General features: G+C 63.8%; 57 protein-coding genes, 1 pseudogene and 1 riboswitch (2 of these 59 running past the window's edge). Of the genes and pseudogenes, 18 read left to right on the forward strand and 40 right to left on the reverse strand.

What is annotated here, in order from left to right; all coding sequences use genetic code 11:
• Positions 1-39, forward strand: the final stretch of a protein-coding gene (locus tag FGL95_RS20265; protein WP_169590157.1) for a TetR family transcriptional regulator. Its footprint begins 606 nt before the window's first position; the window shows 39 of its 645 coding nt (coding positions 607-645); the start codon falls outside the window, past its left edge; its stop codon occupies positions 37-39.
• Positions 40-42: 3 nt separating this feature from the next.
• On the opposite strand, the gene FGL95_RS20270 is transcribed toward FGL95_RS20265, so the two are convergent.
• Both FGL95_RS20270 and FGL95_RS20275 read right to left on the reverse strand, forming a co-directional pair.
• Positions 43-516 (reverse strand): PAS domain S-box protein, encoded by a 474-nt coding sequence (locus FGL95_RS20270; protein WP_169590159.1) that lies wholly within the window; start codon positions 514-516, stop codon positions 43-45.
• A 61-nt stretch (positions 517-577) separates the two neighbouring features.
• A complete protein-coding gene (locus FGL95_RS20275; RefSeq protein ID WP_338079940.1) occupies positions 578-1,018 on the reverse strand; it encodes a PaaI family thioesterase in 441 nt (146 codons plus the stop codon).
• 312 nt (positions 1,019-1,330) lie between these two features.
• Here FGL95_RS20275 and FGL95_RS20280 point away from each other — a divergent pair, with 312 nt between their 5' ends.
• From FGL95_RS20280 to FGL95_RS20290, 3 genes and pseudogenes are all read left to right on the forward strand, one after another.
• A complete protein-coding gene (locus FGL95_RS20280) occupies positions 1,331-1,726 on the forward strand; it encodes a BlaI/MecI/CopY family transcriptional regulator (RefSeq protein WP_169590161.1) in 396 nt (131 codons plus the stop codon).
• The gene (locus tag FGL95_RS20285; protein ID WP_169590162.1) at positions 1,723-2,667 is read left to right on the forward strand and encodes a M56 family metallopeptidase; all 945 of its coding nucleotides are present in this window, start codon (positions 1,723-1,725) and stop codon (positions 2,665-2,667) included. Before FGL95_RS20280 ends, FGL95_RS20285 begins: the two co-directional genes overlap by 4 nt.
• A 237-nt stretch (positions 2,668-2,904) precedes the next feature.
• A pseudogene (locus FGL95_RS20290) lies at positions 2,905-4,266 on the forward strand (DEAD/DEAH box helicase); the annotation flags it as partial.
• Positions 4,267-4,356: 90 nt separating this feature from the next.
• Here the strand turns inward: FGL95_RS20290 and FGL95_RS20295 are convergent.
• Positions 4,357-5,655 (reverse strand): HNH endonuclease signature motif containing protein, encoded by a 1,299-nt coding sequence (locus tag FGL95_RS20295; protein ID WP_169590166.1) that lies wholly within the window; start codon positions 5,653-5,655, stop codon positions 4,357-4,359.
• 267 nt (positions 5,656-5,922) lie between these two features.
• Here FGL95_RS20295 and FGL95_RS20300 point away from each other — a divergent pair, with 267 nt between their 5' ends.
• From FGL95_RS20300 to FGL95_RS20315, 4 genes are all read left to right on the forward strand, one after another.
• A complete protein-coding gene (locus FGL95_RS20300; RefSeq protein WP_169590168.1) occupies positions 5,923-7,359 on the forward strand; it encodes a GuaB1 family IMP dehydrogenase-related protein in 1,437 nt (478 codons plus the stop codon).
• A gap of 181 nt (positions 7,360-7,540) precedes the next feature.
• Positions 7,541-8,908 carry a hemolysin family protein gene (locus FGL95_RS20305; protein WP_169590169.1) on the forward strand — a complete coding sequence of 456 codons (1,368 nt, stop codon included), beginning with the start codon at positions 7,541-7,543 and terminating at the stop codon, positions 8,906-8,908.
• Positions 8,901-9,989: a hemolysin family protein gene (locus FGL95_RS20310; RefSeq protein WP_169590171.1), complete on the forward strand. Its 1,089-nt coding sequence runs from the start codon at positions 8,901-8,903 to the stop codon at positions 9,987-9,989. Before FGL95_RS20305 ends, FGL95_RS20310 begins: the two co-directional genes overlap by 8 nt.
• Complete coding sequence (locus FGL95_RS20315; RefSeq protein WP_169590173.1) at positions 9,989-10,831, forward strand: 3-methyladenine DNA glycosylase; 843 nt, start codon at positions 9,989-9,991, stop codon at positions 10,829-10,831. Before FGL95_RS20310 ends, FGL95_RS20315 begins: the two co-directional genes overlap by 1 nt.
• Here FGL95_RS20315 and FGL95_RS20320 read toward each other — a convergent pair.
• From FGL95_RS20320 to FGL95_RS20360, 9 genes are all read right to left on the reverse strand, one after another.
• Complete coding sequence (locus FGL95_RS20320; RefSeq protein WP_169590174.1) at positions 10,773-11,894, reverse strand: MSMEG_0565 family glycosyltransferase; 1,122 nt, start codon at positions 11,892-11,894, stop codon at positions 10,773-10,775. The genes FGL95_RS20315 and FGL95_RS20320 overlap by 59 nt on opposite strands.
• Entirely contained in the window at positions 11,891-12,745 is an 855-nt protein-coding gene (locus FGL95_RS20325) for a carbon-nitrogen hydrolase family protein (RefSeq protein ID WP_169590176.1), read from the reverse strand. Before FGL95_RS20325 ends, FGL95_RS20320 begins: the two co-directional genes overlap by 4 nt.
• A 2-nt stretch (positions 12,746-12,747) precedes the next feature.
• On the reverse strand, positions 12,748-13,992 hold the full coding sequence (locus FGL95_RS20330) for an MSMEG_0569 family flavin-dependent oxidoreductase (RefSeq protein WP_169590178.1): 1,245 nt from the start codon (positions 13,990-13,992) through the stop codon (positions 12,748-12,750).
• Complete coding sequence (locus FGL95_RS20335) at positions 13,989-14,294, reverse strand: MSMEG_0570 family nitrogen starvation response protein (RefSeq protein ID WP_169590180.1); 306 nt, start codon at positions 14,292-14,294, stop codon at positions 13,989-13,991. The genes FGL95_RS20330 and FGL95_RS20335 overlap by 4 nt, the downstream gene beginning before the upstream one ends.
• The gene (locus FGL95_RS20340; protein ID WP_169590181.1) at positions 14,287-15,168 is read right to left on the reverse strand and encodes a carbon-nitrogen hydrolase family protein; all 882 of its coding nucleotides are present in this window, start codon (positions 15,166-15,168) and stop codon (positions 14,287-14,289) included. Before FGL95_RS20340 ends, FGL95_RS20335 begins: the two co-directional genes overlap by 8 nt.
• Positions 15,165-16,574 carry an MSMEG_0567/sll0787 family protein gene (locus FGL95_RS20345; RefSeq protein WP_169590183.1) on the reverse strand — a complete coding sequence of 470 codons (1,410 nt, stop codon included), beginning with the start codon at positions 16,572-16,574 and terminating at the stop codon, positions 15,165-15,167. The genes FGL95_RS20340 and FGL95_RS20345 overlap by 4 nt, the downstream gene beginning before the upstream one ends.
• A gap of 1 nt (position 16,575) precedes the next feature.
• Positions 16,576-17,664, reverse strand: coding sequence for an MSMEG_0568 family radical SAM protein (locus tag FGL95_RS20350; RefSeq protein ID WP_169590185.1), 1,089 nt, complete (start codon positions 17,662-17,664; stop codon positions 16,576-16,578).
• A 12-nt stretch (positions 17,665-17,676) separates the two neighbouring features.
• Positions 17,677-18,213 carry an MSMEG_0572/Sll0783 family nitrogen starvation response protein gene (locus FGL95_RS20355; RefSeq protein WP_169590186.1) on the reverse strand — a complete coding sequence of 179 codons (537 nt, stop codon included), beginning with the start codon at positions 18,211-18,213 and terminating at the stop codon, positions 17,677-17,679.
• Positions 18,214-18,585: 372 nt separating this feature from the next.
• On the reverse strand, positions 18,586-19,329 hold the full coding sequence (locus tag FGL95_RS20360; protein ID WP_169590188.1) for a glycoside hydrolase family 25 protein: 744 nt from the start codon (positions 19,327-19,329) through the stop codon (positions 18,586-18,588).
• A 70-nt stretch (positions 19,330-19,399) separates the two neighbouring features.
• Between FGL95_RS20360 and FGL95_RS20365 the strand changes: the two genes are divergently transcribed.
• Positions 19,400-20,395 (forward strand): NAD-dependent epimerase/dehydratase family protein, encoded by a 996-nt coding sequence (locus FGL95_RS20365; protein WP_169590190.1) that lies wholly within the window; start codon positions 19,400-19,402, stop codon positions 20,393-20,395.
• Between the two features lie 208 nt (positions 20,396-20,603).
• Here the strand turns inward: FGL95_RS20365 and FGL95_RS20375 are convergent, their stop codons facing one another.
• The 3 genes from FGL95_RS20375 to FGL95_RS20385 form a co-directional block, all read right to left on the reverse strand.
• Entirely contained in the window at positions 20,604-20,828 is a 225-nt protein-coding gene (locus FGL95_RS20375; RefSeq protein ID WP_169590193.1) for a DUF6400 family protein, read from the reverse strand.
• A gap of 80 nt (positions 20,829-20,908) precedes the next feature.
• Positions 20,909-21,904, reverse strand: a complete 996-nt coding sequence (locus FGL95_RS20380) for an AraC family transcriptional regulator (protein WP_169590195.1) — start codon at positions 21,902-21,904, stop codon at positions 20,909-20,911.
• 107 nt (positions 21,905-22,011) lie between these two features.
• Entirely contained in the window at positions 22,012-22,821 is an 810-nt protein-coding gene (locus tag FGL95_RS20385; RefSeq protein WP_169590196.1) for a VOC family protein, read from the reverse strand.
• A gap of 116 nt (positions 22,822-22,937) precedes the next feature.
• Here FGL95_RS20385 and FGL95_RS20390 point away from each other — a divergent pair, with 116 nt between their 5' ends.
• The 4 genes from FGL95_RS20390 (at position 22,938) to FGL95_RS20405 (ending at position 27,837) form a co-directional block, all read left to right on the forward strand.
• Positions 22,938-23,468 (forward strand): gamma carbonic anhydrase family protein, encoded by a 531-nt coding sequence (locus FGL95_RS20390; protein ID WP_169590198.1) that lies wholly within the window; start codon positions 22,938-22,940, stop codon positions 23,466-23,468.
• A gap of 85 nt (positions 23,469-23,553) precedes the next feature.
• Positions 23,554-25,737: a malate synthase G gene (locus FGL95_RS20395; protein ID WP_169590200.1), complete on the forward strand. Its 2,184-nt coding sequence runs from the start codon at positions 23,554-23,556 to the stop codon at positions 25,735-25,737.
• A gap of 37 nt (positions 25,738-25,774) precedes the next feature.
• Positions 25,775-26,233 (forward strand): cupin domain-containing protein, encoded by a 459-nt coding sequence (locus tag FGL95_RS20400; protein WP_169590201.1) that lies wholly within the window; start codon positions 25,775-25,777, stop codon positions 26,231-26,233.
• The gene (locus FGL95_RS20405) at positions 26,230-27,837 is read left to right on the forward strand and encodes a substrate-binding domain-containing protein (protein ID WP_169590203.1); all 1,608 of its coding nucleotides are present in this window, start codon (positions 26,230-26,232) and stop codon (positions 27,835-27,837) included. The genes FGL95_RS20400 and FGL95_RS20405 overlap by 4 nt, the downstream gene beginning before the upstream one ends.
• A 1-nt stretch (position 27,838) precedes the next feature.
• Here FGL95_RS20405 and gcvP read toward each other — a convergent pair whose 3' ends face one another.
• From gcvP to FGL95_RS20460, 11 genes are all read right to left on the reverse strand, one after another.
• Positions 27,839-30,655: an aminomethyl-transferring glycine dehydrogenase gene (gcvP, locus tag FGL95_RS20410; protein ID WP_169590204.1), complete on the reverse strand. Its 2,817-nt coding sequence runs from the start codon at positions 30,653-30,655 to the stop codon at positions 27,839-27,841.
• 111 nt (positions 30,656-30,766) lie between these two features.
• Positions 30,767-30,868, reverse strand: a riboswitch (glycine riboswitch).
• A gap of 83 nt (positions 30,869-30,951) precedes the next feature.
• Positions 30,952-31,542 (reverse strand): MerR family transcriptional regulator, encoded by a 591-nt coding sequence (locus FGL95_RS20415; protein ID WP_169590206.1) that lies wholly within the window; start codon positions 31,540-31,542, stop codon positions 30,952-30,954.
• A 253-nt stretch (positions 31,543-31,795) separates the two neighbouring features.
• The gene (locus FGL95_RS20420) at positions 31,796-32,269 is read right to left on the reverse strand and encodes a bifunctional nuclease family protein (RefSeq protein ID WP_169590208.1); all 474 of its coding nucleotides are present in this window, start codon (positions 32,267-32,269) and stop codon (positions 31,796-31,798) included.
• A 169-nt stretch (positions 32,270-32,438) separates the two neighbouring features.
• Positions 32,439-33,173, reverse strand: a complete 735-nt coding sequence (ftsR, locus tag FGL95_RS20425) for a transcriptional regulator FtsR (protein WP_169590210.1) — start codon at positions 33,171-33,173, stop codon at positions 32,439-32,441.
• Entirely contained in the window at positions 33,173-33,637 is a 465-nt protein-coding gene (garA, locus tag FGL95_RS20430) for a glycogen accumulation regulator GarA (protein ID WP_169590211.1), read from the reverse strand. Before garA ends, ftsR begins: the two co-directional genes overlap by 1 nt.
• 130 nt (positions 33,638-33,767) lie before the next feature.
• Positions 33,768-34,172: a glycine cleavage system protein GcvH gene (gcvH, locus tag FGL95_RS20435; protein ID WP_169590213.1), complete on the reverse strand. Its 405-nt coding sequence runs from the start codon at positions 34,170-34,172 to the stop codon at positions 33,768-33,770.
• Between the two features lie 19 nt (positions 34,173-34,191).
• The gene (locus FGL95_RS20440) at positions 34,192-34,890 is read right to left on the reverse strand and encodes a DUF881 domain-containing protein (RefSeq protein WP_420838071.1); all 699 of its coding nucleotides are present in this window, start codon (positions 34,888-34,890) and stop codon (positions 34,192-34,194) included.
• Between the two features lie 5 nt (positions 34,891-34,895).
• A complete protein-coding gene (locus tag FGL95_RS20445; RefSeq protein ID WP_169590214.1) occupies positions 34,896-35,246 on the reverse strand; it encodes a small basic family protein in 351 nt (116 codons plus the stop codon).
• A complete protein-coding gene (locus tag FGL95_RS20450; RefSeq protein WP_169590216.1) occupies positions 35,243-36,076 on the reverse strand; it encodes a DUF881 domain-containing protein in 834 nt (277 codons plus the stop codon). The genes FGL95_RS20445 and FGL95_RS20450 overlap by 4 nt, the downstream gene beginning before the upstream one ends.
• Entirely contained in the window at positions 36,013-36,600 is a 588-nt protein-coding gene (locus FGL95_RS20455) for a CDP-alcohol phosphatidyltransferase family protein (RefSeq protein WP_169590218.1), read from the reverse strand. Before FGL95_RS20455 ends, FGL95_RS20450 begins: the two co-directional genes overlap by 64 nt.
• Positions 36,601-36,625: 25 nt before the next feature.
• On the reverse strand, positions 36,626-37,240 hold the full coding sequence (locus tag FGL95_RS20460; RefSeq protein ID WP_169590220.1) for an NUDIX hydrolase: 615 nt from the start codon (positions 37,238-37,240) through the stop codon (positions 36,626-36,628).
• Between the two features lie 85 nt (positions 37,241-37,325).
• Here FGL95_RS20460 and FGL95_RS20465 point away from each other — a divergent pair, with 85 nt between their 5' ends.
• Positions 37,326-38,711, forward strand: a complete 1,386-nt coding sequence (locus FGL95_RS20465; protein ID WP_169590222.1) for a DUF2252 domain-containing protein — start codon at positions 37,326-37,328, stop codon at positions 38,709-38,711.
• Positions 38,712-38,770: 59 nt separating this feature from the next.
• Here FGL95_RS20465 and FGL95_RS20470 read toward each other — a convergent pair whose 3' ends face one another.
• The 4 genes from FGL95_RS20470 to FGL95_RS20485 form a co-directional block, all read right to left on the reverse strand.
• Entirely contained in the window at positions 38,771-38,992 is a 222-nt protein-coding gene (locus FGL95_RS20470) for a hypothetical protein (RefSeq protein WP_169590224.1), read from the reverse strand.
• Positions 38,993-39,133: 141 nt separating this feature from the next.
• Positions 39,134-39,859 carry an SPFH domain-containing protein gene (locus FGL95_RS20475; RefSeq protein ID WP_169590225.1) on the reverse strand — a complete coding sequence of 242 codons (726 nt, stop codon included), beginning with the start codon at positions 39,857-39,859 and terminating at the stop codon, positions 39,134-39,136.
• 123 nt (positions 39,860-39,982) lie between these two features.
• Entirely contained in the window at positions 39,983-40,807 is an 825-nt protein-coding gene (locus FGL95_RS20480) for a pentapeptide repeat-containing protein (protein WP_169590227.1), read from the reverse strand.
• A gap of 139 nt (positions 40,808-40,946) precedes the next feature.
• Positions 40,947-41,990: a helix-turn-helix transcriptional regulator gene (locus FGL95_RS20485; protein WP_169590229.1), complete on the reverse strand. Its 1,044-nt coding sequence runs from the start codon at positions 41,988-41,990 to the stop codon at positions 40,947-40,949.
• A 104-nt stretch (positions 41,991-42,094) separates the two neighbouring features.
• On the opposite strand from FGL95_RS20485, the gene FGL95_RS20490 reads away from it, so the two are divergent.
• From FGL95_RS20490 to FGL95_RS20500, 3 genes are all read left to right on the forward strand, one after another.
• Positions 42,095-42,397: a hypothetical protein gene (locus FGL95_RS20490; protein ID WP_169590231.1), complete on the forward strand. Its 303-nt coding sequence runs from the start codon at positions 42,095-42,097 to the stop codon at positions 42,395-42,397.
• Between the two features lie 2 nt (positions 42,398-42,399).
• Positions 42,400-42,858, forward strand: a complete 459-nt coding sequence (locus FGL95_RS20495) for a hypothetical protein (RefSeq protein WP_169590232.1) — start codon at positions 42,400-42,402, stop codon at positions 42,856-42,858.
• A 64-nt stretch (positions 42,859-42,922) separates the two neighbouring features.
• Complete coding sequence (locus tag FGL95_RS20500; RefSeq protein ID WP_169590234.1) at positions 42,923-43,414, forward strand: DUF417 family protein; 492 nt, start codon at positions 42,923-42,925, stop codon at positions 43,412-43,414.
• Between the two features lie 63 nt (positions 43,415-43,477).
• On the opposite strand, the gene FGL95_RS20505 is transcribed toward FGL95_RS20500, so the two are convergent.
• Together FGL95_RS20505 and FGL95_RS20510 are read right to left on the reverse strand one after the other, a co-directional pair.
• On the reverse strand, positions 43,478-45,142 hold the full coding sequence (locus tag FGL95_RS20505; RefSeq protein WP_206072158.1) for a purine-cytosine permease family protein: 1,665 nt from the start codon (positions 45,140-45,142) through the stop codon (positions 43,478-43,480).
• A gap of 138 nt (positions 45,143-45,280) precedes the next feature.
• A complete protein-coding gene (locus FGL95_RS20510) occupies positions 45,281-45,709 on the reverse strand; it encodes a MarR family winged helix-turn-helix transcriptional regulator (RefSeq protein ID WP_169590236.1) in 429 nt (142 codons plus the stop codon).
• 95 nt (positions 45,710-45,804) lie between these two features.
• Here FGL95_RS20510 and FGL95_RS20515 point away from each other — a divergent pair, with 95 nt between their 5' ends.
• Entirely contained in the window at positions 45,805-46,917 is a 1,113-nt protein-coding gene (locus FGL95_RS20515) for a substrate-binding domain-containing protein (RefSeq protein ID WP_338079943.1), read from the forward strand.
• Positions 46,918-47,118: 201 nt separating this feature from the next.
• On the opposite strand, the gene nuoN is transcribed toward FGL95_RS20515, so the two are convergent.
• The 8 genes in view from nuoN to FGL95_RS20555 are tightly spaced (at most 10 nt apart) and all read right to left on the reverse strand, a layout consistent with a single transcriptional unit that may run on beyond the window.
• A complete protein-coding gene (gene nuoN, locus FGL95_RS20520; protein ID WP_338079944.1) occupies positions 47,119-48,666 on the reverse strand; it encodes an NADH-quinone oxidoreductase subunit NuoN in 1,548 nt (515 codons plus the stop codon).
• A complete protein-coding gene (locus FGL95_RS20525; protein WP_169590240.1) occupies positions 48,663-50,216 on the reverse strand; it encodes an NADH-quinone oxidoreductase subunit M in 1,554 nt (517 codons plus the stop codon). Before FGL95_RS20525 ends, nuoN begins: the two co-directional genes overlap by 4 nt.
• Positions 50,213-52,081, reverse strand: a complete 1,869-nt coding sequence (gene nuoL, locus FGL95_RS20530; RefSeq protein ID WP_169590241.1) for an NADH-quinone oxidoreductase subunit L — start codon at positions 52,079-52,081, stop codon at positions 50,213-50,215. Before nuoL ends, FGL95_RS20525 begins: the two co-directional genes overlap by 4 nt.
• 10 nt (positions 52,082-52,091) lie before the next feature.
• On the reverse strand, positions 52,092-52,391 hold the full coding sequence (gene nuoK / locus FGL95_RS20535; protein ID WP_169590243.1) for an NADH-quinone oxidoreductase subunit NuoK: 300 nt from the start codon (positions 52,389-52,391) through the stop codon (positions 52,092-52,094).
• On the reverse strand, positions 52,381-53,163 hold the full coding sequence (locus tag FGL95_RS20540) for an NADH-quinone oxidoreductase subunit J (protein ID WP_169590245.1): 783 nt from the start codon (positions 53,161-53,163) through the stop codon (positions 52,381-52,383). Before FGL95_RS20540 ends, nuoK begins: the two co-directional genes overlap by 11 nt.
• On the reverse strand, positions 53,160-53,774 hold the full coding sequence (gene nuoI / locus FGL95_RS20545) for an NADH-quinone oxidoreductase subunit NuoI (RefSeq protein WP_169590246.1): 615 nt from the start codon (positions 53,772-53,774) through the stop codon (positions 53,160-53,162). Before nuoI ends, FGL95_RS20540 begins: the two co-directional genes overlap by 4 nt.
• Entirely contained in the window at positions 53,767-55,041 is a 1,275-nt protein-coding gene (nuoH, locus tag FGL95_RS20550) for an NADH-quinone oxidoreductase subunit NuoH (RefSeq protein WP_169590248.1), read from the reverse strand. The genes nuoI and nuoH overlap by 8 nt, the downstream gene beginning before the upstream one ends.
• Positions 55,038-56,587 carry the 3' portion of an NADH-quinone oxidoreductase subunit G gene (locus FGL95_RS20555; RefSeq protein ID WP_169590250.1) on the reverse strand. The gene runs 823 nt beyond the window's last position, so 1,550 of the gene's 2,373 nt are visible here — the last part of the coding sequence; the start codon falls outside the window, past its right edge; the stop codon is at positions 55,038-55,040. Before FGL95_RS20555 ends, nuoH begins: the two co-directional genes overlap by 4 nt.

Below are 56,587 nucleotides of genomic sequence, written 5' to 3' on the forward strand. Positions count from 1 at the left end.
CTAGGTAAGGCGATGTGCGGAGCAGTCTTGGGACGCTGACTCCTACTCGACGCGCCCGTGCGCCCAGAGCTGCTCGGTCACGTCATGGAAGGCGACAAGGACGACAGGGTCGTCGTCGCGCAGCAGTGCGGAGTCACTGACGACCGCTCGGACGGCGGAGCCGTCGGTATGTGCCAATTCGACGACGCTGCCCGCCTTGTCCCGCAGCTGCGACGTCGCAGACGTGCCCGCATCGAGGTCCAGGAAGATCACTTCGGCGCCGCGATCGGTCATGTCGTGGCGCTCGTAACCGAGCAGCTCCTCGAACGCCAGATTGGCGTAGACAACGGTTCCGTCTTCGTGCACGACGAGAACGGGCACCGGCAACCGGTCGAGGACAACTTTCGCCGGCAACCCTTGGATGTAGCCGATCGGGGTTTCGGGGCGCGGACGACGACGCTCGCGGCCCGGGTATGGCGCATCGCCGTTCTCGGCTTCAGTACCCAACGCCAACACCTCCTGATTGGTCTCGTCCATCACGACGCACCCGACCACCGTACAAGAGTTGTGACGGAAGTGGCACGTGATCGCCGTGCGGCTATTTACCCAGTTCTTTGTCGCCGTAGATGTTCTGCAGCCTGACCTGACCGCGCGCGACAGTGCGACCGTCGACGTCGGTGATGGTGACAACCCACAATTGTTGCGACTTTCCCCGATGGATCGGTTCGGCCACCGCAGAAAGCGATCCCGACCTGGTGGCACGCAGGAAGTCGGTGTTGTTGTTCACGCCGACTGCGTGGCCTTTGCCGGCGAGCCAATTCACACCTGCCACGCTGGCGGCGGATTCGACGATCGCGCAGTACACGCCACCATGGACGATGCCGCCAGGTTGGAGCAACGAGGGGTTCACCTCGATCTCCGCTTCGAGTCGGTCCGTCGTACCGCCGACGTACTTCAACCCGATGACGCCGTCGAAACCGCGTCCGGAAATCTCGTTCAGTTGATCGATTGACTCGCTCGACAGCGGTTCGGCGCTCACACATCACATCTACACGACCCAGTGGATAGAGCGACGGGCCCCTCGTCTCATCTGACAAGGAGCCCGTCGCGGGAAGGACCGGGAGTCTCTGCAGCCCTCAGGAATCCGCACGGTCCACATGCTTCCCGGCGCCAACTATAGGCAAGGCTTGCCTAAGTATGCAAGCACTACCTTGGCTACGTCTTCGCTACCGCTCCCAAAACCACCCCGCCGCAGCGTGGAGCTGGCACTATGAGCGAAACCACACGGCGCTCGGCGCGTTACGACGCCCCGTAGTACGCAATTGTGTCGGAGGGTCCGTAGAATAGTGGGATGGCTGGTCTAGGTGAACTCGAGCGCGCGGTTATGGATCACTTGTGGTCGACGAGCGAGCCGCAGACAGTGCGTCAAGTCCACGAAGCACTCTCTGCGCGACGAGAATTGGCATACACAACTGTGATGACGGTGCTGCAGCGGCTCGCCAAGAAGGATCTGGTGATCCAGGAGCGCGACGACAGAGCCCACCGCTACGCGCCTGTTTCCGGTCGCGACGAACTGGTCGCCAGCTTGATGGTCGACGCATTGCAGCAGGCAGACGCGTCCGGCGGTCGTGTCGCGGCGCTAGTCCATTTCGTCGGCCAGGTCGGCGCTGACGAAGCGGCCGCTCTGCGCGAAGCGCTGGCAAACCTCGAAGACGCTCCCCCGAACCCTCCGCCCACTCCCCGATGAACATCGCAGCGCCGGTATTCGCCCTCCTAGCATTGTTGCTGGCAGGGCCCGCACCGGCGTTGCTCGCGCGCGCGAAATGGCCGTTTCGTGCGCCGCGCGCCGCCATCGTGCTGTGGCAAGCAATCGCCCTGGGTGCCGTGCTCTCCGCGTTCGGTTCGGGCCTCGCCATCGCAAGTCAGCTTCTCGTTCCCGGCCCGAACGGACGCCCGACCACGTCGCCGACGAGAGAAATCGACGTCCTCGGTTTGCCGCTGTGGACTGTCTACATCGTCGTTTTCGCATTGACTGTGCTCGTCGGAGCGCGTCTGAGCTTCGCCATGTTGCGCGTCGCCGTGCAGACGCGACGCCGACGGGCCCGTCATCGAATGCTGGTCGACCTGCTCGACCGCGGTCATCGGCCCGAACTCGCCCGCCCGACCAACATCAGAGTCCTCGACGCCGCAGAGCCGATCGCGTACTGCCTGCCTGGCCTGCGCCAACGCGTCGTGCTGAGCGAGGGCACGTTCGCGAACCTCGACGATTCCGAAATCAAGGCGGTCCTCACCCACGAGCGCTCACACCTGCGCGCGCGGCACGACTTGGTCCTGGAAATGTTCACCGCGGTGAACGAAGCCTTTCCCCGTTTCGTGCGTAGTGGGTCGGCGCTGGGCTCGGTTGCCCTGCTTATCGAGTTACTTGCCGACGATTCGGCGGTCAAGGTCACCGGACCGCGGCCACTGGCTCGCGCATTGATTGCCTGTTCGGGCTCCGCAGCGCCGGTCGGCGCGCTCGCCGCCGGCGGACCCAGCACTCTGATCCGGATCCAACGCCTCAGCGGCCCGGGCGCAGACATCAAGATCGCCATTGCGGCCTATCTCACATCCGCAGCGATCCTCGTGGTCCCCACCATTGCAGTAGCAGTTCCGTGGCTAGTCGAACTCAACCGTTTGTTCCAAGCCTGAGTCGGTACGAATAGGGATCCACCCCCCGCTCGCGTACACTCGAACACGGCCGCCATCGCGGCCACTTTGATGAAGTGGCGCTTTCGCCCCATCTTCTCGTAAGTCGTTTGCGTGGTTCATACCCGCTTTCCGTCTGCAGAGTCGACCAGGTGAGCTGTGCCCCTGGCTCGTCTTCTTATGCAGGTGCAACGTAGCTCCCGCTCCGCGACGCGCCCTACTGTCCGGAGAGGTTTTTGCATGTCTACTTTTTCTGAGCTCGGCTTGCCTGACGCGGTCGTCACCGCGCTCGCTCGCAACTCCATTACCGAACCTTCGCCCATTCAGGCGATGGCGCTACCCGATGCCCTCGCAGGTCGAAATGTGTTGGGCCGGGCACAGACCGGTTCCGGCAAGACACTCGCGTTCGGGCTCCCTATGCTCAATCGCCTCGCAGGCCGCAGCGATCGTCCGGCCGCCAAACGGCCACGGGCGCTCGTCCTGGTCCCGACGCGTGAGCTTGCCTTCCAGGTCGTCGAATCGCTGACGCCGTACGCCAGCACCCTCGGCCTCATCGTGCGCCCAGCGGTCGGTGGTACCCCGTTCAACAAGCAGGTCGACCAGTTGCGCCGTGGAGTCGACATTCTCGTCGCGACGCCGGGCCGGCTCGGCGATCACCTGCGCCAGGGCACCGCGATTCTCGACGCGATCGAGATCACCGCGCTCGACGAGGCCGATCAGATGGCTGACATGGGCTTCCTCCCGGAGGTCCGCGACATCCTCAGCCAGACCAAGACCGGCGGTCAGCGCCTGATGTTCTCCGCCACGCTCGACCGTGAGGTCCAGTCGCTGGTCCGTCAGTTCCTGCCCGACCACGTCGAGCACTCGACCGAAGACGGTCGCGCAAGTGTCACCACGATGGATCACTATGTCCTGCTTGTCGATCGCGGCAACAAGGACAAGGTCCTCGCCGAGATCGGCGCCCGCAATGGCCGCACGATCATGTTCGCCCGCACCAAGCTCGGTTGCGACGGAATCACCGAACGCCTTCGCGCGGTCGGCATTCCGGCGGAGTCGCTGCACGGCGGCAAGGCACAGAACCAGCGCACGCGCGTGCTCGAGCGGTTCAAGAACGGCCGCACACCGGTCCTCGTTGCGACCGACGTCGCAGCTCGCGGAATCCACGTCGACGGAATCGATCTCGTCGTCCACGTCGACCCGCCCGCCGACCACAAGGACTACCTGCACCGCGCAGGCCGCACAGCTCGTGCAGGCGAGAACGGCACCGTCGTTGCGATCGTTCTGCCGAACCAGCGGAACACGATGCGCCGCTTGACCTCACAGGCCGGCGTCAACGCACGTCCGGTCTCGGTCGCTCCCGGCTCGACTGAACTCGCGACGATCACCGGTTCGCAGCAGCCCACCGGCGAGCCGTTGCCCGACAACAACATCCGCACCGAGCGTCGCTTCGACAGTCGCCCGCGGACACCTCGCTTCGATGGTTCGGCTCCTCGTCACGAGGGTCGCCCGCGCCGCGAGGGCTCGTACTCGGAGCGACGTCCGCGTGAGGCGTCACACGGCGAAGGCGGCGCACCGCGTCGGTCCTCAGGTGGCTTCCGCGGTCGCGCGGATTACGGCTCGTCGCCGGCGCGCTAGTTCGCGCAGGCTAGTTCCCCGCTAGAAACGCAGAGCCTGTTCTTGTATGTAGTTGTCTTACGCCGCTCGCGGATCCGCGCGGCCATGCGCCGCGATCGGTCTTCGTAGCGGGTCGATCTTGGCGGGTGGGATGAACCAGGGGTGGCGGTCGCGGCCCATCACCACCTCCCACTCGCTGTGATGAATCAGGCGGTGGTGGAACCGGCACAGCAGGACCAGGTTGTCGAAATCCGTTGGGCCGCCATCGATCCAATGCTGAATATGGTGCGCGTCGCACCAGGCGGCGGGTCGTCCGCAGCCCCGGAACGCGCACCCACCGTCGCGGGAGGCGAGAGCGCGGCGGAGTTTACGGTTCGCGGTGCGCTGGCTGCGGCCGAGGTTGAGTGGGGACCCGTTCTCGTCCATCACGATCGGATGCACCACCGAATCGCACGCGATCCGCCGCGCTCCTTCGATGCTCATCGCCCCCATCCACGGCATCCGACCCACACCCTGACGACCGAACAGATCGAAGAAATAGGCATTGTCCGGCTTGTCCGACACTGTCTCCGGCGCTTCGTCGGCGGTGGTCAGATCCTTGGCGTCGATATGCAGATGCACATGCGGGCGTTCGCCACCATCCTCGGGACTCTCACCGGAGTCGAGGTAACGACGCAGCATTTCGGTGAACCCGTCCGCCCGCCGCTGCGCAGCGGTCCGATTGTCTCGACCGGCCGCGTCGGTGGGGCGTGGTGTCGACAACGGTGACAATGCCGAGAGCAGCATTTCCCCGGTTTCGGCGTCGAAGTCGCCTTTGACCACGACTCGCCCGTTGAGCGTGGGTGAGGCGAACAGTTCGTTGCGGTCGGTGTCCTCACTGGCGGGGGTGTCGTCGGCGTCGAACGTTTCCCGCAACCGCTTGATCCGTATCCGCAGTTCGCGGACGTCGTCCTCCTGCGCGGCCGCCAACAGAAACGCCCGCACCGACTCCACTACTTGGGTCGGCATCCCCGGCGGTGGCTTCTCCAAAAACGCCACGATCAACCGCGCAGCGTCAGCGTTGATCAGCTTCGCCTGGTACGCGGCGGCGATCTCGGGGTGGGCGTCGAGCGCGATCCCGAATTTGAGGATCCGGTTCGACTCCCAGATCGGCAACGACGTGTTGTTGGCCAACCACGTCGTCGTCGACGTCGCCCCCAGCCCACCGGGCACCCCTTGCTTATCCAGCTCGCCGACCAGCGCGACCCGGATCGCTTCCAAGGTGTGGATCGTGTCGGACAGGGTGGGGAGGACTTCCATCAACTCGGTCGTGGAGTAGCGCCACGGCTCGACTGTGTCGAGCGTGCCGATCGCTTCGAGAACCTCCCCCAACCCCATGCCACCTATTTTACGTAGCACGTATGTGCGAGTCAAGGGTTATTTGTGCAGCTAGGTCCAGATAATCAACCCCACTCCAACTGTGCGTGAGTTTGGCCCCCAGCGGGGTCAAACTCACGCACAGTTACGAGACTCCCCGATGGCCAGCAAACCAGCGTTCGGTAGCCGGCGGGTATCGCCGTATACCCAGCCTGAGCGGTTCGGTGCGTTTGCCCGCAGTGCGCTCGACATGCTGGCAACCCCGGGTCCCGCGTAACATTGCGAGGCGTGCAGTTCCTTCCCGGACATACCCCGCCGTACGACCTGACCTACGACGATGTCTTCCTCGTCCCGAATCGGACCGATGTCGCGTCGCGGTTCGACGTGGATCTCGCCACCGTCGATGGTTCGGGCACCACAATTCCCATCGTCGTTGCGAACATGACCGCAGTTGCGGGCAAGCGCATGGCCGAGACGGTGGCGCGTCGCGGTGGGCTCGTCGTGCTCCCCCAGGATCTGCCGATCGAGGCCGTCGCGGAGACGGTGTCGTTCGTCAAGAGCAGGCACCTTGTCGCCGATACCCCCGTCGTCCTCTCCCCCGAGGCATCGGTGTCGGACGCCATGGCTTTGCTGCACAAGCGCTCTCACGGTGCTGCGATCGTGGTCGAAAACAATCGGCCGGTCGGCGTGGTGACCGAAGCAGCGTGCTCGGGCGTCGACCGATTCGCGCGGCTACGTTCCATCGCGGCGACCGATTTCGTCCAAGCGCCAGTGTCGACGTCACCTCGCGACATATACGAGCTGCTGGACACGACACATCTCGGCCTCGCGGTCCTGACCAACGACGACGGCTCGCTTGCGGGCGTGCTCACCCGGACCGGTGCGATTCGCGCCGGGATCTACCAGCCCGCGCTCGACCGCTCCGGCAGGCTGCGAATCGCGGCTGCAGTCGGGATCAACGGTGACGTCCCCGCCAAGGCGAAGGGTCTGGTCGACGCCGGCGCGGACCTGCTCGTCATCGACACCGCGCACGGTCACCAGACGAAGATGCTCGAAACGCTCGCGGCGGTGGCCGCACTCGATCTCGGCGTACCGCTCGTCGCAGGCAATGTGGTGTCGGCAGCAGGCACGAAAGACCTGATCGACGCCGGGGCGGACATCGTCAAGGTGGGCGTGGGTCCGGGCGCGATGTGCACGACCCGCATGATGACCGGCGTCGGACGGCCACAGTTCTCCGCCGTCGCCGAATGCGCTGCCGCGGCCGACGAACTCGGCAAACATATCTGGGCGGACGGCGGCGTACGCCACCCTCGTGACGTCGCACTCGCACTGGCGGCAGGCGCGTCGAATGTGATGATCGGCTCATGGTTTGCCGGCACCTACGAGTCGCCGGGCGACCTGCACATCGACCGCGCTGGCAATGCCTACAAAGAGAGCTTCGGCATGGCGTCCAAGCGCGCGGTCGCGGCCCGGACCGCCTCGGACAGCGGCTTCGACCGTGCCCGCAAAGGCCTGTTCGAGGAAGGTATTTCGAGTTCGAGCATGCGGCTCGATCCGGAGCGACCCGGTGTCGAGGATCTCATCGACCACATCTGCGCAGGGGTTCGCAGCACCTGTACGTATGCAGGCGCTCGCTCGTTGCCGGAGCTGCACGAGAAGGCGGTGCTCGGAGTGCAATCGCCGGCCGGATTCGCCGAAGGACGCCCACTTCCCGCGGGTTGGTAGTGCGCGATCGGCGTCGGCCGACCGTAGAATATGACTTCGGATCTCGAACGAAAGGAACCAGGTGCCTGAGGCATCCGAAAGCCCCGGCACAGACGAGCAGGGCTCAGCAGAGCCTTCTTCGGAGGGCTCCTCTACCGAGCCGGGCGAGAAACCCGGCGTTCTTCGCAGGCGGCGATAGCCGATGAACATTTGGCTCACAATCGCGAGCTTGATCGGATTCGTCGGGCTCACCGTAGGAACGGCTTTTTTCGTCGCAGCGGAATTTTCGCTCACGGCCTTGGAACGCAGCACCGTCGACGCCGACGCGCGCAACGGCGACCGTCGTGCGAAGCAAGTGCAGCGGGCACATCGCACGTTGTCGTTCCAGCTCTCTGGTGCACAGCTCGGGATCACCATCACCACACTCATCACCGGGTATATCGCCGAACCGGTCCTTGCGCGACTCATCACACCGCTACTGACGCGCGTCGGCCTCGGCGAGGCTGCCGCGGCCGGTGTGTCGATCACGATCGCGCTCTTCATCGCGACGTCGTTGTCGATGGTCTACGGCGAACTCGTTCCGAAACGCATCGCGTTGTCGAAACCCCTGCCGACCGCCCGGTTCACCGCCGGCATGCAGACTCTTTTCACGGCGGTGTTCAAGTGGGCGATCAAGGCGCTCAACGGCTCCGCCAACTGGGTGGTCCGAGGTCTCGGTATCGAGCCCGCCGAAGAACTCCGATCGGCCCGCTCCCCGCAGGAACTCGGGTCACTGGTGCGGACCTCGGCCAAGCGTGGCGCACTCGACCAGCGGACCGCTTGGCTCGTCGACCGCTCGCTGCAATTCGGTGAACGCACGGCGGAGGAGCTGATGACGCCGCGCGTGAAGATCGAGACGCTCGAAATCACCGACACCGTCGCCGATCTCATCGCCGCGGCGGCGCGCACCGGCTACTCGCGGTTTCCTGTTGTCGACGGCGATCTCGACGACACCGCAGGCATCGTGCACATCAAACAGGCTTTCACGCTCGCTACGAACGGCCGTCGCAAAACGAAGCTCAGCCTGCTCGCGCAACGTGTTCCGGTTGTTCCGGCCAGCCTCGACGGCGACGAGGTACTCGAACGCGTCCGCGCACACGGATTGCAAATGGCGTTGGTGGTCGACGAATACGGCGGTACCGCAGGCATGGTCACCTTGGAGGATCTGATCGAAGAGATCCTCGGGGACGTCCGAGACGAACACGATTTCGCCGACGTCGACGTGCAGAAGGTCGGCGGCAGTTGGAGTTGCTCGGGTCTGTTGCGCATCGACGAGGTCGCCCGCGCCACCGGATACAACGCGCCCGAAGGTGAGTACGAAACTCTCGGCGGCCTCGTGCTGACCGAGCTGGGCCGCATTCCGGACGTAGGCGACGAAGTAGTGCTACCGGATGGCGTATCCGGCGAGGACGATGACGACGGCGGCTGGATTGCTCGTGTTCAACAGATGGACGAACGACGCATCGACCGCGTGCTGCTGACGCCGGTTCCTGCCGACGTCATCGCCGCGAAGCGGGTGCACGATGAATGACTTCGTCGGTGTCGGGCTCACCCTCTTCCTGCTCGTCGGAAACGGCTTTTTCGTCGGCGCGGAATTCGCGCTCATCTCCGCCCGCCGTGACCGGTTGGAAGCACTTGCCGCACAGGGAAAGCGGAGTGCGAAGACTGTCATTCGGGCGGCCGAGAACCTACCGATCATGCTCGCCGCTGCACAGCTCGGCGTCACGATCTGTTCGATCCTGCTCGGTCGTATTGCCGAACCCGCGATTGCGCATCTGATCGAGCGGCCGCTCCATCTCGCCCACGTGCCGCAGGGACTGCTACACCCGATCGCTTTCACGATCGCGCTCGCGCTCGTCGTCATGCTGCACACACTGATCGGCGAGATGGTCCCGAAGAACATCGCCCTGGCCGGACCCGAGAAGACGGCGCTGCTGCTCGTCCCGATTCACCTGGCGTGGATTCGGTTGGCGAAACCCGTCATCGGCTTCTACAACATCTGTGCCAACCTCTCGCTCCGACTACTGCGCATCGAGCCGAAAGACGAACTCGACGCGACCGTTTCCGCGGAAGAACTCGCCGAAGTGATCGGCGAATCGCGGTCCGAAGGGCTATTGGACGCCGAGGAGCACCGCAGGCTCACGCAGGCATTGGAGACACAGAACCGAACCGTCGCCGACGTGGTGATCCCGCTGGAGAAGGCGCGCTGCCTGCCACTCATCCACGGAGGCACGACCCTCGGGGCCATCGAGCAGTCGGTCACCGAGACCGGCTATTCGCGTTACCCGGTCCAAGCCGCCGATGGCACACTTGCCGGCTACATCCACCTCAAGGATGTGTTGGACGAAGTCGGCGACGACAAGTCGGGCCCGGACACGATCGTCCCGCGCGCCGGAATCCGCACGCTGCCCACGGTGAACATGACGGCGCCGCTGTACGAAGCGTTGGGCCGACTGCGCCGCGTCAGCAGCCACCTCGGTCGCGTCGTCGATGCCCAGGGCGTGACCGTCGGCATCGTCGCACTCGAGGATCTGGTCGAGGAGTTCGTCGGAACGATCCGCGACGCAACCCATCGCACGACCGATGTGGTTCCAGGACGCAACGCGAGCTGATGGAAGTTCTGGCTCAGGCGGAGTGGACAGCGCGCCGTGACCGTCACCGGACGCGAGTGGGCGAGCTGATCGCGCCACACCTGGACCGGCAGGCGGCTGGCCAAGCCCATCCCGTCCTCGATTTCCTGTTCACCTACTACAGTCTGCGTCCGGCGCAACTGCAACGGTGGCATCCGGGATTCGGTGTCGGACTCGCCGGTGGTTCGGAGTACCTGAAATTCAAGGGCTACACGAGCTTCGACGGCGGCGCCACAGTGAACCCCGAGTTCCTACGGCACCGCCTACGGACCGTGGGGTTCATTGCCGAATTGCTGGCCGCCACGGCCGACCGGCCGGCGAATCTGGGGTGCTTCGGCCTGCACGAATGGGCGATGGTCCACCGCGCAGAGGACGTTCGCCACTCGGTCCCGCTGCGGCTCGGTAGTTCCGGGACCGACACAGTCGTCGAGTCGATGCCGCTGCGCTGCACACATTTCGACGCATTCCGGTTCTTCACACCGTCCGCCGAGCCGCGGAATGCAGAACAGCTGACGCGCGACGATCAGGTCCGCACCGAGCAGCCCGGCTGCCTGCACGCCAATATGGACCTCTACAAGTGGTGCTACAAACTCAGTCCGCTGATCGAATCGGGGTTCCTCGTCGACTGCTTCGAATTGGCCATGGCCGCACGCGAATTGGATATGCGAGCCAGCCCCTACGATCTCGCCGACCTCGGCTACTCCCCTATCCAGGTCGAAACAGCGAGTGGCCGAGCCGAATACGTCCGTGAACAAGCCGCGCTGGCTACTCGTGCCGCGGTCCTGCGGTCCGGGTTGCTGGACCGCTGCCGCTCACTTCTGTGAGGCGTTGGTAAAAGGCCAGGTGGGCTTCCGCCGCGTCCGCCCACCGATAGGTCGCGGCGAGCGCCCGACCCCTCGACCGCCGCGCCGCGTCAGGCCGGAGGGCATTACGAAGAGCGGTCGCCATGTCGGGTGGTGTGGCAACGTAATCGACAGCATCACCGAACACCTCCCGCAAGACCGGAAGATCGCGTGCGACAACGGGAATACCTGCCGCCAGGGCCTCCATCGCCGCGAGCCCGAAGCCTTCTTTCGTCGAAAAGAACGGCAGCACAGCCGCTCCCGCGACCAGACTCGGCAGATCGTCGTTGGGCACCGCGCCCAACACGATTGGCCGGATGCCGAGTTCGGCCGCGCGCTCGTCGAACCCTGTCCGATAGTCGCGGTAATCGAACAGCGTCTCTCCACCGGCGAAGACGAGGTCGAGGTCCGGTTCGTCTGCTCGTAACAGCGCGAATGCCTCCAGCAGGTCGACGCTGCCTTTGCGCGGCTCGATGCCACCGACCGCCAACACGTACCTGCCGAACCGCGACCGCCAGTGCGCAACAGCAGGTTCGGCCACGTCGGCGAACCGCTCGTACTCCACACCGTTCGGGATGACGACCGGCTCTAGACCCCAACCGTCACGCACTTCCTGCGCGACGGCGGAGGACACACAAATTCGCGCCACCGGGTCGACTACCGCGCGTTCGTGACATGCCGCGAGTTCGGGAGTCGTGAAGTGGTCGAGGTGATGAATCGTCCGGACGCACGGAGCAGCTGCATTGGCGCTGATGCAGTCCTGCGCATGGACTATGTCGAAGTGCTCGCGCCGAAAGCCCGAACGCAACACCGCAATCGATCGCATGATCCGAGCCCCGACCGTTTCGTTCGCGACCGTCGGAAACGGCACCAATTCGACCGACACGCTCGCATGGACCGTCCGGAAGAAGCTCTCGTCGCCGTCGCGCGCCAAGCTCCAGACCGTGACGTCCGCGCCCGCCGCAGCAAGGGCTTCGGCGAGATTCAGCGTATGGACGACACCGCCGCGCGGCTTCGTCGAGTAGGTGAGCAGGGCGATCCTCATCCGCGCCCGCCCTTGTCGTCGAGCAGGTTGTGGTAGGCGTCGACGCGTCGCTCCTCGAGGTGACGCAACACTCGACGGGCTCGGTCCACTTCGGCGTCGATGTCGATATCCGCCACGGCCAGACCACCTTTGGACCACGTCTTGGCAAGAACGTCACCGCCCGGACCGACCACCTTTGCCTGGCCGAGGAACCGTAGCGAGCCGGTGACGCCGGTCTGATTCGATGACGCGAGCACCACCTGGTTCTCCGCGGCACGCGCCATGTCGTACAGGTCGAACAACCGCGCCTGACGGTCGTTGGGCATGCGCGACGCACGGTCGGTGATGCTGGCCGGCCAGGCAGACAACGCCGCGATGGTGCGTGCGCCGTCCAGCGCCAGGGTTCGCGCCGATTCGGGGAACGTCTTGTCGTAGTCGATCAGCATTCCCATCCGCCCGATGGGCGTGTCGAACGCCGTAAACCCCTCTCCCGCTGCGTAAGCCAGGTGCTCGCCTGCCGGCTGGTGGACCTTGCGATGATGCCCCAACACGCCATCGCCGGTCAGACAGCTCGCCGCGTTGTAGCGAAGGTCGCCCGCACGTTCGGTGAAGCCGATGCAGACGGTCATGTCACCGGCCATCGAGCACAGCAGCTTGATCTCCGGCCCGTCTGGATCGATCGCTTCGGGAACCGAGGACAGGTCCGGGTTGAGCAACTCCCCCAGATAGCCGCCGAGCGTCGCGTCCGGCAACACCAGCAGGTCGACCTTCTCCACTGTCAGCCGCTCGAGAATGCCACCGAGTTTCTCGAGCGCGCGCCCGATCTCCGGACCGAAATGGCCTGCCAGAGCGGCGACCCGGGTCGTACCCATCGCTATGCAGCCGCGCTTTCGCGGACCCGCAGGGTGATCTGCTCGGCGAGGAATTCCGCGTCGCGGGCGACGGCGGCGAAGCGGCCCGAACCCCAGGTGTGTTGCCAGGGCAGCCCGAGGAAGAACAGCCCCTGGGCGGCCGTCACGCCGCGGTTGTGGCAGGGATGGCCTTCGCCGTCGAATACGCCGACGCGCAGCCAACGGTAGTCGGTGCGGAAGCCGACCGACCACACGACCGACGTGATGTTGCACTGCGTCAGGTCCAGCTCGGTCACCTCCTGCTCCGGTCGCCAGACCGGTACGTACCTAGGCTCCTCTGGCGCGTCGATTCCCGACCGTGCGATATAGGCGTCGATGGAATCCTTGATGCTTTCCGCGACGGCGTCCGCGGCATCGAGTGACGCCTCCAAGGTCGGCGTGAACTGCACCGTCGTATCCGAGACATCGATCATCCTGCCGTACAACGACATTCCTTCCAACGCGAACTGGCGAAGGTCGATGTCTCGGCCACCGTCACGGCCGGTGACGTAGTGATTGGTGTTCTCCCGCTTGCCGAGTCCGCCCGGCTGATCCTGGATAGGTACGTCGTAGTGCCCCATGTCGTGCAGCCAGGCAACGCAGTCACGACCGCGGTAGAACCGTGCGACACGCGGTGCCTTGCCCGCAACCAAGTGCACCTTGCGCCCGTCGAGGTGCAGGTCCTCGGCGATCTGCGCGCCGGACTGCCCCGTTCCGACGACCATCACTTCGCCGTCGGGAAGCTCAGCGCTGCCACGGTATTCGGAGGAGTGCAGTTGGACGATCGATTCAGGAAGTTTTTCGGCGAAACGGGGAATCGTCGGAATGTGGTAGCCACCAACGGCAATCACCACCTGGTCTGTGTGGATACGGCCGTCCGTCGTTTCGACGTCGTAGCCGCCCCTCGCGGCATGTTGTACCGACGTGACCGCAACCCGTTCTCGCACAGGCGCTCCGAACGAATCGGCATAGGACCGGACGAATTCGTAGACTTCGTCGCGCTTCATGAAGCCATGTGGATCGGCGCCGCTGTAGGCATAGCCCGGCAACACACACTGCCAGTTCGGAGTGACGAGCGTGAAGTTGTTCCAGCGGCTGTCACGCCACTCGTGTGCGACTGTATCGCGTTCGAGGACAACGTGATCGATACCGCGTTGCGTGAGATGCCAGCTGATCGACAGTCCGGCCTGGCCGCCGCCGACCACGACGACGTCTCGATGCTCGGTCATTTCGATGCTCCCTGCGGTGCTGGAAGTTGCGGTGTCATCGACAGCACTCGGACCGTTCCCGCCACACCATGGGCGGCTTCGCGGATTTCGGCGAGTTGCTGCATAGCCGACGTGCAATAAGTGCCGTATTTCGCGCGGACCCGTTCGCTCGCTTCGGTCAGCGCAGTGTCGACCAACGCGAGGAATTCGGTTACCGGATAGGAACTTCCAGTAGTGAGGTAATCGTGCATCACCAGCGACGGCGAGTAGCAGGACTGCCGCTGCCCACCGGGCCACTCGACCAGAAACGTCATCTCAGGCATGGACAGCCTCCAGTGCGAGTGCCTTGTAGAGGTGCGGGCGTCGATCGCGCAGGTTGTACATTCCGCCGCCCCTGGCTAGCCCGAGCACATGCTCGACGTCGACGGTCGCGGTCGCCAAACCTGGCTCTGTTCCTGTCGTCGCGAGTATGTCGCCGCCCGGTCCGACGATCTTTGCGCTGCAGACGAAGCGCAGCGACCCGAACGTCCCCGCCTGATTCGAAGCGACCCAGACGATTTGGTTCTCGACGGCCCGTGCGCGATCGAAGATATCGAACCGCTGCTTCCACCGGTCTTCCTCGAGATTCGGGGCGGTCGCCGTCCTCGCGGTGGGCCATGCCGACAGCGAGGTGACGATCTCGGCGCCGTCCAGCGCGAGCATCCGTGCGGCCTCTGGAAACGCTTTGTCGTAGCAGATCTGCATTCCCATGCGTCCGACTGGCGTGTCGAACGCACGGTACTCGTCTCCGGCTGCGTAGCAGAGGTTTTCACCCAGTGGCTGGTGAACCTTGCGGTAGGAACCGAGGATTCCGTCGCCGGTGAGCGTCACCGCCGTGTTGTATCGGGTGTCGCCGTCGGCCTCGCAGAAACCGAGGGTGATGACGAGATCGCCTGCCATGTCGATGACGCGACGCACTTCTGGTCCGTCGAGTTCCAACGCTGGGGGCAAGCTGCGCAGCCGTCGCGCCTTGGCCTCGTCGCTTTCCTCGCCACCGCCCAGGCTGGGCAGATACCCGCCCAAGCACGCCTCGGGCAGGACCAGGAGCTGGGTCCCCCGGGCTCGTGCCTGGTCGATCAATCCGGCGATCGTGCGATAGCCGGCTTCCATGTCGCGGCCGAATTCTGCTGCCGCCACCGATATTGTGACGCCGTTCATGATTCTCCCAATCCTGTGACGGTGCCGTGCACCGCTCGTGTGATGGCGCCGTCGGGCCAGCGCAAGCCGACTCCCGGCGTCGAGGTGAGCCGACCGCACACGGCCGACGTCGCCGGGCCGGCCGGCGCGACGCGCGCTCCGGGCGAATCGGCTGTGATCATTGCGAAGCCGGGGAAGCATGTGAGCCACTCTCCGACCGATGCACCTGCTGGCCGCGGGACTCGTGCGACCTCGAGTTCTGCACCGAGCCCGCTTGCTTCTGCGAGCATTCCTGTGGTTCCTGCGAGCCCCGCCATGCTGACGTCCTTCGCGGCCGCAGGTGCCGTTCCTGGAACGAACTCGGCCATGGCTCGCAGCTCGTCGCCGGTGCGGCGAGACGTCGAATCCCATTGTCGACCTTGATATCCCCGCCGCCAGCCGCCGCCAAGATCGGCAGTAAGCCGGAGCTCGTCGCCGAGCCTGCCGCCACCGCCGCGCACCGGCCGCTGCGCACGTCCGAGCGCGGTGACCGACAGTGCCCCAGGCACACCGAGCTGAGTGTGCCCACCCAGTACTGGGACAGCCCACGCTTCGCTCGCCCGGGCCAGACCCCGGATGACCCGCGTCAAAATCGAATGATTGGGTGCACCGACGGAGTCGAGCATGCCGATCGGCGACGCGCCCATCGCCGACAGGTCGTTCAGATTCACCAATGCGGCACACCAGCCGGCCCATTCCGGGTCACGCTCGACCATCGACGGGATGATGGCGTCGCACGCTGCGATGATGTCGCTGCCTGGCAACGGAACTCCGTCGTCACCGCGAAATCCCCTGCCACCCAACCCCATCGGCTGCCCGCGCAGCGGGGCGAGAGCCGTGGCCAGCACGGCTTTGGTCGACTGGACCAGCCGCTCGACCCGGTCGATCGGCCAGCGCATGTGCACGTGCGGAACCTCACCGATCTCGCTGTCGGCCAGCCGAATCCAACCGAGTCTGGCGAACAGCTGCTCGTAGCGGGCCTGCACTGTCGCTTCGAACCGCAGGACGTCGTTGGCCTCGGCATGCGCGCACGCCGATTGCACCAGCGCGGGGCCGACGCCCTTCGTCCGACAACTCTTGTCGACGACCAATCGGCTGCCCGTCCACCAGCCGATATCATCGGCGGTCGCCGGCGCCAGCCGAACGCCGCCGAGCACAGCACCTTCGGGATCGATTGCGACGAGTACGCGCAGGCGTGGATCGTCGTCCAGGTCGTCGCGGTCGCTGCCGACGAACAGGCCCTGATCTACGACGAACGAGTCCCGCCGAAGCCTGCGGTACGCCGCGATCTGCGAAGAATCGGCCAGCTGGACCAGGAAGCCGAGACTTGTCGGCGCCTGGGGAGCCGGCCCGGTGAGGACGCTGAAATCCACCTCGGAGAGTGTCATCTCAGCCTCCGGCGCTCTGCAGCACGCTGCAGGCACCGCACGCCGCACAGCCTGCTCGTTGGTCCGCGCCTGCCATGCCCGCCCGTTGCAGTTCCTTTGCGACCCTTCGGGTCACGTCTTCGAGCACGTCGCGATTCGGAGCGACCGCACCGTCGACATCGACCGCGAGCGTTCCCGCCAGCGGCCGAAACGGCACGACGAACGGGTAGACGCCCATGTCGATGAGTTCGGCTGCACCGGATACCAATTCGTCCGGATCCTCGCCCAGCCCGACCAGAAGATAGGTCGACACCTGGTTGCGACCGAACACCCGGACCGCTTCGGCCCACGCCGCCCGGTACTCGGCAAGCGGCACAGTCGCCTTGCCCGGCATCCACTTCCTGCGGACCTCGTCGTCCAGCGACTCGACGTGAATCCCGATCGCGTCGGCACCCGCCTCGCGAAGCTCGGTGATTGTCGCCAGATCTCCCGGCGGCTCGCACTGCACCTGGATCGGCAGATCCGGCACAACAGCTTTCACGGCCCGCACGCAGCGCGCCAGATGCCGCGCACCTCGATCCTTCGCGGCCGACGTCCCTGTCGTCATCACCATCTGCTTGACGCCGTCGAGCCTGACCGCGGCCTCGGCAACCTCCGCAAGCTGCTCGGGGCGTTTGACGGCGATGGTGCTGCCGGCCTCGAGCGATGCCTCGATGGAACAGAATCGGCACCGCTGATCTTCGCCGTAGCGAATGCAGGTCTGAACCACGGTGGTGGCCAGCACATTCGATCCGTGCAGTTTGGCGATCTTCTCGTAGGACACGCCGTCGGCGGTCTGCATGTCGTAGAACTGCGGTCGACGGACCGGCTCGATCGCCATGCCGATGTCGGCGCCGTCGAGCAACAACCTATTTCCGACAACGGAATACGGACTGTCGGAACGGATCGGGATGGCAGCGCCGGCACCCGCGATCAACACATGGCCGTCGTCGCTAGGCCCGGCACCGGAACGGCGCTGCACCGGAACATATCCCGTCGCTTCGCTCGCCCCGCCAACATCGACTCTGATGCCGAGCAGCGCGATATCTACACGGGTTGACAAGCCAGTCATGGGATATCGGCCTCAGACCTGGTAGGTCGAGTTGATGATCGCGCCCTTGCGTGCGTAGTGAATAAGCGCGTCCTGAACGTCGAGCGGATGGGCCGGTATCACGCCTTCGATGAGGTCTTCTTCACGCGCACCGTGGAGTGCGAGACCGAAGCGGCAGCAGAAGACTTTCCCGCCTTCCTTGATGAACGTGGCAAGCGAGTCGTTGATGTTCTGCTCGCCCGGGAAGCCGCTGTCACCGGTAGTCGGAAAGCCGCGGTTGGCAATGGCATTGATCGCGCCGGGCCCGTAGAAGTAGATCGCGGAGTCGAATCCTTTGCGCAGCGCTCGCGTCGCTTGCAGTACTGCGACGAAGCTGACCGACGACTCGTGCGCGATGCCATGGACGAGAGTGAAATACGTTTCGCCACCCTCGGCCTTGTAGTCCGGGAAGATCTTGGTGGAGCCATAAATGTTGGTGCCTTTGGGCAGAGCGGGATGTGGGATCTCGCCGAGTGACTTTGCGATGTTGGCTTCGATTGCCTGGTCTATGTCGGTGGTGGGTGCAGACACTTGGTCCTCCTGCGATTGGGCGTTGATTCCGACTTGCGGATGCACCAAGTTGACGCCCACCGTGTTGCCGATTGGTCACGTTGGGAACAATCCCAGGTTGCCGGAATCTCACCGGTACCGATTGCTCGGCATCGTTGAATTGCATTGCACCGCAATCAATTACACACATCCAGCGGAGGCAACCACGCGCGCCGCCCTGAATCGTGTAGCAACCACGTAATCGATGGTCTGCAATCTGCAGATTGCGATGTCATGACCAGGGAGCATCCGACTCGTGGCCGTTACTTTCGGGAAACTGCAGGAGAACAAACCGAACGCAAAAAACCGGGCCAGAGCGTCTGCCGCTCTGGCCCGGTTCTCGTGGAAGTTGTGTCAGCTACCGAAGTACGGAGTGTTCGCCCAGCGCTCCAGTGGACCCATATCGCCGTTGTAAATATTCGAGTCGGACGGGACCGAGATCCCCGGGATACTTGCGCGGTCGGTCGTCTGCCAGAACACCCAGTTCGTCCAGCCGCCGGGCAGGTCGGGCCATGGTCCTTGGTTCCAATCGGCGACCCACAGCGGGTAATGGTTGAACTCTCGCGTGTCTGCGACCTCGTAGCGCCAGAAGCCTGGGGCCGCGTAGATGATCGGTTGCCTGCCGGTCAGAACCTGGACCAGGTTCAACCAACGATGCATCCAGTCGATGATGACTTGTGGCGCTTGACCATTGGACCGTTCGACATCGAGGATCGGCGGTAGCGACCCGAAGACGTTCTCGCCGAACGTCTCCTGCACGTAATGAAGGGCCTGCGGCTCGGGAGCCTGGTCGAACCGAGGGAAGTGATACGCACCGCGCAGAACGCCCGCCGCGCGCATGGCCGTCGTGTCTTCGTGGAAATGCGGGTTGGTGTAATCCGTACCCTCTGTCGCCTTGACCAACGCGAAATCGTGGCCGGCGCCCTTCACTGCTTTCCAGTCGATCGGCGACCCCGACGGGTGCTGCCAAGCCGACAGGTCGGGACCGCTGGGCCTTGGATCGGCTGAGCCCGGCGTCGCAGCGACCAGGGCGGCAGCCAACGCAAGCGGAAGCGCTACTAGCAGTTTCTTTCGAATTCCAGCACTTACCGTCACCATGGCGTGGACGGTAGCCCGGCTCAGGAGGAAGGGGCAAGTTTGCCACGTCGAGCTGGGGTAAGTTCCGGTTATGCGAGTTCTAGTGACCGGTGCGACCGGATTCGTCGGCGGTTGGAGTGCAAAGGCGATCGTCGACGCAGGCCATGAGGTGCGGTTTTTGGTTCGCAACCCGGCCCGACTCGGCACGAGCGTCGCGAAACTCGGCCTCGATCCGAGCGACTATGTGATCGGCGACATCACCGACCGTGAGTCCGTGGCCGCCGCAATGGAAGGCTGCGACGCCGTCGTGCATTGCGCTGCTCTTGTGGCCACGGACCCCAAGCAGGCCGAAGCCATGATGACCATGAATCTGGCGGGCGCGCAGAACGTCCTCGGCACGGCTGTCGAGCTCGGCCTCGATCCGATCGTGCACGTTTCTTCGATCACCGCTCTGTTCACGCCCGATCTCGAGGAGTACACGGCAGACCTTCCGGTCACCGGCGGCGCAGACGGTTACGGCAAGTCGAAGGCAGAAGTCGAGCTCTACGCCCGGGGCTTGCAGGATGCAGGTGCGCCGGTCGTGATCACGTATCCGGGCATGGTGCTCGGACCGCCGGTCGGCGACCAATTCGGCGAAGCCGCCGACGGTGTCTCGGCAGCGGTGCAAATGGGGGTCGTACCTGGTCGAAACGCCGCGTGGACGGTCGTCGACGTCCGCGACCTCGCATCGCTGCACGCCGCCCTGCTGGTACCTGGCAAAGGCCCACGCCGATACATGGCAGGCGGTCCGCGCCTGACCGTCCAGCAGATCGCCGACACTCTCACCGAGGCGAGCGGCAAAACCGTACGCGCAATACCCGTTCCCGACGCTCTGCTGCGCGGGATGGGCCAACTCGTCGATGCTGTCGAGCGGTTTCTGCCGTTCGAGACGCCGATCACCGAGGCCGGCATGCAGTACTACACGCAGATGCCGCCCGCTGACGACGAACCGAGCAAACGCGAGCTCGGCGTCACCTACCGCGAATCACGAGAAACGCTGGCGGACACGATCACTGGGTTGCGAGCATTCGGTCGTCTCGGCGGCTGACGGACGCACACCACGCGCAGGCCGGGTGGTGAACTGCCACAGGTGAGCGCAATCACGGCACTGCAGATGCACGAGGCGACCCTGATTGCTCAGTAGATACTGCCAGTGCCGATCGCAATTGCGACCGCTCTGGCAGTGCCCGCATTCGGCACCATGGTCGCAATTCGGGCACGGCACCCACGCTCGCCGGCTGAAATCCGCGGTGGGATCAATTGGGAGCACGACGCACCGTCCGCTCGGGTAGTACGCCGGCCACGACCAATTCGTCGTAGATGCGCTGTTGCTCGTCATCGAGGCCCGAGTAGAGCATGTCGTATGCCCGCTCTTCTTCCTCCAGGACGGCGATCGGGTCCCAGTCGGCGCCGATGGCGTTCAGGACCGCAGTGCGCCGGTGCGCTTCGCCCAGCGTGAGATCAAGTTCGAACGCGTACATCGGTTCACCTTCACTTCATCGACAGTGAGAAGTTAGGGTGCCGTTACGTTGCTCAAGATCGCAATGATCCAGGTCACAGATCAGCGAAAACGCAGTGGTAGCTCCGGGCGCCGCGCGAGCACACGGAACGCTTGTGGCGTCTGCCCCTTCCAGCGCTTGAAGGCTCGAACGAAACTGGCGGGGTCGGAGTAGCCCAGACGGTCTGCGACTTCTTCGGTGTTGAGGCCTGCGACACTCAACATCTCTTCGGCCAGCGCCTCGCGGACCTCGTCGACGAGCATCCGGAACGATGTGCCTTCGAGTTCGAGCCGACGGAACAGCGTCCGCGGGCTCACGTTCAGTTCTCTGGCGACGGTGACCACGTCCGGTGTACGGCCTGGCTCACGGACCAGAAGATCGCGCACAGAACCTGCCACTCCCGATCTGGCTTTGCGTTTGGCCAGAATTCCCTTGCACACGGCTTCGTAGCCGCGCCGTGTCCACTCGTTGCCGCGACGCAACGGAACGTCGAGCAAGTCGGCGTCGAATCGGATCGAATTGTCGTCGGAATCGAAGGTGGGTTCTACCCCGAGCAGCTCGAGGTAGCGATCCGTCTTCACTGGTGCGGAGTGTTTGTAGTGGACACCTTTCAATGCGACGTCGGAGCCGAAGACGTCTCGCAGCAACACCTTGCTCGCGCCCGAGATCCGTTCGATGAGGAAAGGTCGTACGTCGTTGGGGATATCGCTGCCGTCGGACCGCAGCATCGCGACGCCGTCTGCCTCGGCCAGCTCGACCTTCGTGAAAGCCCACGCGAGATCGAGATAGCCGAGCGCGATCGTCAGTGCTTCGCGCAACGTCCTGCCGGTCGCAATCAGCAGGCCCCATACCCCGTGCATACCGAGGTGATAGCTGGCCCCAAGTGCGACACCGAATCCCGGTTCGATCGCGGGATGGCCGATGAGATTGCGAAGAACCGCGTATTCCTGCCTCAAGGCAACTTCGGCGCGTGGATCTTGTAGCGACTCGGCAAGGATTCCCGTCCCGCGCAACAACTCTGCTGGATTGAGCCCGCGTTCCCCACCGAGTCGTGTCATGAGGTGAACGCTGTTCGCGCTCACCGGTAGATCCAGGTCCACGCCAGACACTAACCTGACCGGCGGGCCGGAGCCCTAATTTTTTGCAACCCCGACCCGCCAGTGCCTCAGTTAGCCGGCGGCGGATCGCCCACGGTCGTCGTCGGATCGATCAGCCCGAACACCTCACCTTGCGGCCCCGCGACGACTCCCATTCGGCCGAATGGGCTGTCGTCGGGACCCGAAAGGACCGTCGCACCCAGTTCTTTGGCCTTGGCCACGCCGGCGTCCAAATCGTCGACCTGGAACCAGGTGAGCCAGTACGCCGGCATCGGATCACCCGGCATCTTCGTTTCGTCGTCGATGCCGCCGACGCTGTCCGCACCGCCGGGCAGCGTGAACGTCGAGTACACGAAGTTCTCCCCGTCGCCGATCTCGGCGTAGGTGTAGCCGAACACGGTCGCATAGAACTCCTGAGCCTTCGCGTACTCGCGGGTGTGCAGTTCGTTCCAGCAGTACGCGCCATGCTCGTTGTAGATGCCTGCACCGGTGTGCGCCTTCGCTTCCCACACTCCGAAGACACCGCCCGTTGGGTCTGCCGCGACGAACATCCGACCGACGTCGAGCACATCGAAAGGCGGCATGAAGTTCGTTCCTCCTGCGGCAGCCACCTTGCCCGCAACGTCGTCCGCGCTGTCTGCGGCGAAGTAGGTGGTCCACGCCGAGGGCATCGGCTCGTCGGACATCTTCGGGCCGATGCCCGCAGCGGGTTTACCACCTTTCAGAGCCATCAGATAGCCGCCTGCATCGTCCGGACCGTCTTGAATATCCCAGCCGAACAAGGCGTTGTAGAACTCGCGAGCCTTCGAGGTGTCGTCTACCTGGCAATCGACCCAACAGGGCGTTCCCTGCGGCCAGGCCTCATCACGTGTCGGCATTTCTCCAGTCCCTTCGGATCGTTCGAGTTTGGGTGAGTGCGTTGGCTGCGACCCACGTCACAACTCAACCACCGGGGTCCGACAAAAAGTGGTGGTCAACCTGACAGACTCGGCCCATGCCGCTGTATTCGTTCGAAGGAACATCGCCGACCATCGATCCGTCCGCATTCATCGCCCCGACCGCCACGCTCGTCGGCGATGTTCGCGTCGAAGCCGGCGCGTCGGTTTGGTACAATGCCGTGCTTCGTGGCGACTACGCGCCGGTCATTGTCAGGGCGGGCGCCAACATTCAGGACGGTTCGGTGTTGCACGCTCCCCCCGGCATGCCGTGCGAGATCGGAGCCGGTGCGACAGTGGCCCATCTCTGCGTCGTGCACGGCGCGACTATCGGCGCCGAGGCACTGATCGCAAACCACTCGACCGTGCTCGACGGCGCGTCCGTCGGCGCCAGAACGCTCGTTGCTGCCGGAGCGCTCGTCGTCGCGGGAGCACAGATTCCGGACGGCATGCTCGTCACCGGTAGCCCCGCGAAGGTGAAGGGGCCGATCGAGGGTACGAACGCGGAGTTCTGGATCAATATGAACCCGCCTGCCTATCGAGAACTTGCACAACGACACAGCAGCGGCGTCGAACCAGTACCGGAATAGGGCCCATAGCGCCCGCGTTGACCGTCACGGTGTTACCGGAAGGTAAGATCAGGCGTCCGAAATCAAGTCAAGAGTGAGGTTTGGCATGGCTGAGCGCGTTCAGGTCGGTGGACTACAGGTCGCAAAGGTCCTGTACGACTTCGTACAGAACGAGGCCATCCCTGGCACCGGTGTTGATGCCGACGCGTTTTGGGCCGGTGCAGAGCAAGTCATCAACGACCTAGCGCCGCGAAATCGTGAGCTGCTCGCCAAGCGCGACGAGATCCAAGGCAAGGTCGACGCCTGGCATTCCGAGCACCCCGGCACCGGCTATGACGCCGCCGCCTACAAGGCGTTCCTCACCGAAATCGGCTACCTGCTCCCCGAGCCCGCCGAGTTCGCCATCAGCACCACCGGCGTCGACGACGAGATCACGACGACAGCAGGTCCGCAGCTGGTGGTGCCGGTCCTGAACGCCCGCTTCGCCATCAACGCGGCCAACGCGCGTTGGGGATCGTTGTACGACGCGCTCTACGGCACCGACGCAATCCCCGAGACCGACGGTGCCGAAAAGGGCTCCAGCTACAACAAGGTCCGGGGCGACAAGGTGATCGCCTTCGCCCGCAACTTCCTCGACGAAGCGGCGCCGTTGATCTCGGGCTCGCATGTCGGTTCGACGAACTACACGATCTCCGACGGCAAGCTCCTTGTCACGTTGGCCGACGGCAGTATCACCGGCCTACGCGACGAGGCCACGTTCGTGGGCTACCTCGGCACGACGGCAAACCCCTCGTCGGTCCTGTTGAAGCACAACGGTTTGCACATCGACATCCAGTTCGACCCCGAGTCGCCGATCGGCCAGACCGACGCCGCACGTATCAAGGACGTCGTCCTGGAATCCGCTGTCACGACGATCATGGATTTCGAAGACTCCGTCGCCGCGGTCGATGCCGACGACAAGGTTGTCGGGTACCGCAACTGGCTCGGCCTCATGAAGGGCGATCTCGCCGAGGAAGTGTCCAAGGGCGGCAAGACCTTCACCCGCGTCATGAACCCGGACCGCGTCTATACCTCGCGCGACGGCGGAGAATTGACGCTGCACGGCCGTTCACTGCTTTTCGTCCGCAACGTCGGGCACCTGATGACCAGCGATGCGATCTTGGACAAGGACGGCAACGAGGTTCCCGAGGGCATCCTCGACGGCCTGTTCACCTCGCTGATCGGTATCCACAGCCTCAATGGCGATGCCGCACTGAGCAACAGCCGGACCGGCTCGCTCTACATCGTGAAGCCGAAGATGCACGGTCCCGAGGAAGTGGCGTTCACCAACGAGTTGTTCGGTCGCATCGAAGACGTGCTCGGCCTGCCTCGAAACACGCTCAAGGTCGGCATCATGGACGAAGAGCGCCGCACGACGGTCAACCTGTCGGCGTGCATCAAGGCCGCCGAAGCGCGTGTGGTCTTCATCAACACCGGTTTCCTCGACCGCACAGGCGACGAGATCCACACCTCCATGGAGGCCGGACCGGTCGTGCGCAAGGCCGACATGAAGAAGCAGCACTGGATCCTGTCCTACGAGGACTTCAACGTCGATACAGGGCTTGCCGACGGTCTCGAAGGCAAGGCGCAGATCGGCAAGGGGATGTGGGCGATGCCCGACCTCATGCACGACATGCTCGAGCAGAAAATCGCGCACCCGCGGGCCGGCGCCAACACTGCATGGGTGCCGTCGCCGACCGCCGCGACTTTGCATGCGACGCACTACCACAAGGTCAACGTGTTCGAGCGGCAGAAGGAGATCGCGAAGAGCAAGCGCGCGACCGTCGACGACATTCTGGTCATTCCGCTTGCGGCCGATACGAATTGGTCCGCCGAGGAGAAGCAGAACGAGTTGGACAACAACTCGCAGTCGATCCTCGGGTATGTGGTCCGCTGGATCGACCACGGCGTCGGTTGTTCGAAGGTGCCCGACATCAACGATGTCGGCCTGATGGAAGACCGTGCAACGCTGCGCATTTCGAGCCAGCTCGTCGCGAACTGGCTGCGCCACGGCGTTGTCACCGAAGCCGACGTGCGCGCGAGCCTCGAGCGGATGGCGCCCGTCGTCGACCGCCAGAATGCCGGCGACCCCACCTACAAGCCGCTTGCACCGGACTTCGACACCAACATCGCGTTCCAGGCTGCGGCGGAGCTCATTCTCGAGGGCACCAGACAGCCCAACGGGTACACGGAGCCGATCCTGCATCGCCGCCGTCGCGAGTACAAAGCCGCCAACACAGCAAACGCATAGCTCCCGGCGTGTCGTTGTGGCCGGGTAGCCTAGCTGGGTGACTTCGTTTCCCGATGTCGTCCTCGGGCTACCCGAGCACGCCGAACGGCTCGATCTACCGTTCGGCACCTTCTTCGTACGGCTGGCGGGTGAGCGGACGGGCGGTGCGATGTCGGCGGTCCAGACCATCCTCGAGCCGGGTGCGATAGGTGCGGCACCGCACGTCCATCACGGTCACGAGGAGTACTTCCTGATCACTGCGGGCGCGGTGTCTTTCGAACTGGCAGACCGCACGCAAACGGTCGGCGAAGGCGGTGCTGTCGCGGTGCCTCGCGGTCAGGCGCATGGTTTTCGGAACGAGGGCGACGTACCTGCGGAGCTGATCATGCTGTTCATGCCTGGTGGCTACGAGAACTACTTTCGCGACGTCGCCAGAGCCGCCGAGGATGGGCAGGCAGTCACGCCTGGTCTGCTGACTCAGCTACGCAGCCGCTACCAGACGACGCCGTGGCCATGACAGATCGTCAAGGGCACCATCGCAGCACGGAAGGCCACCGTGGCGTCAGTAAAGGCGTGATCTTCGCCGTCATCGCGTTGATCGTCGTCGTCGCACTCGTGGTCGGCTGGTTCAGCTTGCGCGACAGGGTAAGTGACGAATCCGATGCGGCCGCGCAGACCTGCGTCGACGGCGACGCACAGCTGAACGTCACCGCGGACCCTGAAATTGCGAGTCAGCTCGAAGCTATCGCGAACAAGTACAACGAGACCAAACCTGTTGTGCGGGACAGCTGTGCGCACGTGGCGATGATCGCCAAGCCGTCCGAGGCTGTTCGCGTGGCGCTGGCTGCGAAGGACTGGGACGTCGCTGCTCTCGGACCGAAGCCCGCGCTGTGGATTCCGTCGTCGTCGCAGACGCTGAATCGTGTCGCTGCGGGCGTCATCGACGGCGATCCGAAGTCGATCGCGTCGAGCTCGGTCGTGCTCGCGGTCCACAAGGCTTTGGCAGACGAACTGACAGGGCGGAAAGCCGGCTGGGGTGATTTGCCCGGACTGAAGGGGATTTCCGTACCGCTCGGCCCCGGGTCGGATTCGACATTGCTGGCATCGGAAGCGGTGGCTGCCGCAGTCGCGAACGCAGGGTTCGGTCCGCTGAGCGAGGAAGCCGCGCGGTCCGGGCCGGTGGTGGCTGCGTTGTCGCAACTTGTCACCAACTCGACGGGCAAGGCAACCGACACTGCGGCAGCGCTGAATGCCCTTGTGGGCGAAGCTGATTCGGTCCAAGCGGTCGCTGTCACCGAGCACCAGCTCAGCTCGGCGGGCGACAAGGTCGTCGCATACAAGCCGGTGGGTGCGACTATCGTCGCCGATTTTCCGGCTGCGACGCTGAACGGCGAGTGGGTCGACGAGACACAGAGTCGAATCGCTTCCATGTTCGTCGATTTTCTCCGGCAGCCCGAGCAGGCGAAAACGTTGTCCGACGCGGGCTTTCGGACCGGCGAGGTCGAGCGGTCACTACAACCAGCCGCCGGCCCGGTACTCGATCAGTTGGCGAACGTGTTGGCCCATCCGACTCTCGGAGCGAATACGACCGTGCTGCTCGACGTTTCGGCGTCGATGAGCAACCCACTCGTCGGTGTCGTCGACGCACTGCATCGTTATGTGAACGGCGCTGGGGATTCGTCCGGGTTCGGCCTGTGGACCTATAGCAAAGGCCTCGACGGTCCCAAGCCCTATCACGTCGATGTTCCGCTGGGTCCGTTGAATCGTAACGCAGCGAACTCAGCGTTGACGGCGGTGCGATCGACACCCGTCACGACCGACCAGGCGTACCCGACCTTGATCGATGCGTACCGCGCCGCCGTCGCCGGATTCGTTGCAGGCAGAACGAATTCCGTCCTGCTCATCACCGACGGACCCGACGACGATTCGACGGTGAACGGTCAGCAACTACTCGACGCGATCGCCGCTGCCACCGACCCGAGCAAGCCCGTTCGGGTCAATGTCGTCGCACTCGGCGCTGCGCCACCGCAGACCTTGCGATCCCTGGCCGACCGCACCGGCGGCAGCGTCACCACCGGTCCGGACGCAGGCGCCGGGATTGCCAAGGCCCTTACCCCATGAGCTAGCTGCTGAACGCCTCGATCGGCGGACACGAGCAGACGAGGTTGCGGTCGCCCTGCGCGCCGTCGATCCGACGAACGGCGGGCCACACCTTTGGGCGGCCGTGCTTGCCGCGCGGAAAGACCGCTGTTTCACGGGAATACGGGTGATTCCACTCGTCGACCAAGCACGCCGCAGTGTGCGGAGCGCCACGCAACGGGTTGTCGTCGACTGGCCACTCCCCTGCACCGACGCGGTCGATCTCGCCGCGGATCGCGATCATCGCCTCGCAGAACTCGTCGATCTCGTCGAGGGATTCACTTTCCGTGGGCTCGACCATCAACGTTCCGGCAACAGGGAAGCTCATCGTCGGTGCGTGGAAGCCGTAGTCCGCCAACCGCTTCGCCACATCGTCGACCGTGACGCCGGTCCGCTTCGTGATCTCACGCAGGTCGAGGATGCACTCGTGCGCAACCATTCCGGTCTCGCCGGTGTAGAGCACGGGATAGTGCTCGTCGAGGCGTCGTGCAATGTAGTTCGCCGACGCGATCGCGGTCAGCGTCGCGCGACGCAGTCCGTCGGCGCCCATCATCCGGATGTATGCCCAGGTGATCGGCAGGATCGACGCGCTACCGTACGGCGAGGCCGAAATCGTTCCGCCCTTGCCGAGTTCCGGCATCAGCGGGTGACCCGGCAGGAACTCTGCGAGGTGTGACCGGACCCCGATCGGGCCGACCCCCGGACCGCCACCACCGTGCGGGATGCAGAACGTCTTGTGCAGGTTCAGGTGGCTGACGTCGCCACCGAAACGACCTGGCCGGGCAAGGCCGACAAGGGCATTCAGGTTGGCGCCGTCGACGTATACCTGGCCACCGGCATCGTGCACAGCGGCGCACAACTCGCTGACTTCCTGCTCGTAAACACCGTGCGTCGACGGGTAGGTGATCATGATCGCGGCAAGGCGCTCGGCGTGGTCGGCGATCTTGGCGCGCAAGTCTTCCAGGTCAACGTCGCCGTTCGGCCGACACGCGACGACCTCGACCCGCATGCCGGCCATGACCGCCGATGCCGCATTCGTGCCGTGCGCGCTGGACGGGATCAGGCAGGTGTCGCGGTGGTCGTCGCCACGGCTGAGGTGGTACTGCCGAATCGCAAGCAGCCCAGCGTATTCGCCTTGCGAGCCTGCGTTCGGTTGCAGGCTGACAGCGTCGTATCCCGTGATAGCGGCGAGCCACGTCTCCAGGTCGTTGACGATGCGCAAGATTCCGGGGACGTCCTCGGTCGGCGCGAACGGATGCAGGCGCGAGAATTCCGGCCACGTGATGGCCTCCATCTCGGCCGTCGCGTTCAACTTCATCGTGCACGAACCCAGCGGAATCATGCTGCGGTCCAACGCAATATCTTTGTCGGACAGGGCGCGGAGGTAGCGCAGCATCGCGGTTTCGGTGCGATGGCGGGTGAACGCCGGGTGCGTCAGGTACTCCGACTTGCGCTGGTTGAGTATCGACGTCGTGTAACCCACCCACCCGTCACCGTCGGCACAGAAGGCACGAGCGACCGCACTGAGGTGGGCGGACGTCGTCGCCTCGTCGCACGACACACCGACGTGATCGGCGTCGATGAGGCGCAGGTTGATGTTGTCGGCCTTGGCTGCTGCCACAACCTCTTCGGCCCGACCCGGTACCCGGGCAGTGATCGTGTCGAAGAACTCGCCGTGCACGATCTCGATGCCACTGCGGCGCAACATCGCCGCGAGCGCAGACGCGCGCTCGTTGACCCGTCGAGCGATCGCGGCCAACCCGTCGGCACCGTGATAGCTCGCGTACATAGCTGCCAGGATCGCCAGCAACACCTGTGCGGTGCAGATGTTCGACGTCGCCTTCTCGCGGCGAATGTGCTGCTCCCGGGTCTGCAGCGCGAGCCGGTAGGCCAAGTCACCGTCGGCATCGACCGACACGCCCACGAGACGGCCAGGAAGCTGACGCGCGTTCTTGCTGCTGACCGCGAGGTATCCCGCATGCGGACCGCCGTAGCCCATCGGAACGCCGAAACGCTGCGTAGTTCCGAAACACACATCGGCGCCGATCTCGCCGGGCGGTGTGATGAGAGTCAGTGCGAGCAGGTCCGCGCCGATTGCGACCAGCGCCTTCTGCTCGTGCGCGGCGGCGATCATGTCCGACCAGTCGACGACGCGGCCCGACGCGCCCGGGAGCTGAGCAAGCACACCGAAGAACTCGCCGTCGGGCAAACCAGCGGTGAGATCGGCGGCGACGACCTCGATACCCAGCGGTTCCGCGCGGGTCTCGATGACGGCACGAGTCTGCGGGAACAGGTCGGCATCGATCACGAACCGCGGCGACTTGCTCTTGCTCGCGCGTCGCAGCAACGTCATCGCCTCGGCTGCGGCAGTCGCCTCGTCGAGCATCGACGCGTTGGCTACCTCCATGCCGGTGAGGTCGGCGACCATCGTCTGAAAATTGAGCAACGCTTCTAGCCGACCTTGGCTGATTTCCGGCTGGTACGGCGTGTAGGCCGTGTACCAGGCAGGATTCTCCAAGATTCCGCGAACCAGCACCGGCGGCGTCAGCGTGTCGTAGTAGCCGAGGCCGATCATCGAGGTCGCGACCGTGTTGGTCGCTGCCAACGCGCCGAGTTCCGCGAGCGTCTCGTGCTCGGTGGCGTGCGCAGGAAGGATGTCGAGACCCGACGCGTCGAGGATGCTGGCAGGCAGCGCCTTCTCGGCGATCTCATCGAGCGTTTGGACCCCGATCAGATCGAGGATCCTAACGAGGTCAGCAGCGTCGGGTCCGATATGGCGGTCCGCAAAAGAACGAGTCACGACAACTCCAGAGGGTCGACCCTCCCCCTCTGTCGTGTGCGCCTGAGAGATTCAGGGCGTGAGCCCCTTTCCCCGTGGGCGGGTGGATGGCCACCGCTTTCCAGAGACGTCGAAGCCCGCACGGTCCTCTATGCCTGAGAGATTGACGGGGAGGTGCTGCTCCTTCGGCGTCCGGACAGCCGAGGCTGGCCGAAACTCTCCCGTACGACGGCGACGCCCATCCATCATAGCGGCGGAGCTTGCGGAGCCGCCATTCAGCATAGCGGCGGAGCTTGCGGAGCCGCCATTCAGCACAGTTAACCGGTCTTGCGGCTGACCCGGTTCTTACGTCTGAATGCGAGCTCGTCCTCGGGGCGAGCTTCGCTCTCGCCGCCATCGGCGCGCTCGGCGGGGAAGTTCGCAATAGTGCCCGTGAGCTCACGCATCGCGCCACTCACGGCGATGCCGAACACGCCCTGACCACCCTGCAGTAAGTCGACAACCTCGTCGGCAGTCGTGCACTCGTACACGGTGGTGCCATCGGAGAAGAGCGTGATCTTGGCAAGGTCGTGGACACCGCGGTCGCGCAGATGATCCACCGCGATGCGGATGTTCTGCAGCGAGATCCCGGTATCGAGGAGCCGCTTCACGATCTTGAGAACAAGGATGTCCTTGAAGGAGTACAGCCGCTGGCTCCCAGAACCCGCGGCACCGCGGATCGACGGAACGACGAGCGACGTGCGCGCCCAGTAGTCGAGCTGGCGGTAAGTGATTCCGGCGATCTGGCAGGCGCTCGGCACTCGATATCCGACCAAATCATCGGGAAGCGAGTCGTCCGGAAACAGGCCGGGCTGGATCTCCTGCGGCTGATCTACCACGGACAACTCCCTCTTCGATCGTGGTCGCATACTGCGACTCTCAGGTCTGCGACCAGGTTCAGCGTACGCCCGAAACGCTATGGCGCCGACACCATTGGGTCAACGCGACTCGCCAATATCTCAACCTAAACTTGAGGGTGAGATTAAAGCGTTATACAGGACGGTCGGGCCGCGTGATCTGGACTGAGGAGCGAGGGAGCGCAGCGACTGAGTCGACGAGGGAAGATCGCGCGAAACTGCCCGGCCGGCAGGCGAGCGCAGCGAGCTAAGAAATGTCACAGTCCTATCCATCCGTGGCTTTGAAGTCGTCCGGAGATACCGATTCGAGGAACTCCTTGAACTTCTCGACCTCGTCCTCGCGCTCGTCCGGCATCACCAAACCAGCCTCTGCAAGCACAGGCTCCTCGGCAAAAATCGGCACCCCGACCCGAAGCGCGATCGCCACCGAATCCGACGGGCGAGCGGATACGCGGAGATCTTGATCGAAGACGAGGTCTGCGTAGAACGTGCCCTCTTGCAGATCGACGATGCGGACCTCTTTCAACGTCCGCCCCAAGGCCGTGATCAAGTTCTTGATGAGATCGTGCGTCAACGGCCGCACCGGCTCTACTCCCTGTTGTTCCAGGACGATTGCGGTCGCTTCCGTCTGGCCGATCCAGATGGGCAGGTAGCGATCACCATCGGTCTCGCGCAGCAACAACACAGGTTGATTCTGTGGCTGCTCCACACGGATACCGATCACACGCATTTCGCTCATCGCGACCGCCTCCCAGCTCGAAGCCCTACAAATAGTCTATGCGAGTTCATGATTAGCCGTGACGTACAGCCGCGGTTGGGCCGCACGATCTGGACTGAGGAGTTGCTGGGAGCGCAGCGACCCCGCACGACGAGGGAAAGATCGGGCGTTCAAAGCCCAACCGCCAGTGTTACTGGCCTAACGCGGACCGGACCGCTGCCTTCACCAGACATGTGTGCAGTGTGAGGGATAGCGCGGCCAACTCGCGAACCATTTCTTCCGCGCGATCGCGAGCACCTGCGTCGCGACCCTTGGCGACCGGCCCGGCGATCTGGGCGATAAGGCCGGCCTCACGATCGGCGGCAAGTTTGAACGCCCGGAGATGACGGGCTTCGAGGCCGAATTCCGACATCGCCTTCGCCGTGACGGCGAGGGCGACTGCGTCGTCGTCGAAGAAGCCCGCGGGCCCCGGCGTGATCAGCCCTGCGCGAAGCAACTCGGCGAGAAAATTGTCGTCGATGCCTGCGCGCGTGATCAGGTCGTCCCGGCTGACCCGAACTTCACGATCGGTCCGGAATTCTTCGGGCGACACTTCGCCAGGCGCGACCACCAACGTGCGTGGTCGCGACGGCGACCGCTGTGCACCGAGCGTTGCTACGCCGCTGTCGATCGCTTCGAGCTGCTCTTTGATGACCTTCAGCGGCAAATACTGATCGCGTTGGGCGGTGAGGACGAACCGCAACCGCTCGCAATCAGCAATAGTGAATCTGCGATACCCCGACGGTGTGCGCTCGGGGCTGATCAGACCCTCGGATTCGAGAAACCGAATCTTCGAAATCGTGATGTCGGGAAAGTCAGGGCGCAGGCGGTCGAGGACGGAGCCGATCGACATCCCTCCTCGTGCCCGCTCCCCGACCGCGGTCATCAGTTACCCGATTCACCCTGCGAGCGCGGCCCCATGAGGAACACGAGCCGGAACTTGCCGATCTGAACCTCGTCACCGCTCGCGAGAACGGCAGAATCCACCGGCTCACGATTTACATACGTGCCGTTGAGGCTGCCGACATCGACAACCTGAAACTCGTCATCTTCCTGGCGGAACTCCGCGTGGCGACGGCTCACAGTGACGTCGTCGAGAAAGATGTCACTGTCTGGATGTCGCCCGGCCGACGTGGTCGGCTGGTCGAGCAGGAACCGCGAACCGGCATTGGGACCACGCTTGACAACGAGTAGGGCCGAACCGACCGGCAGGCCCTCGACCCCCGAAACCGGCGCTTCACCCGTTTGGACGGCCGAAGTGTCGACTTCGTTCAGGAAATCAGCACGGAAGACCGACGTGGTCTCCGCCGCGCTCTCTCCATAAGCCGAGTCATTGTCGTTCTCGCTCACCGTTTCTCCTCCTCAGTGGGCTTTTTGCCCCGACTGTTCAGTCCCGACTGGCACACACAGACGTTTCCCATGACCGTACCTTGCCGAGGGTAGTGCGTGTAGGCAGACTGGCGACGACACCGGGGGCTATTCAGCCCTCGATGACTGCCAGGTAACCTTCGACGTCAAGCGTATCGCGCAGCGCTGCATCCAAAGTCTTCTCGTCGGCAACTTCCAGGTCGACCAACCAGCCGTCGCCGTACGGATCCGAATTGACGACTTCTGGCTCCGCATCCAAATTCTCGTTCACCGCAACAACTTTCGCGGTCAATGGCGCGAAGATGTCCGACACGCTCTTTGTCGACTCGATTTCGCCGAACGAATCGCCACCGACAACTTCGTCGTCGATATCGGGCAGTTTGACGTACACAACGTCACCAAGCTGTGACTGGGCGTAATCGGTAATGCCGATTCGCGCGGTCGTCGGACCGACTTTTCTGATCCATTCGTGTTCTTCGGTGTAACGCAGATCGGCGGGAATATCGAAGTCAGTCACCGCTTAGGGTCCTTTCGGGCTAGTTACCGGGAAGAGAGTATTGGCGCGCTTTCGGATCTCGCAAGGCTGCGACCGACACGCTCGGGGATTGCTCGACATTGAGTTTTCCGCCGTTGCGCGACACCGTATCTGCCACACCCCCGGGAATGTTGACAGCAGCAGCGAGTGTCGGCGAATCCCCTATGACGACGAGTGTGTACGGCGCTGTCATTTCGATGCCGTCGACGACGATCTTGCCCGCGCTGCCACCCACCCACGTTTCGAGTCCGACCCGGACCGGGCCGCCAGACGCTCCCTGGACCTGCATCGCTTCCGCGCCCGCGCCACGCAACTCCTGCAGGGCAGACAGCAGCACGTCCGAACCGACGCGGCCCAGAGGGTCGTCGATCCGCAGAACGACGCCTGGACCCACCGCGGCCACGGTTCCCACCTGGATCGACAGCGCCTGGAGCCGGGAGCGCGCCTCGTCGAGCGCCGCGCTCGACCCACTGCGTTCCAGTGACGCGAGCGTGTTCTCCAAGGTTGTGATCTCTTCGCGCAGCGAGGCTTCGCGCCGGTTCAGGTTGTCGAGCACGACCAGCAGATCCGCAGGCCGCGCCGAATCGAGCGTGTCTCCCGATCCGGTCCCCCGCACCTGCGCGGCAATCGCAAAGCCCAGCGCCATGACAAGAACGATCGCGAAGGCTGGGAACAGCACCCTGCGCTTCGCCTCCGACACAGCCCTCACGCTCCGAACAGTCGTCGACGCAGCGCAGCCGCGTTGCCGAAGATGCGAATACCGAGCACGACGATGACTGCCGTCGACAGTTGCGTTCCCACGCCGAGTTGATCGCCGAGCCACACGATGAGTGCTGCAACCGACACGTTGAACACGAACGAGATAACGAACACTTTCGAATCGAACAGTCCGTCCAGATACGCACGCAGGCCGCCGAAGACCGTATCGAGCGCTGCCACGACTGCGATCGGCAAATAGGGAGCCGCGGCATCAGGCACCTGTGGGCTGACGACCACACCGATGGCAATGCCCGCGACCAGCGCGAGCAGGCCCAGGACCGCATAACGCGCCTTCATCGGCCTCCCTCCTGTGCAACGCGTAGTTCATGCACGGGCGCTGCGGGCACGGACAGGTCTTCCGACACGTCGTAATCGAATCCGACGCCGTAGAGCTGCGACAACCCCGACATCCGGACAAATGCCTCGCTGACGACGAAGCCGGTGTGAAGCTGCTGGGGTGGCCCGATAGCCACGATCTTGTAGGGCGAGAACACCGGTCCGTTGTCGACGAGGACCGCGCCGCCCGCGTGGCGGATCGTCACCGACGGCCCGATCCGCACCCCGCCGACCGACACCGCTTCTGCTCCGCTCGCCCACAGCGCGTTGACGACGGCCTGAATGTCGAGGTCCAGCACGATGGACCTGCCTTTTGTCGTCCCGTCGCGCAAGGTCACTGCGAGACCTGGACCGTGCACCGCCTGCACACCTGCGGCAGCTTCGAGCGTGTCGATCTTGGTCAGCAACGCCGCCCCGTCTGCATTGCCTGCCAGTGCGCTCTCTCGTGCCGAATCGGTCTGTGCGGCGAGACTGTTGCGTTTGTCCGACAGCTCCACGCTGGCGTCCTGAGCTTCGTGAATACGGGTGACGATCTCCCGACTTTCCGCGGCACCACCAGGAACGTCGGCGTTGTTCGTCAACGCGATGCCGAAAATCAGTCCGAGCACCACGGCTCCGATCGTCAGCCACAGGACTGCTGTGCGCGGCTGACCCGCCTTGTTCTTCTCGGCAGCAATCGCATATCCGGGGTCGAGATGGTCGGTCAGCAACGACCGCAGCAGCGAGTTCACGTCACCGGTACTGCCCGCGCGACGGCTGCTGCCTTCCAGATGTACAAGATGCCGGTCCATACGTACACGACTGTCCCCCAGATCAGGAACGCGTACCCGAACGCACTTGCAGCCGCCGCTCCGGGCCAATCCGCTTGTCCCACAAGGACCCACGGGAACGCGGACATCAGCGCGAACGTCGCCGCCTTACCCAGATAGATCACGTCCGGCGGCGGCAGGTTGCGTCGCCGGTACACCGGCAAGGTGAACGCGAGGACGACGTCGCGCCCGATCAGCAATACAGCCACCCACCACGGCAGCAAGCCACGAATCACGAATCCGACGATGGTCGCGACCGTGTAGAGGCGATCGACGAGCGGATCGAGCAGCGCCCCCAGCTTCGACGACTGGTCCAGTAGACGGGCGAGCTTGCCGTCGAGCCAGTCGGTGACACCACTGAGGACGAGGATCGCGAACGCCCACCAATCGGCCTCCAGCACCAGCAGCACGTACAGAAAGATCGGCACTCCGATGAGCCGAATGATGCTGAGTACATTCGGCACCGTCAGAATGCGATCGGTCCGCAGCGGCTCCCCAGTTTCCATGCCTTGTCCTACCCCATTCATCGGTCTACCGCCACGCGAACACCGGCTGCTCGAGCTGATCGATTCTGGTGTGCCGCCGGTGCAACACGACCTCACGGAACTGATAGACGATCGCGCCGGTCGGTGCGTGTATCAGGTGAGCGCGAAAAGGCCATTGAATGACGGGTTTATCCGATTCGGGAATCGAGATGAAACGCGGTTCGGCGTCGACCTCGACCATCGTGGGCCGCAGCACGAACGCGACCTCCGCGGGATTCGGCTCGGTCGTGCGCAGTCGTTCGCCGATCCACAACACGATCGGTGTGATCACGTACCCGGACCTGGTGACGTAATCGTCGAGCCTGCCGACAACATCGGTCGGATTGGCCTCGACTCCCAATTCTTCGCCGAGTTCTCGAATCGCGGCCTCGACCACGGTTTCGCCTGCATCGACCGCACCGCCGGGTAGTGCGAACTGACCGGGGTGCGCGCGCATCTTGGCCGGGCGAACTGTGAGCAAGCAGGCTGTCGCGCCGTCGACGTCGGTGCCGAGGGCAATCGCGACCGCCGCCCTTCGTGAACCCGTCTCGCCGGCGTGGCGGACCTCGAACTCCGCCAGGGCAGCACCGACCGCCTCGCGGGACAGGTCCGAAATGCTCATCGCGTCGACCCTAAGCCACTGCCGATCGTTCGCATGTGAGGAGGCACACTGTTGACTAACATTCGCGATCGAGGAGGCGCCGAAGATGGGCAACGACGACGTGCACAAGGTCGACCTGCGGGCGTTCGTACGAGCGGGCGACGTGTTCGATCGCGGTCGGGCGCTGCGCGATGTCGTTCCCTCCTCGGCGCACGACCACGACGCAACCAATCCGAACCGTCCGGGCGTGCTCGACTTCATCGAGTCGAGCAACGAAGGTCGATTGCCGGACCTCGTTCCGCTGCGGATGGGCCGAATGATCGTGTCGCCGTTCGCATTCTTCCGCGGTTCGGCGGGCCTGCAAGCCGCAGACCTCGCCGGTTCGCCTGCCAACGGCCTCAATGCGCAACTGTGCGGCGACGCCCATGCCGCGAACTTCGGGCTCTACGGTTCGCCGCACGGCGAAATCATCATGGACATCAACGATTTCGACGAGACGATCCCCGGCCCATGGGAGTGGGATCTCAAGCGCCTCGCTGCAAGCCTGGTACTCGCAGGCCGTGAGGGCGGCGTCGACGCCGAGGGATGCGTCGACGCGGCCGAAGACGCCGTGAAGTCCTATCGCCGTACCATTCGCGATCTCGCAGAGGCGCCTTTTCTGACGTCGTGGACCGCGTTGCCGGACTCGTCGGTCATCGAAAAGGCAAAGGCGGACGCGCTGATCGACGATTTCGCCGAGGCCGCGGACAAAGCTCGCGGGAACACCAGCGCAAAGGTCGTCGCGAAGTGGACCGAACACCTCGACGACCACGCGACCGGCATTCGCAGGCACCGGTTCATCGAGGATCCGCCGATCCTGACCCACATCGACGACGCTGAACGGGAGGCCGTCATCGACGGTCTGGAGGCTTACGTCGAATCGTTGCGTGAGTCGCGCCGCAATCTGATTGCGCGTTTCGCCGTGCAGGACGTCGCGTTCCGGATCGTCGGCACCGGCAGCGTCGGCCTGCGCAGCTACGTTGCTCTGCTGCACGGCAATCACGACGAAGTCCTTGTGCTGCAACTGAAGCAAGCAAATCCGTCGGCGCTCGCGCCGTTCCTGCCCGCGCAGGAGCCGCGACATGAAGGTCAGCGCATCGTCTTCGGTGCAAGACTCGTACAAGCGAGCACCGACATCCTGCTCGGCTGGACGACCATCGACGGTGTGCCCTACATGGTGCGGCAATTCCGAAACATGAAGGGCGACATCGATCCGACGTTGCTGAAAGGCAATCACCTCGACGATTACGGCCGGCTCGCGGGAGCTCTGCTGGCTCGTGCACACACCCGTTCACTCGATCCCCGGCTGCTTGCGGGCTATTTCGACGGGGACAAGGAGTTGCACAAGGCGATCGGTCGGTACGCGGTGCGCTATGCCGATCAGACTCAACTCGACTACACCGAACTTCTTGCCGCCGTCGAGTCAGGCACGATCCAGGCACAACTCGCCTGAGCGACGGCGGGCGTCAAAGCACGACCGCGCAGCGAGCGGAGCGAGCCAATGTCACGCCGCTATTCGGCGTTGCAGATCCGCCATTCGGCGCGTTGCTCGAATTCGTCGGCGGTCAGCGTTCCTGCGACCAGTGCGGCAAGGTCCGCGATTTCGCCGCGGTTGGGGTCGCTGGCAAATCCGTCCTCGGCTAGCGCTTGCGATAAGACCCAACGCTGGTGGTCGGTCAGCGGTCGCCAGAGTTCAGGCCAGCGCTGCGCATACCGGCAGGGCCTCCACACCATCTGCAACCTCCAAGGCAGGTTCGGCTCGTCGCGCCGTCCAAGGTTGCGGACCTCGATCACAACACGGCCGACAACCACTCGCGTGAGATCTCGAGGGCCGCACCGCCAGCCTCAAATAGTAGATCGCTGCGCGTGCTTCGGCTACGCGGGTCGAAGCATTCCTTCCGCCACGGCGGAGCCCGCGATTGCAGTTACCTGCCCGTTCGAGCCCGCGCTACCACTCGGCGACTGCTCGATTGCATTTGCCAGAATTTGCGCATCTACCGGGGCGTACTTGATTATGTTTACGGCACCGATAGAAACACCCAGTCCGGCTAGTTTCGATTTGGCACGCAATTTCACAGCGGCAAGAACTTCTGCATCGGTTTCCATTTCTCCGACTTCTTCGGCATAAACGCTGGACCGTATTGCATTCGTAATTATCGCCATGACTGTCTCTTGCAGATCCTCCGACCGCAACGCGGCTCGCACGACGCGGAAGCCGCTCGACTGGACGCGCCAGTTGACGTCGCACTTGATGACCCATTTCTGGCGTCGGTCGTAGTCTGCGTCGCGTCGAGTCGTCTCGATATCCTCGGTCCGATTCGTGCGGACGTTGACCGATATCTTCACCAGACGCCAGATGAACGGGAACCTAACCCCTGGTCGGCCCGGTCGCAGGAGCTTCGGCTCGTCGCCGAACCAACGTTGGACGACGTTGCCGAGCCGGAGCCAGACGCCGCGCTCGTTCTTCCGAACCGAGAAGAAGGCGAACCTGACCAGACCCGCGCCGGTGATCAAGGTGGCGACGTAAACCAACCCGACCCATGGATTACCGCCTGCTCCCGGCAAGTTCCCCAAAAACCTGCTGACTGGCTCCAGCTTCATCTCGAGATCTCCGCACACTACCGCCGACGCCGTTGTCCGCGACGACCTTCAGTATACCAGTGGAGAGGACCCCGAGTATTTATTGATCAGTGATCTGAATCGAGACGAAAACAATGGCTTCCATCAAGCGGAATTGGCTTCGCTGGAATTCATTGAATTTGGCGGAGAATAATCGGTTTCGTCGAATTGGAACACCCGCCCGGCCTGGCCCAGCATCGTTCCAGCAAGGTTTGCACCGGACAACTTGGAACCGGACAAGGTGGCATCGGTCAAGTCGGCGCCGCTCAGATCTGCCTTGGTGAGGTCGGCACCATCGAGTACCGCGCCGCTCAGCCGAGCCCGCGTCAAATTCGCACCGACCATGTTCGCGCGGCGCAAATCGGCGCCGGTCAGATCAGCCCGGGTCAGGTCCGCACCGTCGAGCGTCGCGCCCGTCAGCCGCGCATAGCGCAACGTGGAGAAATCGAGGTCGACGTTGATGAGGATCGCACCGCGCAGGTCGGCGCCGTCGAGATCGGCGTGGGTGGGGATCGCGCGTTCGAGGTCAGCGCCGCACAGTGAGGCGTTCGTCAGTCGCGCTCGCCCGAGCCACGCTCCACTCAAATCCGCACCGCCCAACTCCGCGTTCTCCAGATTGGCGCCGCTGAGGTTGGTGCCGCTCAGGTCTGCTCCACTGAGGTCCGCATTGCGGAGGTCAGCGCCCTCGAGATTTGCCCCGATCAGTTTGGCGCCTGCCAACTCGGCGTCCGCGAGATCGACCCGCACACCGCGATACTCCTGCACGGCCTGGAAGCCCTCGACGATCCCCCGGTCGAGTATGGCCGCCTTCTCGTCGTCCGACAGATCGTCTTCCGGATCACCCGAGCGCATCGGCTCTTGGTCTCTCCTCCACTGGTTCCATTGCTGAACACTTCCCATGAGGAGCTTCACCTGGTTGGCGTTCGCCATGTCGCGTTTCCTCCTGCGGCTACCGGTCGCTCAGCGCATCGAATTTTCGTATCACAAGACTTGACCCCAAGCCCGATTTCGCCCTCCTCGCGCCCCCAGCATCGCGATTTCCACAATCTGTTATCAAATTGTGAATAACTCAGCTACCGAGCGCACGGGACAACAAGACCTGCCTCGTCCGAGCGCCGGCCTTTGCCAGCATCGCCTTGACGTGGTCGTTGACAGTGTGCTCCGAAATCACCAGCTCAGCGGCCATCTCCCGGGAATCCATGCCGGCACCGAGCAGCACAAGGACCTCGGACTCACGCGTCGACAGCGCATGCGCGCGCCCGAACAGGTCCATGCGCTCTGCAGCTGTGCTCGGCTCGATCGACACCGCGATATCGCCGCCACCGATTCGGTCCGCCTTCACCGTGACCCACCGGCTGCCGCCCAAGCAGACGCGCGACCAGGCCGGGCCGACACCGACACCGTTCTCCACCGCAATGAGGGCTGCGCCGATGTTGTACGCCGCGGCGGGGATGGGCGGCATCGGTTCGTCGGGTGGATTCAACCGGAGAAGCGCCTCCGCGGCACCGGCGGTCTGCACTCGGACCTGAAGGTCCGGTCCGAGAATCACGATTGCCGGACCGATGGGCGAGAGGCGACGATCCGGGTCGACGAAGGTCCGCGCCAAAGCACGTCGCAGCCCCGCGGACACCGACCCGCTCAGCGCCGACAGGAACGACAGCTCCCCTGGGGTGAACGCACCCGACGACGTTCGCCACAGATCGAGGAACCCCCAGCACCCGTACCGGTCGCCGAATGCGAGCGCCGCGGTATCGACAACTCCCAGATCACGCAGGACGTTGCGCCAGAGCAGCGACTGCGACGGATCCCCCGCCGTGCTTCCCAGTAGCGAGCTGGCCCCTCTGCCCTCGTCGAGCAGATCACTCCACCGATTGATTCGGGTCAGATACCGCCAGCGGATCAAGTCGGGCAGACGCGGCCATGGCAAGCCGGGGACATCCGCCAGCGGTGACGTCGCGACGCGCGAGACGGGATCGGTGAGTGCGAAGACGTGGCCATCGAATGGAACGATGGCACGAATGTCGGCAAGTAACTTCTCCCGCAACACTTTTGCGGTGTGGTCGGCCTGACACGTGCGCTCGATGCGATCGAGTTGCTCCCGCACGGAAGGCATGAAACTCAGTCTATGGCGAAAAGATCCCCAAGATCGGGGATGTCGCCGGCCCGTCGACCGAACGAATCATTGACTCACTACAACGACGATCCGGAAGGCCTATTATGACCACCACCCTGCACTTGGAGAACACCGTCCACGACTTCGAATCGTGGAAGGCGGTGTTCGACAAGTTCGACCGGTTCCGCGCAGACAACAAGGTCCGGTCCTACCGCGTGAGCAGGTCCGTCGCATCGCCCCAGAAGGTGATCGTCGACCTCGATTTCGATTCCATCGCCGACGCCGAATCCTTCAGTGCGGCACTGGCCAAGGTCCGGACCACCCCGCAATCGAAGGCGCAACTGGTCGAATTCGTAGAGCCTGTTGTGCTCGAACTGGTTGCCGAACGTACTTTCACCGCAGTCTGAACATGAAGCTCTTCACACCCGTCGCGGTCGTGGCAACGGCGTTCGCCACGCTGATCGGTCCGAGTGGCCCACTTGGCGGATTCTGGCGCCCCTCACCGGATTTGCCGACGGCGGCGCAACCGATCCTTGGTGGCCTGATCGCGGAAAGCATGATCGAGAACGTCGCCTTCGGCATCGGCATCGCGATTGCGCTGCTGGGCTATCGCTGGTTCGCAGCGCGCACACCTGACCGATTCCATGCGCTCGCGGCCTGGCTTGCATCGGTGTGGTTGTTAGCGTCGTGGATGCCGCACGGCTCCTTGCACCGCCACATCGGGCTGGCACCTCGCGGACTTCTGCCCGTGGAGTGGATCTTTCACGGCGGCGCGATCGTCGCGGTCGCGGCGTTGCTGTGGGCGCTGCTCGCAAAACCTGTCGGTTCGGCTGTAACGCCTAGCGCTGTGCGAGGCACTACGTCATGAATTCACGCAATGCCCGGGGCGCCATACCGAATCAGTCACCAAGACACCGAACAGGACTTCCACCATGACCATCACCGCACCCCGTGTCGCAACCGATTCCGAACTCGCCCGGAAGGTAGAAAAGGCGGGATTCTTGATCGCACGCATCGGCCTCGTCGTCACAATCGGCTGGATCGGCGCAACCAAGTTCACCGTCGCCGAGTCACAAGCGATCGAACCGCTCGTCAGTCGCAGCCCGTTCCTGGGCTGGCTGCTCGATCTGGTCGAGATTCGCAGTCTCTCAGCGGTATTCGGCGTCATCGAGATCGTAGCCGCCGTGTTGATCGCGCTCGGCCTCGTTCGCGAAATCTTCGGTGTCATCGGCGGACTGATCGCGATCGGTCTGTTCTTGACGACGATCTCGTTCCTGTTCACCTCGACGGACTACGAGCACTCCGTTCCGTTCCTCTCGGCTGCAGGACCGTTCATCATCAAGGACATCGTTCTACTCGGCGCGTCGATCATCATCTTCGCCGGCTCCTGGCTCCGACTGCTCGACAAAAGGCCTGCGGCATAGCCAAAACAACTGTGCGCGAGTCTCACCCCTGGAGGGGTGAAACTCGCGCACAGTTGTTCGTCGCTAGTCCGCGGGCAGGACGTGCTCCCCCGTCTTGTCGGTGCTCAGGCTCAACGAACTGATGTACTGCTTTTCACCGTTGGGGCCAGGCACCGCCGAGGCGATCATGTCGGGACGTTCGAAATCGATACCCGAGACGTGGCACAGCAACCGCGCGTCGGAGGGGTTGCCGTGTTCGTCGAACATGGGCAGGTCGATGCCGTCGTCCGAGCGGCGCAGGTAGTACTTGCCTTTGGTCGCAATCGCGAGGGCGGGCGTGAGGACGAGCGCAATGACCACCGCCACGATCGGCGAGTAGGGCTTGATCGCGCTGCCGAAGGCACCGAAGAAGACGAGAATCGACAATCCCGCCGACGCTGCCATCGCCCCGAAGCCGACAGGGTTCACCGCGTAAAGCATGCCGCGACGGAATTCCGGCACCTTGGGTGACAGCTTCAGCAGGTATTTGTTGACGGCGATATCGGTCGCGACGGTGACGACCCAGGCGATACCGCAGTTCGCGTAGAACCCGAGGATCGTATTGAGGAAGTCGAACATGTTGGCTTCCATGAGAATCAACGCGATCGCCAGGTTGAACAGCACGAAGACCAGTCGTCCCGGGTAGTGCTTGGTGACGCGGGTGAACGAGTTGGTCCAGGCGAGCGAGCCGGAGTACGCGTTCGTCACGTTGATCTTGATCTGGCTGATGACGACCAGGATTACGGCCAGGGTCATCGCGAGCCAGTGCGGCATCATGTCCTGGTAGATCTCGAGGAACTGATGCACCGGCTGATTCGCGATCGTCGCACCGTCTGCGACGTTGGCGATGATGTAGACGGCCAGGAACAATCCGACGATCTGCTTGAGCGCACCGAAGATCACCCAGCCCGGACCTGCGACGAGCACTGCGGCCCACCACTTCCGGCTGTTCTCAGGGGTTTTCGGCGGCATGAAGCGCAAGTAGTCGATTTGCTCGGCGATCTGGGCGATCAACGAGAGGCACACGCCGGCTGCAAGCATGACCGAGCCGAAGTTCACACCCTTGCCATCGGCGCCGCCGTACGCGAAGAACGAGCTGACCGATTCGGGGTGCCGCAGCAGCAGGTAGCCGAACGGCAGGACCATCATGATCAGCCACAGCGGCGTAGTCCAGACCTGCAGCTTCGCAAGGGCTTTCATCCCGTAGATGACGAGCGGGATCACCATGAGGGTGGAGATCAGGTAGCCCCACGCGACCGGAATTCCGAGCCCGAGTTCCAGGCCTTGGGCCATGATCGAGCCTTCGAGCGCGAAGAAGATGAACGTGAACGTCGCGAAGATGACGTTGGTCACCACACTGCCGTAGTAGCCGAAACCGCTTCCGCGAGTGATCAAGTCGAGGTCGATGTTGTAGCGCGCCGCGTAGTAGGCCAGCGGGAAGCCGGTCAGCATGATGACGACGGCGAAGATGCCGATGCCCAGCAGGGCGTTGCCAGTGCCGTACGAGATTCCGATGTTTGCGCCGATCGCAAAGTCTGCCAAGTAGGCAATTCCGCCGAGGGCGGACACCGATACGACTCCCGCGCTCCACGTTCGGTAACTACGAGGCGCGAACCGCAGGGTGTAGTCCTCGAGGGTTTCCTTGAGTGCGGCGTTGGTGTGTGACTTCGTCTCGACGGGCCTGTCGAGAATTGCCGGTTCTTCGTCCAGCTTGGTATCGATGCTCACGCGCGGTTCCTTCCATCTGCGATATTCCCAGATGGAAATATCGTGCCGCGGGCAATACTCGGCAGAAGGTGTGCCGAAACGATGGCACCTGAGTAACGATCCCGTTAAACCAAGATCGGATTAATCCAGCTCGGCGTCCAGACGCTCGAGTTCTGTTGTGAGAACGTGGAAGTGGTCGTTGCCGAGCCGCTCGACGATGCTCTCCTGCAGCGACATTTCCAGCCTGCGAAGGTCGTGAGCAGTGCTTTCTCCGCGCGGCGAGAGCAGCGCGATGACCTTCCGACGGTCGGTCGGATCGATTCGGCGGATGACCAAACCGCGGTCTACCAGCCTGTCGACGTGACGGGTCAGCGTCGAACCGGCCACGATCGAAGCCTCGGCCAGTTCCGCCATGGGGACACCACCCGAGTCGATCATCGCTGCCATCACACGCCATTGATCCAGCGATAAATCAGCCTGTTCCAAGGCGGGAACGAGGAGCGCAGCCACCTTGCGCTCGACCTGCCGCAGCAGCAGCGAGAGACTAAACTTCGTGTCTACGCTCCGCAAATTATCTCCAGGTGCGCTCGCGGCGGGGTGATGGTCTCCGCAGTGTACGACGAAGTAGCCGCGTTGGCGGGAGCGATGACGGCTAGGAGGGCATGGTGGATGCCTCGTCTGCCGATGCCGAGCACCCCACGTCGTCCCAGTTACTTCGCCGCGCCCCGGACACCGTCACGGTCGCATTCGTCATCCCGATGAGCGGCCCGGCGGGGATTTTCGGTCCGTCGTGCGAAGCATGCGGCATTCTTGCGATGGACGAACTCAACGCCACGAAGGGGATCAACGGCCGCGAAGTTCGCCTCGTCAACGTCGACGGCGGTAGGGATCCGGAAGTCGTTGCGCTGGAAGTGGAAGCGCTCGTATCGACGGGTTTCGTCGACGCAGTAGCCGGGTGGCACACGTCCGCTGTCCGCGTTGCGGTTGCCAAGCGGATCGGCGGCACGGTCCCGTACATGTACGGCGCGATGCACGAAGGCGGCGACCAGACCGAAGGGGTGTTCCTCACCGGTGAACGACCGTCGAATCAGCTACTCCCAGCAATGGATTGGATGGGAAGCGAACTCGGCGCGCACCACTGGACGATCGTCGGCAACGACTACGTCTGGCCCAGAACGACCGCGGCCGTCGCACGCCGAGCAGTCCGGGGCCGGACAACGATCATCTCGGAATCCTTTGTACCCCTTGGGACAACCGACTTCACCGCGACGATCGCCGCCATCGCCGAGGCGCCGGTCGACGGTGTCGTGATGCTGCTGGTCGGCGCCGACGCGGTGCATTTCAACCGCGCCTTCGCCGCTGCCGGACTTTCGTCCGAACTGCTGCGCGTCAGCCCGATCGTCGAAGAGAACACCCTGCTCGCCGGCGGCGCCGAGAGCAACGACGGTTTGTACTCACCCGCAGCGTATTTCGAGTCGTTGAACACGATCGAGGGCCGCGACTTCACGAACAAGTACTACGCAAGGTTCGGTCCGCATGCTCCGCCACCCAACGCGATCGGCGAATCGTGCTACGAAGCTATCCGCATGGTCGCGCAGCTCGCGACAGTCACCGGTTCGCTCGACGTCACCGCAGTTCGCCACCTCCCCCAGGGCTATTTCTACGAAGGTCCGCGCGGTCTCATGCGAATCCGCGGCAACCAACTCAGCCAAGACGTCTACCTATCCAAAGCCAACGGACTCGAATTCGAGGTCCTCGCCCAGATCGCCCGCACGTAGCTCTCGCCGAAGGGGCGGTTACGCAAGCATCGGCCCGAGTGGCGACGCACATAACCACCCCTTCGGCAGCCTCGGACTGCGGCGGCGGGCGCGACACCTCAGCCGCACGCCGACTTGTCAACCGCAGACGAAATTGCTAGCAAATTGGCGTGTCGCTGGCGAAATGGTCTGCGGCTGAGGGGATCTACTCGTCGCAACACCTCAGTGCAGGAACTCCCCCGCCTTGGTGGCGAGATCGAGGACCGGCTGCGGGAAGATTCCGAGCACCGCGGTGGTGGCGGCGGAAATCACGATGACCGTGGTGGTCAAGACACTCGACCGCGCGACGGTGGCGACGTTGGCCGGCGGCTCGGAGAAGAACATCAGCACGATGACGCGGGCGTAGAAGAACGCTGCGACTGCGCTGCTGACGACGCCGACGATCACCAGTGGGACCGCTCCGCCTTCGGCCGCCGCCTGGAACACGGCGAACTTTCCGACGAAACCGCTGGTCAGTGGAATACCAGCGAAAGCGAGCAGGAACAACGCGAAAACTCCTGCGATGAAAGGCGATCGGCGACCGAGGCCGGCCCAACGGGCCATGTTCGTGACCTCACCGCTCGAGTCGCGAACCACAGTGACGATGGCGAAAGCGCCGAGCGTGCTGAAACCGTAGGCGAGCAGGTAGAACAGCACAGCCGACAGACCGGCGTCGTTCAGCGCGATCACGCCCGTCAAGATGAAACCGGTGTGAGCCACGGACGAGTACGCGAGCATTCGTTTCATGTCGGTCTGGGTAACGGCAAGGACCGCGCCGACCGCCATGGTCAGGATCGCGACGCCCCACAGCACCGGCCGCCAATCCACTCGTAGATCAGGCAACGCGACATAGAAAATTCGCAGCAATGCGCCGAAAGCCGCGATTTTGGTCGCCGCTGCCATGAAGCCGGTGATCGGCGTGGGCGCGCCTTGATAGACATCCGGAATCCAGGAATGGAAGGGAATCGCGCCGACTTTGAACAGCAGTCCCACCGCGAGCAGACCGACGCCGACCAGGGCCAGCGAGTCGTTGCCGGTATGGTCTTTGACCGCCGACGCGATTCCGGTCAACTCGACCGTGCCCGCATATCCGTAGAGCAACGCCATTCCGTACAGGAAGAATGCCGACGAAAATGCTCCGAGCAGGAAGTATTTCACCGCTGCTTCCTGCGACAGTAGTCGACGACGACGCGCCAGGCCGCACAGCAGGTACAGCGGAAGCGAAAAAACTTCGAGTGCGACGAACATCGTGAGCAGATCACCCGACGCCGGGAAGATCAGCATGCCGCAGATGGCGAACAGGCTCAGCGGGAAGACCTCGGTCTGGACGACGCCTGCCTTGGTTGCCTCCCGCTCAGCGGGACTGCCGGGCACGGCCGACGCCTGCGGGGTGAATGCGTCGGTGTCGCCACCGAGTCCACGCTCGCCGATGAGCAGAATTGCGAGAATCGAGACGAGCAGGATGGTGCCTTGCATGAACAACGTCGGCCCATCGATGGCGACCGCGCCCATCACCGCTAAGTGCCGCGTACCGGCGAGGGCGACGACCGCCACGAACGCCGCGACAAGTCCGACAAGGCTGACCACGAGCTGACACACGTACCGACCGGCGCGCGGAACGAAGGCTTCGACGAGCACTCCGACCAGTGCCACACCGAACACGACGAGCACGGGCGCAAGTTCGCCGTACTCGATAGTCGGCGCTTGCAACGTCGAGGCGTAGGTCGTCACTTGTCACCAGCCATGGTCGGTGCCGGATCTTCCTGGTGAATGGTGGTCAATGTGTGATCGACGGCAGGAGTGATGACGTCCAGGACCGGCTTGGGGTAGACGCCGAGGATGATCAGCAGCGCGACAAGCGGTGCGAGGACGACTATCTCACGCGGCACCAAATCTCGAATCTTCTCATTGCCCTTGGTAATCGGTCCGCCCATCACGCGTTGGTACAGCCACAGCACGTAGATCGCGGCCAGCACGAGCGCGCTCGTCGCAACGACAGCGGCGACCTGGTAGCGCGAGTACGTCCCGATCAGCACCAAGAACTCACTGATGAACGGCGCAAGGCCCGGCAATGACAGTGTCGCGAGGCCGGACACGAGGAAGACGCCCGCCAGCACGGGAGCGACTTTCTGCACGCCGCCGTAGTCCGCGATCGCGCGAGTCCCCCGCCGCGAGACGAGGAATCCCGCGACCAAGAACAGCGCCGCGGTGGAGATGCCGTGGTTCACCATGTACAGGGTCGAGCCCGCCTGCCCCTGGCTGGTGAGCGCGAAGATGCCGAGAATGATGAAGCCGAAGTGCGAGATCGACGTGTACGCAATCAGTCGCATGACGTCGGTCTGGCCGATGGCCAGCAGCGCTCCGTACACGATTCCGATGACGGCCAGCGTGATGATCAGCGGCGTGAAGTATCGCGTCGAATCCGGAAACAGCTGCAGACAGTAGCGCAGCATCGCGAACGTGCCGACCTTGTCGACGACGGCCATCATCAGCACCGCCGTCGCCGGTGTCGATTGGACGGCGGCGTCGGGCAACCACGTGTGGAACGGCCAGAGCGGCGCCTTCACGGCGAACGCAAACATGAAGCCGAGGAAGATCGCGTTGAGCACGGTGGGACTCGCGCCGAGACCACCGTTGTTGGCAGCGGTCACGATCTCGCGAAAATCGAAGGTGCCTGCGCCGTTTCGCGCAGTCACGACGTAGAGGCCGATCACGGCGGCGAGCATGATCAAGCCGCCGAAAAGGTTGTAGAGCAGGAATTTAACTGCCGCATAGGACCTTTGGGTACGGTCCATGCTGCCGAACCCACCGATGAGGAAGTACATCGGAATCAGCATGGCTTCGAAGAAGACGTAGAACAGCAGAACGTCGAGTGCGGTGAACGAGACCAACACCATGGCCTCGACCATCAAGGTCAGCGCCACGTACGTGCGTGGACCGCGCGACCCCGTCGTGTCCTCGGTGTCGTTCCAGCCCGCGAGCAGCAGAATAGGCACCAGCACCGCCGTCAACACCACGAGGACCAGCGCGATGCCGTCGACTCCCAGGGTGTAGCCGGTGCCGAACGCCGGAATCCATTCGTGTGACTCGACGAATTGGTAGCGGTCGCCGCCCGGGTCGAACTGGAACGCCAATACCACTGCAATGCCGAGGGTGACGACCGATACGCCCAGTGCGACCGACTTGGCGAGTTGACTCTTTCCCGTCGGCAGCGCAAGGACCACCAGCGCACCGACGAGAGGGACGAGCCACAGCGTCGTCAACAAGGGAAAGTCGGTCATGACCACGCCCTGACCAACAGCATCGCTGCGACCACCAGAGTTGCGCCGGTGAACATCGCGAGAGCATACGACCGGACGAAACCGGTTTGCAGTTGCCGAAGCCGGGCAGACGTGCCGCCGATAAGTGCGGCGAACCCATTCGCGATGCCGTCCACCCCTTTGCTGTCGACGAAAACCAGTGAGCGAGTGAGGTGTTGACCGGGGCGCATCAGCGCAGCCTCGTTGAGAGCATCGCCGTAGAGGTCCCGACGCGCGGCGACCGTGAGCACCGAACCGGCCGGAGCCTCCTCGGGCACCTCACGAAGCGCGTACTGCCGATAGGCAACCGCGACACCGCCGAGCACGAACGCCAGCGTAAGCACGGTCGTCACCCATACGGGCATCGCTGGCTCCGAATGGTGATATCCGACAACAGGTTCGAGCCAATGCTGCAACGACGAGCCCATCGTGAAGAGCGCTCCGGCGGCGACCGACCCCACTGCGAGCACGATCATCGGCGCAGTCATGGTGCCGGGTGATTCGTGCGGATGCGCGTCCGCAGCCCAACGACGCTTGCCGAAGAACGTCAGCAGCATCACGCGCGTCATGTAGAACGCGGTGAGCCCGGCACCGATGAGGGCGGCCACACCGAGAATCGGGTTCTCGTCGAATGCGACCTCGATGATCTTGTCCTTCGAGAAGAAGCCCGCGAACGGAGGCAGGCCGATGATCGCCAGATAGCCGAGGCCGAACGTCACGAATGTGATCGGCATGACGGTCCGTAGACCGCCATAGCGACGCATGTTCACTTCGTCGTTCATGCCGTGCATCACCGATCCAGCGCCGAGGAACAGTCCGGCTTTGAAGAACCCGTGCGTGAGTAGATGCATGATCGCGAATGCGTAGCCCGCCGGTCCGAGACCGACGGCGAGCACCATGTAGCCGATCTGGCTCATCGTCGACGCGGCGAGCGCCTTCTTGATGTCGTCTTTCGCGCAGCCGATGATCGCCCCGAACAACAACGTGACAGTGCCGACGATGACGACGACCAACCGGGCGTCGGGTGTGAGATCGAAGATCGGGTTCGACCGGGCAATCAAGTAGACGCCTGCCGTCACCATGGTCGCGGCGTGGATGAGCGCCGACACCGGCGTCGGACCTTCCATCGCGTCGCCGAGCCAGGATTGCAGCGGGACCTGCGCCGACTTACCGCATGCAGCGAGGAGCAGCATCAGCCCGATCGCGGTCAACGTCCCGTCGCTGGCCCTGTCCGCGTTGCCGAACACCGACGCGAAGTCGACGGCGCCGAACGTCGCGAACATGATCATCATCGCGATCGCCAGACCCATGTCACCGACACGGTTGACGACGAACGCCTTCTTCGCCGCGGTCGCAGCCGATGGCTTGTGCTGCCAGAACCCGATCAGCAGATACGACGCGAGACCCACGCCTTCCCAGCCGACGTACAGACCGAGGAAGTTATCGGCGAGGACCAGCACCAACATCGCCGCAAGGAAGAGATTCAAATACGCGAAGAAGCGACGGCGCTCCGGATCGTGCTCCATGTAGCCGACCGAATAGATGTGGATCAGCGAACCCACACCGGTGATCAGCAGCACGAAACACATTGACAGCTGGTCCAATTGAAGGCCGAAGTCGACCTGCAAGCCCGCGACCGGAACCCAACTGAACACGTCGTTGTGCATGAGCCGGTCGGCATCGTCGCGACCGACCATGGTGAAGAACAACGCGACGCCCACGCCGAACGACGCAATCGACGCCGCACACCCGAGCAGGTGACCCCACGAGTTGGTCCGCTTGCCGCCGAGCAACAACACGACGGCGCCGAACAGCGGCAGAACCGGCAGAAGCCAGACCGTATTCAATTCGCCGCCCTCAGTGCTTCAGCAGATTCGCGTCGTCGACCGAAGCCGAACGTCGGGCACGGAAGACGGTCATGATGATCGCAAGACCGACGACAACTTCGGCAGCGGCGACGACCATCGTGATGAACGCGAACATCTGGCCGTCGAGATTGCCGTGCATCCGAGCGAACGTGACGAACGCCAGATTCGTCGCATTCAACATCAGCTCGATGCACATGAACACCACAATCGCGTTGCGACGCAGCAACACTCCCGCCGCACCGATCGTGAAGAGCAGCGCGGACAAATAGAGGTAGTTATCAGGATTCACGGTGACCCTTCCCACCCAGGCGCCCCAAACCTGGCCCAGATGTATCCATGTCACGTTTCTTCAGCACCGAGCTCACGGACAGATCGGAATACGTTCCGTCCGGCAACCTGGCCGGCAGGTCGACGGCATTGTTGCGCGCGTACACGCCGGGAGTCGGCAGCGGCGTCACCCGACCGCCCTCGCGGAAGCGCTCGACCGATTGCTCCCGCTGATCTTTGCGTTGCTCGAAACGTTCGCGGTGCGCGAGCACCATTGCTCCGATGGTCGCAACGACCAGCAATGCGCCGGTGAGCTCGAAGGCCCAGACGTAGCGCACGAAGATGATCTCGGCCAGCCCTTGCACGTTGCCGCCGGAGTTCGCCGATTGCAGTCCCTTGAAGCCCGACACCGAGGCGTTCCCGATTCCGCCGATCAGCAGCAGCCCGAACCCCAGACCTGCAGCGATGGCGGCATACCGCTGGCCGGGCAACGTCTCGACCAGTGAGTCCGAGGAGTCGACGCCGACGAGCATCAGCACGAACAGAAACAGCATCATGACAGCGCCGGTGTAGACGACGATCTGCACGACACCGAGGAAAAGCGCATCCTGCGCCATGTAGAAGACCGCGAGGACGATCATCGTCATCGCGAGGAAAATCGCCGAATAGACCGCTCTGGAAGCGCCCACCACACCGAGCGCACCGAGCACCGCGATGGTGCCGAGAATCCAGAACTGCACGCCCTCACCGGTGGAGGTGCGGGTGAACGAATCCGCCAGCAGCGTGAGTGTCATTCTGTACCGCTCACATTCGAGTCCATTCGCGGGCCCTTTGTGGCGGCCTCTTCCCTCGTCGCTCCAGTCGCTGCGCTCCCTCCACTCCTCAGTCCAGAGTCCGCCGGCCCGCTCACATTCCCCCGGTAGTAGTCCTCGTCCGTCGTACCGGGGGCCATGTCGTGCGGCGGCGCGACCATGCCCGGACCGAGCGGCGCGAGCAGTTTGTCCTTGCCGTAGATCAGGTCGGCGCGGTTGTCGTCGGCGAGTTCGTAGTCGTTGGTCATCGTGAGCGCGCGGGTCGGGCAGGCCTCGATGCACAACCCGCAGCCGATGCAGCGCAGGTAGTTGATCTGGTAGACGCTCCCGTACCGCTCCCCCGGCGAAAAGCGTTCCGTCTCTGTGTTGTCGGAGCCTTCGACGTAGATGGCGTCGGCTGGGCAAGCCCACGCGCACAACTCGCAGCCGATGCACTTCTCCAGCCCGTCCGGATGACGGTTGAGTTGATGCCGACCGTGATAACGAGCTGCGGTCGGCGTCTTTTCCTCGGGGTAGAACTCGGTCATCGGCTTCTTGAACATGGTCGAGAAGGTCACGCCGAATCCTGCTACTGGACCAAGAAACTTAGGCATCCGTACTCCCTTGCGTGACGACGGACTTTCGGCGAAATTCCGGAAGCGTCTGACCTGGCATCGGCGGAACCGGGAACCCGCCGGCCATCGGATCGAACGCGCCGGTTGGCGCAGGCTCGTCGGCGACGCGGGCCCGACTGCCGCGAACCAACTTCCACGCCAGCGCCAACACCAAGAGGGCGACGACTACGCCTGCGATGACGAGCGCAATCGACTTGATCTCGTAGCCCTCGTTCCTGAACGCCCGGACCGTCGCAACCACCATGACCCAGAGCAGCGAAATCGGGATCAGGATCTTCCAGCCGAGCTTCATGAATTGGTCGTAGCGCAGCCGCGGCAACGTACCCCGGAGCCAGATGAAGAAGAAGAGGAAACCCCAGACTTTCATCGTGAACCACAACAGCCCCCACCACCCCGCGTTGGCGCCGTCCCACAGGTTGAACGGGAACGGCGCATGCCAGCCGCCGAGGAACAGCGTTGCCGACAGCGCCGAGACGGTCACCATGTTGACGTACTCGGCGAGCATGAACATCGCGAACGGAAGGGACGAGTATTCGGTGTGGAAGCCGCCGACCAGTTCGCCCTCGGCTTCAGGCAGGTCGAACGGCGCGCGGTTGGTTTCGCCGACCATCGAGATCGTATAGATGAGGAACGACGGCAACAGCAGGAAGATGTACCAAATGCGGTCCTGCGCAGCGACAATTCCCGACGTCGACATCGTCCCGGACAGAAGAAATACCGCCGCGAACGACATCGCCATGGCGATCTCGTACGAGATGACCTGCGCGGTCGAGCGCAGTCCACCGAGCAACGGATACGTCGAGCCGGACGACCACCCGGCGAGCACGATCCCGTAGACGCCGACCGATGCGATGGCGAGGATGTAGAGGACACCGACGGGCAGATCGGTGAGCTGCAACGCGGTCTGATGGCCTGCTATCGAGACTTGACCACCGAACGGGATCACGGCGACCGCCATGAACGCAGGCACCGCTGCAATGACCGGGGCGAGCAGGTATACCGGCTTGTCGACGCCGGTCGGGATAACGCCCTCTTTCAGGGCCATCTTGACGCCGTCTGCCAGGGTCTGCAGCAGACCCCACGGACCGACCCGGTTCGGTCCGACGCGCATTTGCATGTACGCCATGATCTTTCGCTCGGCGAGCACCACCACGAGGGTCGTCAGCATCAGATAGGCGAAGATGCCGACAGTCTTGGCGATAACCAACCACCACGGGTCGTGGCCGAACAACGAGAGGTCTGTCATGACGCGCCTCCTCGTTCGATTGCGACGACACTGCCTGCTGCCGCACCCAATTGCGGGTAGACCGCCGAATCCGGCGAGTTCAGCGGAAGCCAGACGACGCCGTCAGGCAGGTCAGTGATGGCCAGTGGCAACGTGATCGAGCCGCGGTCGGTCCGCACCGTGACCGATTCGCCTTCGCCGACACCGATTTCGGTGGCGGTGCCCGCCGACAATCGCACGACCGGCTTACGCGCCGTTCCGGCGAGATTCGGTTCGCCGTCCTGCAATCGACCCGCATCGAGCAGCATCCGCCACGTCGCGAGGACCGCCTGGCCGGGACCTGGCTGCGCGGCCGCTTGCGCCGCAACGTCGGGCGCAGGTAGGCTCCCACCGTCCCAGCTGCCAAGCTTGTCGATCTCGGCGCGAGCCGTTGCCGCATCCGGAAGGTTCAGCGCTGCACCCATTTCCGCAGCCAGCGCGTGCAGTACGCGCTGGTCCGGCATGGCGCCTGTATCGCGCAATGCGGCATCGAAGGTCCGTGTGCGACCCTCCCAGTTGACGAAGGTGCCCGGCTTTTCGACCACGGGCGCAATGGGGAAGACGACGTTCGCGCGATCTGTGATCGCGCTGTGCCGAAGCTCCAGACTGACAATGAAGGGCACGGCGTCGAGCGCGGCCAACGCTGCGTCCGGGTCGGGCAGGTCGTCGACCTCGACGCCGCCGACGACGAGCGCGGCGAGCTGATTCGCTTGTGCCGCAGCGAGAATGCCAGCGGTATCGCGACCTGGTGTCGCAGGCAGTTCGGCGACATTCCACAGCGTCGCCACCTGGCGCCGAGCGTCCGGATCGCTGGTCGGCCTGCCGCCCGGCAGCAATCCTGGCGCGGCGCCTGCCTCGAGCGCGCCGCGTTCACCTGCGCGACGCGGCACCCACGCCAATCGGGCACCAGTTTTTTCGGCGAGCCGGACGGCTGCCGACAGGCCGCCCGGCACACCAGCGAGCCGCTCTCCGACCATGATCACCGCGCCCGGGTTCAACAATTCGGCGGTCGTTGCGTCGTCGAGCGCCCGCGCCTCGCAACCAGGCGCCGTCTGAATCAGTCGACCGGACAGCTTGGTCAACCCGTTCGTCGCGAACGGCGCAATCGAGTGCACTGCCAATCCCGACTTCCGTGCGGCCTTGCGCAGCCGCAGGTAGACGATCGGCGACTCCTCTTCCGGCTCGAAAGCGACGAGCAGCACCGCCGACGCCTGTTCGAGGTCGTCGTAGGTCACCGTCAGCCCTCGACCGGCAACCTTCGCCGCCAAGAACTCGGCCTCTTCGGCGGAGTGTGCTCGAGCGCGAAAATCGATGTCGTTGGTCTCGAGTGCAATTCGCGCAAACTTCGCGTACGCGTAGGCGTCCTCCACAGTCGCGCGACCGCCGACCAACACACCGGCGTTCCCGGTGGCCGCGATCAATGCATGCGTCGAAATGGCCAACGCCTCCGACCATGAGGCTGGTACGAGCGTACCGGTATCGTCGCGGACCAACGGGGTGGTGATGCGGTCGCGCTCGGTGGCGTAGG

This window comes from Antrihabitans stalactiti, assembly GCF_012932915.1.
In the GTDB taxonomy this organism is placed as follows: Bacteria; Actinomycetota; Actinomycetes; order Mycobacteriales; family Mycobacteriaceae; genus Antrihabitans; species Antrihabitans stalactiti.

Coding starts and splice junctions, on each gene's coding strand:
- FGL95_RS20270 (WP_169590159.1), bottom strand. CDS start 516: ATGGACGAGACCAATCAGGAGGTGTTGGCGTTGGGTACTGAAGCCGAG.
- FGL95_RS20280 (WP_169590161.1), top strand. CDS start 1,331: ATGGCTGGTCTAGGTGAACTCGAGCGCGCGGTTATGGATCACTTGTGG.
- FGL95_RS20285 (WP_169590162.1), top strand. CDS start 1,723: ATGAACATCGCAGCGCCGGTATTCGCCCTCCTAGCATTGTTGCTGGCA.
- FGL95_RS20295 (WP_169590166.1), bottom strand. CDS start 5,655: ATGGGGTTGGGGGAGGTTCTCGAAGCGATCGGCACGCTCGACACAGTC.
- FGL95_RS20305 (WP_169590169.1), top strand. CDS start 7,541: ATGAACATTTGGCTCACAATCGCGAGCTTGATCGGATTCGTCGGGCTC.
- FGL95_RS20310 (WP_169590171.1), top strand. CDS start 8,901: ATGAATGACTTCGTCGGTGTCGGGCTCACCCTCTTCCTGCTCGTCGGA.
- FGL95_RS20315 (WP_169590173.1), top strand. CDS start 9,989: ATGGAAGTTCTGGCTCAGGCGGAGTGGACAGCGCGCCGTGACCGTCAC.
- FGL95_RS20320 (WP_169590174.1), bottom strand. CDS start 11,894: ATGAGGATCGCCCTGCTCACCTACTCGACGAAGCCGCGCGGCGGTGTC.
- FGL95_RS20325 (WP_169590176.1), bottom strand. CDS start 12,745: ATGGGTACGACCCGGGTCGCCGCTCTGGCAGGCCATTTCGGTCCGGAG.
- FGL95_RS20330 (WP_169590178.1), bottom strand. CDS start 13,992: ATGACCGAGCATCGAGACGTCGTCGTGGTCGGCGGCGGCCAGGCCGGA.
- FGL95_RS20335 (WP_169590180.1), bottom strand. CDS start 14,294: ATGCCTGAGATGACGTTTCTGGTCGAGTGGCCCGGTGGGCAGCGGCAG.
- FGL95_RS20340 (WP_169590181.1), bottom strand. CDS start 15,168: ATGAACGGCGTCACAATATCGGTGGCGGCAGCAGAATTCGGCCGCGAC.
- FGL95_RS20345 (WP_169590183.1), bottom strand. CDS start 16,574: ATGACACTCTCCGAGGTGGATTTCAGCGTCCTCACCGGGCCGGCTCCC.
- FGL95_RS20350 (WP_169590185.1), bottom strand. CDS start 17,664: ATGACTGGCTTGTCAACCCGTGTAGATATCGCGCTGCTCGGCATCAGA.
- FGL95_RS20360 (WP_169590188.1), bottom strand. CDS start 19,329: ATGGTGACGGTAAGTGCTGGAATTCGAAAGAAACTGCTAGTAGCGCTT.
- FGL95_RS20365 (WP_169590190.1), top strand. CDS start 19,400: ATGCGAGTTCTAGTGACCGGTGCGACCGGATTCGTCGGCGGTTGGAGT.
- FGL95_RS20375 (WP_169590193.1), bottom strand. CDS start 20,828: ATGTACGCGTTCGAACTTGATCTCACGCTGGGCGAAGCGCACCGGCGC.
- FGL95_RS20380 (WP_169590195.1), bottom strand. CDS start 21,904: ATGACACGACTCGGTGGGGAACGCGGGCTCAATCCAGCAGAGTTGTTG.
- FGL95_RS20385 (WP_169590196.1), bottom strand. CDS start 22,821: ATGCCGACACGTGATGAGGCCTGGCCGCAGGGAACGCCCTGTTGGGTC.
- FGL95_RS20390 (WP_169590198.1), top strand. CDS start 22,938: ATGCCGCTGTATTCGTTCGAAGGAACATCGCCGACCATCGATCCGTCC.
- FGL95_RS20395 (WP_169590200.1), top strand. CDS start 23,554: ATGGCTGAGCGCGTTCAGGTCGGTGGACTACAGGTCGCAAAGGTCCTG.
- FGL95_RS20405 (WP_169590203.1), top strand. CDS start 26,230: ATGACAGATCGTCAAGGGCACCATCGCAGCACGGAAGGCCACCGTGGC.
- FGL95_RS20415 (WP_169590206.1), bottom strand. CDS start 31,542: ATGCGACCACGATCGAAGAGGGAGTTGTCCGTGGTAGATCAGCCGCAG.
- FGL95_RS20420 (WP_169590208.1), bottom strand. CDS start 32,269: ATGAGCGAAATGCGTGTGATCGGTATCCGTGTGGAGCAGCCACAGAAT.
- ftsR (WP_169590210.1), bottom strand. CDS start 33,173: ATGACCGCGGTCGGGGAGCGGGCACGAGGAGGGATGTCGATCGGCTCC.
- FGL95_RS20445 (WP_169590214.1), bottom strand. CDS start 35,246: ATGAAGGCGCGTTATGCGGTCCTGGGCCTGCTCGCGCTGGTCGCGGGC.
- FGL95_RS20450 (WP_169590216.1), bottom strand. CDS start 36,076: ATGGACCGGCATCTTGTACATCTGGAAGGCAGCAGCCGTCGCGCGGGC.
- FGL95_RS20455 (WP_169590218.1), bottom strand. CDS start 36,600: ATGGAAACTGGGGAGCCGCTGCGGACCGATCGCATTCTGACGGTGCCG.
- FGL95_RS20460 (WP_169590220.1), bottom strand. CDS start 37,240: ATGAGCATTTCGGACCTGTCCCGCGAGGCGGTCGGTGCTGCCCTGGCG.
- FGL95_RS20465 (WP_169590222.1), top strand. CDS start 37,326: ATGGGCAACGACGACGTGCACAAGGTCGACCTGCGGGCGTTCGTACGA.
- FGL95_RS20470 (WP_169590224.1), bottom strand. CDS start 38,992: ATGGTGTGGAGGCCCTGCCGGTATGCGCAGCGCTGGCCTGAACTCTGG.
- FGL95_RS20475 (WP_169590225.1), bottom strand. CDS start 39,859: ATGAAGCTGGAGCCAGTCAGCAGGTTTTTGGGGAACTTGCCGGGAGCA.
- FGL95_RS20480 (WP_169590227.1), bottom strand. CDS start 40,807: ATGGCGAACGCCAACCAGGTGAAGCTCCTCATGGGAAGTGTTCAGCAA.
- FGL95_RS20485 (WP_169590229.1), bottom strand. CDS start 41,990: ATGCCTTCCGTGCGGGAGCAACTCGATCGCATCGAGCGCACGTGTCAG.
- FGL95_RS20490 (WP_169590231.1), top strand. CDS start 42,095: ATGACCACCACCCTGCACTTGGAGAACACCGTCCACGACTTCGAATCG.
- FGL95_RS20495 (WP_169590232.1), top strand. CDS start 42,400: ATGAAGCTCTTCACACCCGTCGCGGTCGTGGCAACGGCGTTCGCCACG.
- FGL95_RS20500 (WP_169590234.1), top strand. CDS start 42,923: ATGACCATCACCGCACCCCGTGTCGCAACCGATTCCGAACTCGCCCGG.
- FGL95_RS20525 (WP_169590240.1), bottom strand. CDS start 50,216: ATGACCGACTTTCCCTTGTTGACGACGCTGTGGCTCGTCCCTCTCGTC.
- FGL95_RS20540 (WP_169590245.1), bottom strand. CDS start 53,163: ATGACACTCACGCTGCTGGCGGATTCGTTCACCCGCACCTCCACCGGT.
- nuoI (WP_169590246.1), bottom strand. CDS start 53,774: ATGCCTAAGTTTCTTGGTCCAGTAGCAGGATTCGGCGTGACCTTCTCG.
- nuoH (WP_169590248.1), bottom strand. CDS start 55,041: ATGACAGACCTCTCGTTGTTCGGCCACGACCCGTGGTGGTTGGTTATC.